Origin of the sequence: Microcoleus sp. PH2017_28_MFU_U_A (assembly GCF_020738035.1) — a bacterium.
Lineage (GTDB): Bacteria > Cyanobacteriota > Cyanobacteriia > Cyanobacteriales > Microcoleaceae > Microcoleus.
The window spans coordinates 1-57,671 of record NZ_JAEQCX010000036.1; the positions used below are offsets into that span (position 1 = coordinate 1).

Sequence of the window (57,671 nt, forward strand, 5' to 3'; positions counted from 1 at the left end):
TTCGGGATTATTGCACTACTCCAGACCGATTTCGATACACGTGTGCAACGTGCCTACTAATCTGATGATAAACCTTTTGATGCCAACCATTGGCGATCGAACAAACGCGACTGATACCGAGCTCCACCGTCGCAAAGTACCGTCACAATCCTATGTCCAGGCCCCATTTGCTTAGCCAAAGCCACAGCCGCCCCCACATTAATCCCAACAGAACCCCCCATAAATAAGCCTTCTTTCCTCAGCAATTGGTAAACCACGCGGACAGCTTCAGTATCATCAATTTGGATAGCATCATCTACGGAGACATTCTCCATATTTCCAGTAACGCGACTCGTACCAATTCCCTCAGTAATCGAACTACCTTCAGTCTTAATTTCCCCTGTTTTGAAATAACTGTAAAGCCCGCTACCCATCGGGTCTGCCAAAACAGCTTTTATCGCGGGATTTTTTAATTTCAAAAACATTGATACACCCGCAAAAGTGCCGCCCGTACCCGTTGCAGCCACCCAAGCATCAATTTTTCCGTCGGTTTGTTCCCAAATTTCCGGGCCGGTTGTCTCGAAATGAGCTTGGCGATTGGCTAAATTGTCAAACTGATTTGCCCAGACGGCATTCTCCATTTCCGCAGCCAATCTTCCCGACAGTTTGACATAATTATTCGGGTCTTTGTAAGGAACAGCAGGAACAGTCCGAACTTCGGCGCCCAAGGTTTTCAAAGCATCGATTTTTTCTTGTGATTGGGTATCAGGAATCACAATCAAACACTTGTAACCTTTAGCGTTGCAAATGTGTGCTAAACCGATGCCCGTATTGCCGGCAGTGCCTTCAACAACGGTGCCGCCCGGTTTCAGCAAGCCTTTTTCTTCAGCGTCTTTGATGATGTACAAAGCAGCCCGGTCTTTGACGGAACCGCCGGGATTGAGAAACTCTGCTTTGCCGAGAATTTCGCAGCCGGTTTCATCGCTGAAGCTGTTTAATCGAATTAGTGGTGTGTTACCGATTGTGCCTACAAAGCCGTTTTTGATATCCATATTTTTTGATTGTTTCTATACTATATAATTCTGACAATAACTTTGATATTTCGTGCTAGCAGTTTACCAAATTTTGCTCATATTTAGCACGAATCCCGGCAAAACTGGGTCGCCACTGACTGTCACCGGATTCTCCAAGCATTCCTCTGGCAAACCGGGACGGTAGATGTAGACTCTGCGATTTTTGCGGTCAATCAGCCAGCCTAACTGCACTCCTGGTTCCCTCATATATTCTTGCATCTTTTCTTGTAGCGACTTAAGATTGTCAGACGCAGACCTGAGTTCTACTACAAAATCTGGGCAAATCGGGGCAAATTTTTGCTTTTGTTCGGGTGACAAAGCATTCCATCTTTCCAGTTTAATCCAAGCAGCGTCAGGCGACTTTTCTGCACCTGTTGACAAAGTAAATCCTGTACTGGAAGTAAATGCTAAGCCTGTACCATTTTGTTCAGCCCAAACCCACAGCGGCCCAAATATATTGCCTTCTCGATTTCCCGTCTCCGAACCAGTAGGCGGCATAATTAGCAGTTCTCCCGATTTGTTGCGTTCAATCCGTAATTCACTATTGATTTGACAGAACTCGAAAAACTCGTCCTCTGTCATTTGCAATTTTGGCGGTACTCGCAACACGATTGTTGGTGACAGCATTTGGCATTTCCTCTAATTTCAATTGTTCAGACAATAGGATAATTTTTGGGTTCGTAGTGAGGACTTCAGTCCTCAAAAAAGAGGATTGAGGACTTTAGTCCTCACTACGAACCAGTCGGTAAATTTAACTTATTTATTCGGTTGAGGAGTCATCCGCAAATAAGGCTTAACTGGCGTGTAGCCTTTGGGAAATTTCTCTGCCAACTCTTTCGGGTCGGTAATCGAAGGTACGATGACGCAATCGTCGCCGTCTTTCCAGTCAACTGGAGTCGCAACGCTGTATTTGTCAGTAAGTTGCAGAGAATCAATTACCCGCAAAATTTCGCCAAAATTCCGACCAGTGCTCGCTGGATAAGTAATGCTCAAACGCAATTTCTTCTCCGGGTCAATCACGAATACTGTGCGAATTGTTAAGTTGTTCAGCGAGTTAGGATGAATCATGTCGTAAATGTCAGAGACTTTACGATCGCCATCTGCTAAAATTGGATAGTTGAGAGTAACTTTTTGAGTTTCCTCAATATCTTTAATCCAGCCCATGTGAGAATCCACATCATCCACACTCAGGGCGATGGTTTTAACGCCCCGCTTATCAAATTCAGATTTGAGACGGGCGACTGCGCCGAGTTCGGTGGTACAGACTGGAGTATAGTCTTTCGGGTGGGAAAACAACACGACCCAGCTATCGCCGGCCCAGTCGTAGAAATTGATTTCGCCTTCAGACGAGGCTTGGGTAAAGTTGGGAACTGTATCGCCTAATCGCAGTGACATAACTGGTTTCCTCTAATTTTATTTAACGACGGTTCTCTATCATCCCATAAGTGCCCGGTTTCTCGATCGCACTGTAAATGATTTTAAACTTTTTGGTCGATCGCCGACCAATACCATTACTGTAATATATATGAGAGTTTTACCCTAAATTTTGTTGCTATGCTGTACTTTTTGCTGAAGACAATACAGCCTGTTTTAGTTCCCGTGTGTTGTGTCTGTGCCTGGGGTTTAGTTTTTTTGGTGTGTTCGAGTGTCGGGCGTGCTGTCGGCGACTCAATGCACAGAGCTCAGCGGATGCACCAAATTCCTTGTGCTAACTGCGTGTTTTTCACTGGCGACTACCACCTCAAGTGTCCCGTTCAGCCTACAATAGCTTTATCTGAAGATGCGATCGACTGTTCTGATTATCGATCGCATTCGGGAACTTACGGTTAAAAAAATCAGCCGTCGCTTGACATATTTCTTAACATTTCTCGCTATTTCGATTAAACTTAAGTTGCGATCGAGAGATTTTCAGGAGTGTATAAAGAATGATAGTTCAAAAGCTAAACGGTTGCGACGAGTTTATAGCGGGTGACGGTACTCAACTGCGAGAATTGCTGCATCCAGACAAACAAGCTGTGGATTTGCGTTACAGTTTAGCCCACGCGGCTTTACCAGCCGGACAAACTTCGGTGCTGCATTCCCTCGCAACTTCTGAAGTTTACTACATCATCAGTGGCGTTGGGGAGATGCACATCGACGATGACACTCAATTGGTGGAAGTCGGAGATGCGATTTACATTCCGCCAAACGCCAAACAGTTTATTTACAATTGCGGCACAGAACCGCTAATATTTATTTGTATCGTCGATCCGGCGTGGCGAAAGGAAGACGAGACAATTTTTCAGTAAGGTGTCGAAAAATCTGTTTTAACAATAATAGCTTTAACAATAACAGCACCCAGCCATATGTACCGAGTGATTTCCTCTTTTTGCAACTTCGATGCGGAGTTGCAAAAATCCTAGGATTCACTTGCATTGCTCCCCTCTAATTAGTTGAGGAAGTATCAGCTTTGTTGGTGGGTGCTGTTATTGATTTTTGATGAGACAGATGTGAGATTAAACAGCGTTTTACTCCTTTGATTCTATTTTGAACTTCGCTGTGATATCTAGATGTTGCATCTGTCGGAAAAGCTTTTTGTTTGCTTCATGTTATTAATCTACCACCTTTTTCTAGAAGTGCAAGCACCTGCAACTAAACTTTACAGATGAAGGAAGACGGAAGTTCGGCAACGAGCAATGTACGGGATGTAACGGATGTCGGGGAGAAGGAAGACGGAAGAGGGAAGACGGAAGACAATCTTCTATGGGTAGAGATATTGAGGAGGAATTATGAAGTTAAATGAAGCATCGAGCTTTCTGAATGGGCGGCTAAAATAGTACAGTTCGGCTGTGGCTGCTACTGCGAGAAACAGAGATAATATTTGTATGAAAAAAACCAAACTCATCAAACTGTGCGCTTTATCGCTGAGCATTTTTCTGCTGTGTAGCAGTATCGTGACAGCGGAACCGATTGCGAAGCCTCAACCGCAGCAGACTTACACTAACCAAGAGATTCTGCAACAGTTGGTGAAGGCGAAAGTCGTGTATCTGGGAGAAACCCACGATAGCGTTGCCGACCACCAAGCTCAACGGGCGATTGTTCGAGAAATGCAGCGGCAAAATCGTAAAATTGCGATCGCGATGGAGATGTTTCAGCGTCCGTTCCAAAGTGCGATCGACAACTACTTAGCTGGTAAACTGACAGAAGAGCAATTAGTCGAGCAAACAGAGTACGATCGCAGATGGCGTTTTCCCTGGGAATATTACGCCCCATTTTTGCGGTTTGCCAAAGAAAAACAACTACCAGTCCTAGCCTTAAATACACCATCGGAAGTAACGAGAAAAGTTGCCTCTCAAGGCTTAGAAAGCCTCACAGCAGAGGACAAAAAATATATTCCGCCAATTTCCGAAATTCGCACCGACAACGCCGAATACAGGCAAATGCTGCTCGAAGTTTTCCAACAGCACCAAAAGGCTGCACAGGGAAATAGTACGGCCTTTGAAAGATTTTTGCAAGCTCAAGTTTTGTGGGATGAAACTATGGCCGAAAAAATCGCTGAATTTGTCAAAGCTAACCCGGATTATCAAGTTGTGGTGTTGGCGGGGAAAGGGCATATTATGTTCGGTTACGGAATTCCCAGCCGCGTCGAGAGGCGCTTGGGAGTCGGAAATGTAAAAATGCGATCGGTTTTATTCAGTTCAGCTACAGATACTCCTTTGTCTGCAAGCAAACCCATGGCTGACTTTGTTTGGAAGCACTTGGAATAGTACAATTTTACTCGCAAGCAATAATCGGGAACAGTCAATGACAAACACACCAAAAATACTTGCATTTGCCGGAAGTACCCGGGAAGCGTCCTACAACAAACTGCTGGTAAAAGTTGCGGCTGCTGGGGCTAGGGCGGCGGGCGCAGAAGTTACTTATGTAGATTTGCGGGATTTGCCGATGCCACTATTTGATGAAGATTTGGAAGCAAAAGAAGGAATACCAGAAAATGCCCGGAAGTTGAAGGAATTGATGGTAGCACATCACGGGTTTTTGATAGCTTCCCCGGAGTATAACAGTTCGGTTACGGCTGTGTTGAAAAATGCGATCGACTGGGTATCGCGCCCAGCCCCGGGAGAACCAGGATTGGTGGCATTTACTGACAAAGTAGCGGTAATTATGAGCGCTTCCCCTGGCGGATTTGGCGGTATGCGGGGATTGGTGCATTTGCGATCGATCCTAGGTAATATTAACGTGTTCGTACTCCCGGATCAGAAAGCCATTCCCCAAGCTTTTCAAGCATTTAATGCTGATGGTACGATGAAAGATCCCAAACAGCAGGAGTCTGTGGAGAATCTCGGCGCTAAGTTGTCTAATGTGCTGTCGAAATTAATCGCGTGAGGTGATTAATTAATTTTGCAGTAGGGACGCAACAATGTTGTGTCCCAATCTCAGTATCTGTGATTTTGCTGGCTGCATCAAGTGAGATTCATAGAATAAAACCCTTGAAATGGCATCATTAAAATTCCCAATATCCGACTAATTTCATTAACAAAAAAGTCTCGCTTGTCAATATAAATTGTACTGCCATTCAACTTAAGAAACTTCCAATCAGTACCTGTAGTCACAGCCCCATAAATACTGGCAATTTGCTCTCCGCTGCGCTGATTAAATAATTGGGCGGCTACCATTTCTGCAATACACTGACCCAAACCAGATTTAATACTTTCATTCTTAGCCTCTGTGAGAGTAATGACGGGGGCGCGAATTTCATAGGAATCCTTTGATGCAGTGAGAATATAATCGCAATAGCCGTTCAAACCTGCTTCTAAATCTACATTGAATTCTGAACCCGAGAAAAAACCAACTTGAAAATCAAATTGCCGCCTGACTTCCAATAATATTGGGGCAATAATTAACTCAGCGCGAGCCTTTTCGGTATTAATTGCCGTAGCTAAGGACAGGTTTTCAGTTAAAGTAGTTTGCAAATAGGAACTTGGCTGTACCTCCGGGATATCGCCAAACAAATCTAAAGGTTCTTCTACGGTTAAATTAAAAGATTCTCTAACTTTCGCTAAAGTTGTAAAATCGCTGTATGCCACAGGTTGACCTCATTGCTCGATTTTGGCGATCGCATTCTCAAATTGCTACAATCATAGTTGATTGCCTGTTATCCTCACCCCCAAATTAACATGACATTCACCGGAGATCCAAATTCAGCACCTGTTTTGCCAACAGCCGCAGAAGCAGCGGTTGCCAAAACCAGCAGCCGCGCCTTAGAATCGCACTTAGAAAATCATCCGTCTGGCGAATCCCTGAAATTGATATTAGATGAAAAAGAGGGCAAAACAATTGACATACCTGCCGCCGCGTTGCCACTGCTGTTAGCGATTTTGCAACAAACAAGTAGCGGCAATACTGTCAAGCTAACTCCAATTACTAAAGAACTTCATATTTATCAAGCAGCCGACATTCTGGGAGTTTCGGATAAATATATGCGGGAGTTGCTGGATGCTGGAAAAATCCCTTACAAGACAGTCAGGAACAGTCGCCGGATACGTTACGAAGATTTAATGGACTATAAAAAACAAAGTTACAAAGAAAGCAGTAAAATTATGGATATGCTTGTAGCTGAATCAGAAGCACTCGGTTTGTACCATTAAAATATGGCAACTTTAACTGTTATTTACGATGCTAATGTTTTGTATTCGGCATCTCTTCGTGACTTGTTTGTAGAGTTGGCAACTACCGACATAATTGAGGCACGTTGGACTGAAGAAATTCACGAGGAGTGGATGAGAAATTTACTTATAAACCGTCCCGATCTAAAATTTGAACAAGTTTACCGAACCAAAAACTTGATGAATGCAAATGTTGAAAATTGTTTGGTACAAGACTATGAGGCAATTATACAAGAATTAAAACTTCCCGATCCGGGCGATCGCCATGTCCTCGCTGCGGCAATTCACTCTCGTTCTAAGTTTATTATTACTTTCAATCTCCGAGATTTTCCCGAAGAAGTTCTTGCGCCTTACGACATTTTAGCGCAGCATCCAGATGATTTTATTTTACACTTGCTTGACCTCAACTGGCAAACAGTATGCAAAGCGGCAGAAAAGCAAAGAATCAGGCTCAAAAATCCGCCAAAAACGCCTGACGAGTATTTGCAAACGCTGGTAGAATTGGGACTGCCGCTGTCAGCAACTCGGATGCGAGAATTGTGTTATGCTGATTAGCCCGATCGCCTACTAAAAATTTATTTAACAGAGATAATAGCGGCTAGGAAGCATACCACCAATTGTACCAGTACCGCATCACCCGATCGACCTAAAAGAAAACCACCCGATCGCACATTGGCACACATAGGCTAGAACAAGCATAATTTAACCATCGGTCATCGGTCGGTTATACTTGTCACAAACAGTATGGCAGGCGTGGGAGACTCCTCCGTCACACCTGCCATGCAGTTTTATTTAATATTAGACAAGATTGCAAAATAATTTTATGCTATAATGAAGGGTTTGGCTTAAGTGGAGCAGATTGCAGGTTAGATCGGCACTTTAAAATTATGAGTTAGCTCTCAGGTCTAAAACTCAAAGCCTTTAATTGTAACTCCGTGATTTTTTTTGCAACAGGTCTAATATGTTCCAGGATAGCGGTCAGTCCATATTTTATGTTCATTAAGATATTCCTGATTTGAAAGGCTTCTCCCGCAACAGTGAGTTTTTTTTCGTTTGTAGCAGCAATTAACGAAAACAACATCTTGAGATACAAATTCAAGCTTGCTCGCGGTATTGTAAACCCGTAAATTTACTAGATTTCTTTGCCCAAATAACTCAATATTTTAAAAGTCTAAGTAATTCTATTTACGCCCCGCTTAAAGTTAGGTTGGTAAAGGTTATTATTTGTTTCCCTTTCTCGACTTTCTCCACAAGTGGACTGCTCCCAATCCCAAAAAGGTCAAAAATGAGGCGAAGGGGGAGGAGTTCTCCGGTACGGGAGTAGGAGGAGATTCGTTAATTTCTAAGGTCACAAGCCCCTCTCCTGAAATAGTTCCATTTCGGGCTTCGGTTATATTGTCAGTTGGGCGAGCATCGGGTATACTGGGCGGCGGGTTGCAGGGGCTAAAAAGCAACTAGATCTGATTCTATCAATCGCTCCGACGATCTATGAAACATCGAAATATAGAGCCTGTATTTTTGGCGATCGCCAAAATTAGTTGACGTGCCATCAGATCGGATGCCTTTTAATATTGTATCTTCATTCTATGCAACTTCATGTAAAATTGGTATTATGGACGATGTATTTTCAGTTTAATGAACAAATACCAGAGGTAAATCAACATGATAGAATCTGTCAAAATTAGCAAAAATAAAACCACCATAGCGGACTGGCGATTAACTCCTGGTTACTTGCATGAAGGTAGGTTAGATTTTGAATCAGCACATATTTTGTTAGGGTATTTCTTGGCAGATAGAAATTCTCTAAATCCACCGGGAGAAAAAGAATTATTTGCTGAAGATGGCATTTTTGAATGGGGACACGCCCAGCCTCTAGAAAAAGTCATAAATTCACGGGAAGATGTGGAGTTTCTGCTCAAAAATCCTAATTTGTTGCGGAACTGTATAACCATTATTGAACCGTGGGAACACGTAGGCGTTAACACTCTCGGAGAAGATGTTCGGGCTTCCAAAAACGTTGCCTACATTGCTCAAAAAGTTGCCGATATCGACTCAGTATTATTGCCAGTTTGGTCAACGGGAATCATCGATCCAGAAATAATTGTTCCGGCAATTACCTGCGGTTATGCCGTAGTAGTGGAAGGAGGCGATCCATCGACATACGATGAATCGACTTGGACAAGTCCAGCCTGTCCGCGAGAGGATATGTTTGCATTAGTGGAAAAATTGCTGATTTCGCGATCGCCCACCAGTGCCCCTGCAATATTCATCTGTGTAGGCCACCAACTGGCTGCTGAAGGTAACATACGACTGATTCGTCGTGCAGTCAAAGAAGTCCTGGGCATGACATCTTTGGATGGCGATCGCTCAGGTATTGCTCTGAGATCGTTGCAAGAGGTTGCAGGGCGCATCGAAGCAATAGGTAAGACTCTTCAAGTTAAAAAACGTGATGGGCGGGTTGTTGCCCAGGGCTGGAACGATCGGCATTTTGCGGTGACGCGCAATGAATCGAAGGAAGTTGGCGATCGCGTGTTGTTACCCTATCAGTCTCCAGACGGCGATGCCTTAGATATTCCTTGGGAACTCATCCATGCCCACTCTGTAACAGCAGATGCACATGAAGGTGTCATTGACACGACGATTCAATACGAGCATGAAGTATCAATTTCGATGTTTCACTCAGATGAAGTCAACGAAGAAGCTGTACTGTTTGCTAACTGGGCTTACCGAAGTATTCATGACGCCCTTATTCCTTATCGGCATTTGATAGCTGGAAGTCCTCTGTCATGGCTGATACAACTGCCTGATTCTGTGGAAATTCTTTGTTCGACAGCAGCTAATGGCGAAATAGTTACAGAATGTTCGGCTACGTGCATTAACTACAAAGACTTTGAAGCCAAAAAAATTCGACGTTCTTTTACTTGCCAGTTCCATCCAGAATTGCTGTCAGATTTGCGTGCGATCGGTAACAGCGAAGCTCCATCATATGCAACTTTGAAGAATGATGATGGTGTCCGCTTATTTGTACGACTACTGTATGCAGGTATGCAAGAGTAATGCTGTTAGCTTGCTGTCTTTTGGGAGATGAAGATGACAATTGAACTGAAACTATAGCCTTTCAAGCGAAAGATGAGGTATGCTGAGTTATGCTACAACCCTTACACCACCAACCTTTTCAGGTCAAGATTCGTCCGCGAATCAATGTGAGAAAGGCTATATCACAGCAACAGATCATCTTTTGAGCGTTGAATCACTTATTTTGAATTGAGCGCTCATCAGATACACTAGATGTTCGCTCACAATTCAAAACTATCGATCGACCCCTGCCAGTTTTTCTGCTGGAGCCGATCGCAAATTTTCACTTTTTGATTCGCCAAATATTGCTGAAATTCGGGTTTTTCAATGTCGCTGCGCCACAGGATAGCAGCATCTTCTCCTGTGTCTGCGTAGTATCGCTTTCGCCGTCCTGCTTCCTTAAAGCCAAATTTGTGGTACAGAGACAGTGCGACTAAATTAGAGGCTCGCACTTCTAAAGTTGCCCTTTCTAACTGTCTGCGGTGTGCCGATTTTAGCAAAGTCCAAAGCAGAGCTTGTCCCAAACCCTGACCTTGAAAGCGCGGATCGATCGCCAAAATGGTAATGTGAGCTTCTTCTAAAATTACCCACAGACAACCGATACCGATGAGTATTGGGGGAACTTGTAGGGGCGGTGGATGGTGCGTGCGGCCCCGAATCTGTAGGAGCGGTGGATGGTGCGTACCCGCCTGGTTGTGAGCTGATTCAGAACCCTCAGTTTCCCATGTCCACAAACCCAGTAAATCGCTATTAGGACTGTCTAACTCGCGCCTGTAGCCTTCGATCGTCCAAAGTCCGCCAAAACAGAGGCGATCGAGCTCTACTGCACTGTTGAGGTGTTCGGCGGCGAGATGTTTGATTCCGAGAAAAGGCACAGGGGATTTTAGATTTAATAATTACTCAAAAGCATCAATCTGGGCGCTGATGACCCAATTGCTTGCCGTCAATTGTACACTGGAGAACACAGTAAGGATAGTTATTGCGCGATGGTATTAACTCAATCTATCGAAAAAGTGGAATCTGGACTTCAGTATCTGTCTAAGTCTCAAGAACCCAGGGAAAGTCGATCGCCCAATCAAGAGCTTTTACCGCTGACAGCCAGCGTCAACAGTAAGAATCATTTGGAAATAGGAGGCTGCGACGTAACAGACTTGGTAGAGAAATTTGGCTCGCCACTGTACATCTTAGATGAAGAAACGCTGCGGGCGACCAGCCGCCAGTACCGAGAGGCTTTTAAGCGGTACTATCCGGGCGAATCTCAAGTGATCTATGCTTCTAAGGCTTGGAGTTGTTTGGCTGTTTGCGCGATCGCGGCTTCCGAGGGCTTAGGCATAGATGTGGTATCTGCCGGAGAAATTAAGACAGCACTAAAAGCTGGCGTGAATCCAGAAAAAATTTACTTTCACGGGAATAACAAATCCCGCGAGGAAATCGAACTAGCTGTCACCAGTGGCTGCACAATCATTGCAGATAATTTGTGGGATTTAGACAATCTCGCAGAGTTGGCAAAATTGGGTGTCAGTCACAAAGCCGGTGAGCGGATACGAGTTATGGTCAGGTTTACGCCTGGAATTGAGTGTCACACTCACGACTACATTAAAACTGGTCAAATCGACAGTAAATTTGGATTCGATCCCAACTCCCTCAAGGATGTTTTCATTTACCTCAGCAAGCAGCCGTCTTTATCCTGCGTCGGATTACACGCTCACATTGGCTCTCAGATTTTTGAAGTGAAACCCCACCACGATTTAGCAGATGTGATCGTTAAGGCTTTCAAAGCAGCAATTGGGCACGGGTTGAAGCCGACAGAAATTAATATTGGCGGTGGGTTGGGTATTCGCTATACTGAATCCGACGATCCTCCAAGCATAGATGATTGGGCTAAGACAGTCTGCGACGCAATGGTAGCAGCTTGCAAAAATCATGATTTGACAACATTACCAAAATTGCTTTGCGAACCGGGTCGATCGCTCGTGGGTTCAGCCTGCGTCACCGCTTATACGGTGGGCGCTAAAAAAGTCATTCCAGGAATCCGGACGTATTTATCGGTAGATGGCGGTATGTCGGACAATCCCCGTCCAATTACCTACCAATCAGTTTATCGAGTCCTCGCAGCCAACAAAATGTCTGCTGAGTTAACGGAAACAGTGACAGTTGCTGGCAAACACTGCGAATCAGGCGATATTCTGATTAAAGATGCTAAGTTGCCAGAGTGTCAGTCGGGAGATATTCTCGTCGTTACGGCTACAGGGGCATACAATTACAGCATGGCTTCTAACTACAACCGAGTCCCCAGACCGGCGGCGGTTTTGGTGAAAGATGGGAAAGTTGACACGATCGTAGAGCGGGAAACTGACGAGGATTTGCTGAGGTTCGATCGCCTTCCTGAAAGACTCGGAACTAAAAAGTAAGAAGTAAAACATAAAAAGTAAAAAGTAAGATGATTCATTGGGATTTCTTGATGATTGTTTTTAAACTTTTTACTTTTGGCTTGTTCAGTCACGCGATTGGAATAACAACTGTTCATGGTTCACGGGTTCGAGTGCATCATAGTTCGCGGTTCACAGGCGGTAAGGTTCGATGAACCATGAACAATCAACAATCTGGCTATGACTTTGGCCTCATTCAGTCCTTATTGATTCAGGCGATCGATATTGGACTGGTATTTGCCCTTGCGTATTTGGTGCTCGTCATTGTCGGGGAGCGCCGGACGCTTTGGATGGTAAGGGGATTTATTATTTTGATGCTGGCGGCGGCGGTGAGTAACTGGGCTGGATTGAGGCTGTTGCACGTGGCGCTCAACAGCTTGGTAACGGGTTCTGCTGTGGCAATGGCGGTAATATTACAGTCGGAGTTTCGCCGATTTCTGGAACAATTGGGTCGGGGGGAAATTATACAATTATTTGGACGCGATCGCCGACCAACTCCCGAACCCGACAGCGTAATAGATGAAATTGTGGACGCAGTAAAAGAACTTTCGCAAAACCGCACGGGCGCTTTATTAATTGTAGAAACAGATTCTCCGATCGACGATCGGGATTTTTCAGTTCCGGGAGTGAAGCTAAATGCGGAAGTCTCTAAGGAATTGTTGCAGACTATCTTTCAACCGCAAACTTTGCTGCATGATGGGGCTGTTTTGATTCGGGCTTCGCGGATCGTGTCGGCTGGGGTAATTTTGCCTTTGTCGGATCGCAGCGCCTCGCGGCAGTTGGGAACCCGCCACCGGGCGGCGATGGGGATTACGGAACGGGTGCAAGCTTGCGTGTGCGTCGTGGTGTCGGAGGAAACCGGTTCGATTTCTCTGGCGCAGATGGGAACTTTAAATCGACCTTTGACTAGCAGCAAACTTAAGGAATTGCTAGAAGCAAAGCTGTTTCCGTCGGAAGGAGAAAGAGTGGTGACTCCAATTCCGATCGGCAATCTCGGACGGCAGATAGGATTGAAGGGAGTGACACTGTTAAAACGGATACTGCGCCGTTAGTCGGGTAATCGGGAGAAACCATGAGTCAAGGAATTTGCTTGGAAAAGTTGCCTGCGGATCTACAACAAGAACTACTGCCTAAGCACATAGCAGTGATTATGGACGGAAACGGGCGCTGGGCTAAGAATAAGGGGTTGCCACGGATTGCGGGGCACCGCCGAGGAGCTAGCGCTCTCAAAGAACTGCTGCGCTGCTGCAAAGATTGGGGAATTCCAGCTTTAACAGCCTATGCTTTTTCGACGGAGAATTGGGGCCGGCCGGCCGGGGAGGTGGATTTTTTGATGAGTTTGTTTGAGGGCAAGCTGCGGCAAGAATTGCGCGAGATGGTGGACGAGGACGTGCAAATTCAATTTATGGGGAATTTGCAGGCTTTGCCGAAGTCTTTGCAGGCGGAAATCGAGCGCTCTGTGACGGCTACTCAGCACAATCGGGGGATTTTGTTTCGGGTGGCGACGAATTACGGTGGCCGCCAGGAGATTGTACAGGCTTGTCGGGCGATCGCCACTCAGGTACAAGAGGGCAAGTTGCAGCCAGAGGAGATTGATGAGGTTTTATTTAAACGCTATTTGTATACTGCTGATGTTTGCGATCCGGATTTGCTGATTCGGACGAGCGGGGAAATGCGGCTGAGCAATTTTCTGCTGTGGCAAATGGCTTATTCGGAAATTTACATTACTGAGACGCTGTGGCCGGATTTCGATCGATCGGAGTTTCACCGCGCTTTGTCTGACTATCAGCAGCGCAGCCGCCGATTTGGCAAAGTGTAACGATTTTGGATTTTGGATTTTAGATTTTGGATTTTAGATTAATTTTTCAGTTGCCAATTAGGTATTGATTCTGAAGTATATTCCTCAATCTAAAATCTAAAAACGATTTTGGATTTTGGATTTTAGATTTTGGATTTTAGATTTTAGATTAATTTTTCAGTTGCCAATTAGGTATTGATTCTGAAGTATATTCCTCAATCTAAAATCTAAAATCGCCAATCTAAAATCAAATTAGGGGCCTGAGAAAACGGCATCTTCAATGTCGTGACGCGAGAGCGAGTATTTGAAGGCTCGCTGAATGTCTTGGCCGTCGGCTCCGGCGTCAATATAGCGGATAGTGAGTTGATCGATATCGAGGGAGAGTTCTGCTTTCCAGGTTGGTCGATCGATCTGCCAGCAGTGGAGTTCTCGCCGATCTTGCTCGCAGCCGCGGCTTTTTAGCCACTGCTCGATTTCTGGGAGTGGATGGCTGTACAAAGGAGTGTCAGCGGAAGGAAGAGTCATGAGCAATTGGGAATGGGGAATGGGGAATGGGGAATTGGGAATTGGGAATTGGGAATTGGGAAAACTGTAGTTAATCTTTAATTTAGAACTTTTAGTTGTCAATTGCCACGAATTAAGCCGATCGCGATCGCCAGTACCAAGCATCCGACTAAAGTAGCCCCCATGATAAATAGAGCGAATATTTCGCCGGGGGACAAAGGGCGATCCGTGGGATCTAGGTAAGCCGAGTTAGAAGTTTTTTTACTCGATCCCGAAACCGGAGTGTTGAAGCCCGGGGGCGACTGAATCACATTCAGGCGAGAATAACCTATTTTGAGGTCGTAGGCGAGGCGGCGTTCTGGGTTGCTGAGGGTGGCGTAGGCGTTATTGAGCTGTTGAAATTTGGCGGTGGCGACTGCGGGTGGCAAGTCGGTAGTATCGGGATGGTAGAGTTTGCTCAGTTCCCGGTACGATCGCCGAATTTCGATCGCAGAGGCTGAAGGATGCAGCCCTAACAAGCCGTAATGACTGGAACCCAAGGGGGTTTTTCCGGGTTTTTTCTGACTTTTGTTTTTCGCAGTTGCCTCGTTTCCTGCCACCGAAGCCCCTCTCTGCCGATTGTTGATAATATTTGATTATTTTACCCCAGAGTTGAGTGTAGCGCCAGTGTTTGCCAGAGCGATGGGTTGAGTGCGGGCGATAAATCGTGGCAAGTAACCTCAAACCCAGCACCAAGATATTCGTGCCGTCCGCTTTATCGATAACGTTTATTCTTTAAAGCGTCTCCTCTTTTGAACGCAAAACTTTTAAGCTGTGCGGAAGCCAAAAAGATGCAAACGCAGAATGCTGTACACAGAAATCCACCCAATAAGGCTGTATGCCAGGGCAAATGACCTTTTCGCGTGAGTTGACTGTAAATCATCATTAATGGCGATCCTAATGCGCCAAATAGCCCAAGATAGTATCCCAAGTCACCTATACGCCAAAGCAATCCCAAGAACCAACTTTGCTTGCGTAGTTCTTCATATTCAGGATAGTCTAGTGACATTACAAATCCACTCCCTGTGCCTAATTAATTTAAACTATGAATCTACCCGCAAATTCTGCACATCCTCAACGCTAATCCCGGTAACTTGGGCGATTGCGCCATTATCTAGCTGTGAGAGTAATTGTTGGGCGATCGCTAGCGTTTCTTCTCGTTTTCTTTGTTCTCTTGCTGCCTGTATTCCTGCCTGTCTTGCTTCTTCAACAGCTTTAATAATTGCTCCCTGTTGGTCGTGAATAAACTGTTCCTTGCGTTCGTAAACTTCTACTTCTTCCCGACTTAACCGGGCTTGATTGGCAAGATCGAATGCTTTGTGGATTTCCGGTACGCTATCGATTGTTTCGGGAACTTCTGAGAGCATTCTGGCATATTTCATGAAATATATCCATTTATCTGTCAAAGTTTCTAGTTGACTTGCTTCTTTATGGAATTTAGGTAATTCTATAAACACTAAATTCATGGCATCTTCGGGATAGTTTAAATTGCTTTCAACTTCTTTATACACAAATCTCGAAATTAAGTTAGGGCTGTTGCGAAACATTTCAAAATCTGTAATGGTTAAAGCTATTAATGGCTTGAGCATTCGATAGCCTTCTCCTCTTTGCAATTGAAATGCGTAGGTTGTGGCTGCATTGTACAATACCCGATTGCCAGAATATTGAACGTTGAGAACTAGAATTTCAATAATGACTAAGGTGCCATCGTCTAGTTTGGCTGTGACATCGAGGTAAGTATCTTTTAAATCTGCAAGTTGCCTCGGCAGATTTGGGTTGATTATTTCTAAGTCTTCGATGGTGGAATTTCCTTCATAAATTAAGGCGTTAAGAAAGCTAATTAGAATCTCTTTGCTTTCTGAGGAGCCAAAGATTTTTTTGAAGGCGTATTTGGTTTTTGGGTTGATAAATATCATGGCTTTAATTTTGTAGTAGTGATTCAATCAGTGAGGCGTAGTTTGTTGGAATATTTAGGAATCGCCCCGCAAATTTTGCACGTCCTCAACGGTAAGCCCTGTAACTTGGCTGATTTTGTCATTATCTAGCTGTGAAAGTAATTGTCGGGCGATCGCCAACTTTTCTTCTCGCTTTCCTTGTTCTATGCCTTGTTCTATGCCTTGTTCTATGCCTTGTTTTATGCCTTGTTTTATGCCTTCGTTAAGCGACTTAATAATTGCTCCCTGTTGGTCATAAATAAACTGTTCTCTTTTGTCTAAATCTGCCACTTCCTCTCGGCTCAACTTGGCTTGATTCGCAATATTAAAAGCTTCATGTATTTCTGGTATACTATCCATTGTTTCTGGGACTGATGTCAGACTTCTCGCATTTTTCATGAAATAAATCCATTTATCTGCTAAAGTTTCAAGTTCCTCCTCTCCTTTGATAAATTTCGGCAATTCTACAAATACTAAATCTAGCTCATTTTCGGGATATGTAAAGTTTTTATTGACTTCTTTTAACACAAATCTCGAAATAAATTCTGCATTCTCAGGAAACATCTCAAAGTCAGTAATTGTCAAAGCAATTACTGGCTTCAATAGTCGATAGCCTTGGGCTGCTTCCAATTGAAAAGCATAGGTTTTAGCTGCATTGTAAAAAACCCGCTTGCCAAAAGACTGGACGTTGAGCACTTGCATTTCAATGATTACTAAAGTGCCGTCGCTGAGTTTGGCTTTCACATCGAGATAACTATCTTTTAAGCCTTCTAGTTTGGGAGGCAGATTCGGGTTAATAATTTCTAAGTCTTCGATGGTGGAATTTCCTTCATAAATTAAGGCGTTGAGAAAGCTAATTAGAATCTCTTTGCTTTGTGAGGAACCGAAGATTTTTTTGAAGGCGTAATCGGTTTTCGGGTTGATAAATATCATAGTAGTCAGATTTAGTTTTAAGGTTATCGGTTTGGTGGCGAAGCAACAGGATTTGAGAGCGGTCAAACGGCAGATTTTGTTTCAGGTAATGGCTTGACATTTTCTGGCAAATGTGAGTTGCCGATCGCCAGCACGGGCTCATCGTCCCTGTGTTCGTCATCGATCGGCAGTTGGCAAGAAATCAATTCTGTGACGATCCGATCGCCCAAAACATCTTCCCAATCCTGCAACTGTTCCCTGGCTTTGATCGGCTCGTTGACAGCAACATCTACGCCCATTTGTTGGAGGTTGAGGCTGTGGGCTGTCGATCGACGATTCACAAACTCCACCAACCAAACACTCAATCCCACTGCGGCCATCAAAGGCAATACAATCCGATAATCGCGGGTTAATTCAAACATCAATAGAATGGCTGTCAGCGGTGCTCTAGCGCTACCTGCGAGGACGGCGGCCATGCCCACCATTGCGTAGGCGGCAGGGCCTGCGACTCGATCGCTCAATGCCGGGATCATTTCCAAAAAGATGCCATAAGCCGAACCCAACGAAGCTCCCAAAAACATCGCCGGGGCGAAGATACCACCCACTAAACCGCTACCGAGGCTGATAGCTGTCACCGCCAGTTTGACGAATAGCAGCAACAGCAGCAAAGACAAGGAAAATTTGACATCTTGGAGCATTGCTTGGACTGTTTCGTAGCCCACACCCAAAATTTGAGGCAATTGCAGGGCGACTAAACCGACGATCGCACCGCCGATGACGGGATGAAGCGGCCGGGGCAGTCGTCCCAGCCAAGCAAATCCTCGGGTTTTTCCTTGAAAACAGCGATCGGCCAATTGAATTGCTTCTGTATAAGCTAAGGACACACAGCTTGCCAAAAGTCCCAATCCCATGTAAAGAGGCAGTTCTAGAGGACTGCGGACATCGTAGATTGGCAAAGCAAAGGCCGGCTGAGCTCCCAAACAAATTTGAGCGATCAGCGCCGAAACTACGGCGGAGAGCAAGACAACGCTGACTGACGAAGTGGCGAAGGTGCTACCGAGTACGACTTCTAAGGCAAAAAAGACTCCGGCGATGGGAGAGTTAAACCCGGCGGATAAGCCTGCTGCTGCTCCCGCGCCGAGGAGCAAGCGCTGCCGTTCTGGGGAAAGCTGCAAGATTTGAGCTAGCAGCATTCCGAAGTTGGCGCCGATTTCCACGCTGGGGGCTTCCGGGCCGAGGGAGGCGCCGGTGCCCAGGGATACTGAGGCCGCCACCATTTTGGTGATGGGTTTGAGGGGGGAGAGTTCTTGTAGCCCGCGGGTGGCGGCAATTAAGGATGACATATTGGGGCCAAAATCGCGAAACCGCCAGCGCATCAGCCCGATGATGACTCCGCCGAGGGTGGGAATGCACGCTAGTGTCCAAGATCCCGAAGAGGCGATCGCCCCCATAAAGTCTTCCAGCATCAGGCTGTGGATCAAGTGGATCAGGTAGTGAAATGTGACGACGCCTGCGCCAGTAACTCCCCCGATCACTAGGGAGAGGACGAGCAGGAGGGTTTCTGGGTTCGGATGCAGGCGGCTGAACAGCGGGCTGAGGCGGGAGGAATGCGGAGTTTCTGCGGTTGAGCCGGGCGGCAGCAGCTCCACAGGATGGGTGGCTTTCATTTAGCGGTTCATTCTTCTGTGAGAAGTTAGATAAATATTACATTTTATTTCTTATTTTCATTTTGAGTGATTTCAGAGGAATTGACAAGTTAATTAAGGCGTATTTTATGGCAGATTTTTGGGGCTGGCGGCTGGGATGGAATGACCGCTTCTGAGGGTGAGTGAATTTTAGCTGATAATTGTATGCTCAGTGACATTCAAAATTAGATAAACTGAGCGATAATCCTAATTAACTATATCTACAGTCTTATAGTTTCTGGCGATCGCATTAGAGGCTCTGCCATCTAGCAGTCTGTTTAACAGTTGACAGTTGACAGTTGACAGTTGACAGTTTGAGACCGATGTCTACCTAGAAGGAAGAGGATTGGAGTAATGAATGGTCTGATTTTAATTTCTCCCTAAAACGGAGAGGCTTTCAACCAATTCTTTCTGGTAAAATCACTGGAACTAAATGCTCTGATTTGAGATTTTAGGTCGAATAAAATATCTCAAATCGAAATTTTGTAGTGAGGACTGAAGTCCTCAGGGAATAGGACTAAAGTCCTCACTACAAACCTGTTTGATGGTGGCTGTTCGATCGCAAATATAGCAATTGCCACAGCGGTGAGGACATAAATAACCTCATGAATATAGCCGATACCCGTCAAGCATAAATGGTTTGATTCCCGTACTATGCAACTGTCAACTGTCCACTGCCAACTGTCCGCTGCTATATCATATCGGTTGTTGCGCGACCGGGATTCTGGGTTTGGGTTTGGCGATCGACATTAGCGGATCGCCGATGGTGGCCACCTTCCAGGGCGGGGATTCTAGCTGGCGGGCTGCGATTAAAAAAGGTGCCCCTCGTTTTAGGCGATCGACCATTATTTTAGGTGGAATAAATGCAGATAACAAAGGTTCGTTGACGCTGCCGACATAGGCGTAAGCACCATTTTGCAACCACCTGCCAGCAACGGTATTTGCATCATCTGGATCTGATGCTGACCAACTGTGAATCATGTGGATTGCTGCGGGAAATTTCAGTTTTGGTATATCCTCAACCAAGGCGTCGCCGTTACCGACTTGGAATGATTTGGGATAGCCTTTGGAATTCATTAATATTAAGTCAAATGTCCACGGTTTGGATGCTACTAAACTCCGCCACAATTGGAGAGTAGACTGGGGTTTTTGCACTAATTCGACATTCAAACCTATGCTTTTTAGTCCGCTAGCTGCTGACTCCATTTCATATTTTCCCCAATTTCCTTCTTTTGGGTAACTGTCATACAGCATAGCTGTTTCGCTGTCGAGAAATATGGCGCACATGGCTTGATAGATCGATCGCACTTGGGATCCGTAAATCCAGCCAGCCGCGGCCCAACGTTCACCGTTGGGATGTCGCCCCAAACCGTCGGTAACAGCCCATTGTTCGTCTTGCTTTTGCGGGGATTGATATTTTACTGCTAGTTGGCGTACAATCGTGATTGTGTCGATCGCATCTCCGAGTTGCGAGTAAAAATATCCGGTAGATTCAACAGCTTTTGTAACTGCTGTTTGCAGATTTTTCCACTGGGCGGTATTAAGGTTATCGTTCGGTTTTCCGAAGTTGCCTTCGAGAAATACTAAGGGTTGGCCACGGGCTGCTGCTAAGGCAACTGCTGCTAAACGTGCGGGGTCATTTTCAGATGTGATGACTACTCCTGGCGGTTCCCAGCCGAGTTCTCTCCATTTTGCTTTTAAGGTTTGAGTATCCGTGGCATTCCAGGCTGCTGCTGTTGCCTTCAGCATTAATTGTTGGAGTTTTTGACCTTTTGGGATCTCCTGTTTGATGCTGGGTAAACGGACAATTTCTTCGGGTTGGAAGCGCTGCAAAAACATCGGTGCATATTTTTGATCTTCGATGAGAATCGGCCAGTGTCCTTTGAAATTCCACTTTTGGATTGCGGCTAAGAATGTGGCTTCGTCGGGGACTAAAACAATGCGGTTGACTGTTGGGATGTTGTCGCGGATCAGGCCGACTCGCAGGCCTATTTGCACTGGCCAGGGTTCTTGTTTGGCTGATGGGGGGAGTTGGAAAGGTTTTTTGAGCAGGCGATCGCACCCAACAGCGATTGTTGCTATGATGGAAATAAGGGCGATCGCTAGCAATTGAAGTTTTAACTGTTTTTTCATGAGGGAAGGGAAGAGCAGCAAAAAAATCGTAGCTTGCGGGGCGGAACGCCATCGCCAACACTAGAATTTATAGGTATATTTTTATACTAATCCCGGATTTTCGAGGCATGACACAAAGAAAGATTGTAAGTGCGATCGGGATGGCGACTGTTTGGGCGATCGGCTTAGCAACTACAGGTTTAATAATTTTCGCAGCCAACGGTTCCTCAGTCAAGCATCAAGTCCGACAATTGCTTGTAGCAAGAGAATGCCGGGGGTGCAATCTTTCCGGGGCTAATTTGAGTGCAGTTTTTCTGGAAGGCGTCAATCTAGAAAATGCTAACCTCAAAGATGCCAATTTGTGGAGTGTCCATTTGGTAAATGCTAACTTGAAACAGGCAAATTTGGCTGGTGTTTACCTGATAAGCAGCAATTTAGTAGGGGCAAATTTGGAGGGAAGCAATTTAGAAAAGGCGTTTTTAGAGGATGCTTATTTGGGAGGGAATAATTTAAAAAATGCTAACTTAACAGGTGCTTTTATGAAAGGTATATTTTTGGTTAATGCTGACTTGGAGGGGGCGAATTTGGAGGGGGCGAATCTGTGGATGGCTAATCTGGAGGGTGCTAATTTGAAGGGTGCTAATTTGAGGAATGCTTTGCTGTTGGAGACAAATTTGACCGGGGCAAATTTAAAGGGCGCGGTGATGCCTGATGGTACGCGGCATGAATGAAAGTCAGTTGATAGTTGACAATTGACAATTGACAGTTGACAGTTGACTGCTTTCGGAGTCAACTGTCATCAGTTATTAGTTATTAGTATTAATCAGGGGAAAGAGCGATTCCCTACCCTTCGGGAACGCACGCGCGTTCGGGATAGCTTCGCTCGCGCGTACCTGCAACCTTCATTTCCCGTGATTTTGTTAGGAGATGAAGGTTGTAAGTGCGATCGCCTTAACTCGACTTTACTTAGGCGGGGAACCTTCTGCAAATCTTTGAATAGCTTTTGGTGCGAAAGCAGCAGCTAAAAAAGCAGTTGTAATGTCTTTGCCAGCAGAATTATTGGTATTTATTGCGATCGCGCCAAACACAATCGCTGCAATCAGTGCAATAAAACTCATGGCTCGCATTGCCGAGTATTGTCCATTATTCTCCTGAAAAAATTCGGCAAATCCCTCTCCATGTTCAGAAGAATTTGGTTTAGTCTCAATCATAGAAGAATGTGCCATTTGATTGACCTCCTAAATGTTTAAAAATATCTACAGTCCCCAGTCCACAACTAACAGGCGTGGATCGTACTTGCGGAGCAATTTCACAAGTTTTCTCAAATCATCAATTGTAGTAGGACACACGCATCCTATACTGCCTGGCCAGGTACGACTTTGAATCCAGTTCCAATCCCCATGAAAGCCGAAGGCATCTCGACAGCCAATACGTTTTGTTTCACAACTTTCGTAACGCTCTTTCGCTTTAACAAGAGGTACCCATACAGGCCCGAGTCCATCTCCATCTATGGGGTGTGAAGCATTGTAATTGTCTTTACCACCAGCCCAGTCGATATCCGAAATGTAGTAGTTATCTTGTGGGATAGGTGCCCCATTATTTGGTTGACTTTCAGGATCGTCCCACATTAAAAAGCTCTGAGCACCCGGTTCACCAGAAATAACATCTAATGAATCAACAACTACATTGCCTTGTGGATCTACGAAATCGAGTTTGCACCATTCAAGTCCTTCGTAGGCATCTCTTCGTGTACGTGTGAGACGGCAGTATACACCTCCATCTATTCCAGATGAATTGACAGATACGTCTTCACGCGCACGCTTGAGAGCATTCTCTATAGCCCGTCGCGTCTCTGGACCTACCTTACCATCAACTCGGCTAAGAGCTTCGCGGGTTTGAAAAAGCTTGACTGCGCTATCAGTAATGTCAGTAAATTCGTTAGGCTGAGAACCTAAACGAAGAAATTTGAGTCCTGCTAGAGCGCAATTAAGTATGTAACAGTCTTCTCCAATATGTCGTTTCTGAAGGGTACGAGTGAACGGTAATGGTATGGGAGCAGGTTTATAGGGAAAATCTCCCTTCGGCGGTTGAGCCAAATCTTTAGGCTTTATGACAAAGCCTATTGCTACATCTATATCTGAAAAACCATCGCGCCGAAATAAAGCTTCTTCGTCGTTTCGACGATCGACCAATCCTGGGAGCGATCTTCTTGTGCCATTATCTTCACCATGTACCCAACGATCGAATTCCCTTGCTGCTCCTTGATAATTGCCTTTGTTTAATTCTCGCAACAGAGTTGACTCGCCGAATGCGCCAATGCCGATGTTATAAGTGAAAGAAACCAAGGCATCAAACATACATGGTTTGAGTTTAACTTGGCACAAGCGCTCGACATCTTCTGCTTTTTCTGCAACCTCAATTTGCAACCACCGCTCTGCGGCTTCTCGGGTGATAATATCACCCTCTAAAATCGGTCGGCTGCGATCCAAATGCTCGATCGAGCCATAACCAATTGTCCAAATACCAACAGGGTCTCGGTATGCTTTAATCCGTCCATCAGGAAGCTTCTTATGGAGTCCTTCCCACTTTTTGATTAGTTCAAAGCATTCGTTAGAAGGTTTCATATTTCTCCTTTAGTGTCAAAATATTGAATGTGGTTTAAATTTCAACAGTCAGAGCAACTCTTGCTCTGACTTAATTCAAAGAATAAACCCCTTCAATCGCCCTGCCGGTGAGAAAAAGTGACAAGCTTTTGTAAACTTACGTAAATTCCCTTAAAGACTGCTAGCAGTCAATCGATTTTAGATGTTAAATTTTAGATAAGGGAATTTATCTCACAGCCTGTATCGAGGGCTTGTAACCCTATTGCTTTCGATTAATTGTGTAAATTTGTTTATATTTCCTGAAATGCGACTAATACCCAGAATAATCAGTAAATTTGCTGAACAGGGCAAAATAACAAACTATGAAAGGACAAGAGGCGATCGCCATAGTCGATCGTATATTACAATCCGTTAACAAAAAGCAAAAACTCACTGACATTCAATCCCACGTCTTTCTGGAAACTTGGGAAGGACATTCTTATCAAGAGATAGCCGATCGCCTACTTTACGAACTCGACTATATCAAACACATCGGTTCGCTTTTGTGGCGAACTCTCTCTCAAATTCTTGGGGAAAAAGTCTCAAAGCACAATCTGCACGCTGTCTTGCGCCGCTACCAGCAGAGCAGTGCGGGCATCCAAGATTGGGGAGAAGCGATCGATGTTTCCTATTTTTACAACCGCTTGCAGGAATTAGAAACATTAGAAACTTGGATTAGCGGCGATTCTACCCGTGCGATCGGTATTTTTGGAATTGGCGGTATCGGCAAAACTTCTCTGTCTGTCAAACTCGCTCAGCAAATTCAATCTAAATTTGAATTCGCGATCTGGCGGAGTTTGCAGCAAGCACCGACATTAGATGCTATCCTCAGCGATATTTTACCAATTTTAACTAATTCATCAGCCGAAACCAATCACTCTATTCATGCTCTCATGGAACAGTTGCGGCAAAAACGCTGTTTGTTAATTTTCGACAATCTGGAGTCGATTTTGCAAGCAGGAAATCGCAGCGGACAATATCAACAAGGTTATGAAGATTACCGACAGTTATTTGCCCGCATTGCTGACGAACCACACCAAAGTTGTCTGATTTTAACCGGACGAGAACAACCCGGCGGGTTTGCTGTGCGATCGGGTGAAAATTTGCCCGTGCGATCGCTCAAACTCTTCGGCCTTTCACCGCCTGTATGCCAGCAAATCCTTGCGGATAAAGGATTAAAGGCAACGCTACTACAAAGTAGAGATATTGTCAACTACTTTGGTGGGAATCCCCTTGCTATAAAACTTGCTGCAACGACTATTCAAACACTTTTTGGCGGTGACACAAAGGCATTTTTAGCGCAAGGAAATACTGTTTTTAGCGATTTGTGGGATTTGCTCGATCGCCAATTCGATCGCCTGTCTCCCCTGCAACAACAAATCATGTACTGGTTAGCCATTAACCAAGAAGCAGCGACTCCTGCGAAGCTAAAAGCTGAAATTTTGCCCGAAGTTTCGGGACGGCAACTGATGGAAGCATTGGAGGCGCTGGCCGAGCGATCGCTGATTTTCGATGAGCGATCGCTTAATTATACCGCATCCACCAGTTTAATGCTACAACCTGCGATCGCCGAGTATGTCAGAGAACGATTGCTCGAACGAAACTGTCGTTCGAGCAATATCGAACTTTTAATAAATGCCCGGAATTAGTTTTTTTACTCGCTGGCGGTATTCTGAATAGTCGGGATATTTATCGCTCAACCAAGTTTCTTCGCGTCTGGATTTGATGTCAAAAAATATTAGTAAAATTGCAGTCGCTATTAAATGAGATAAACTGAATTGAAAGATTGTCCAGCCGAGGGCTGCGAAGATGCCGCCGCTGTACAAGGGATGCCGCACTATTCCGTAAATGCCTGTTTGGACTAATTCTCCGTCTTCTCTGGGATAGGGTAAAGGTGTGAGGTTTTTCCCCAAATCTATCAGTCCTTTGATGATGAAAGTTAATCCGATAGAGCTGAGAATACTTGCTAAAAACCAGGTAAGATAAATTAATTGAGTTGATTGAATTTTGAATCCGGGTAGTTGATAAACTGGTAAGATTGTAAATGCTGCAAGTAATACTAATTGCAGAAAAACTAAATATTCGCCCCGGCTGTTGTTGCTCCAGCCTTGGCGCGTGAAACCCCAGTCAGTTAATAGTTTTTTCATAGGAAGAGGAAAGTTCGGCTAGGGATTGTGGAACTGACATTTTTGGGCGCATCTGGTAGATTGTTTGTAGTTGTGCGATCGCGTTTAAAGAGCGCTAAAGCGCAACTACGTACCTCGGATAAAGCGCTCAAGCGCAACTACATACCTCGGATAGAGCGCTCAAGCGCAACTACGTACCTCGGATAGAGCGCTCAAGCGCAACTACATACCTATTAGAGATTTATTCTCGCCAGGGACGTGTCATTAGTTCTAGTTGGTTGACTTCATCTTGGCTTAAAGTCCAGCCTAGGGCGCCTGCGTTTTCTTCGGCTTGTTTTGCGGTTTTGGCGCCGGGAATTGGGATAACTCCGTTTTGGGCTATTAACCAGTTTAGGGCAACTTGCGCGGGCGTGCGATCGCGCTTTCTCCCCATTTTTCGCAAGGTAGACATGACTAATTCGATTTTTTCAAGGCCCACTTTGCCGAATCGGGAGTCCATTTTCCGGGCTCCTGTAGGTGGTTCTTGGGCTGTGTATTTGTCGGTGAGCAATCCTTGGGCTAAGGGGCTGTAAGCTAAAATTGTTACTCCCAATTCCGAGGCTGCACGTACAATTCCTTGTTTTTCTACTTGCCGCGATAGCAATGAGTAACGGACTTGATTTGTTGCTAGGGGGACGCCTCTGGCTGCTAGTATTTTGTGAGCTTCGCGCATCTGTTCTTCGGAATAGTTGCTGACTCCTACTGCTTGAATTCTGCCTTGTTTTACTTCGTCTGCTAAGGCATTCATCAGAGTTTCTTGACTCAGTAAAAAACTAAAAGGCCAGTGTACTTGGTAGAGGGTTATTTGTTCTACTTGCAACCGTTTTAAGCTGGCACTCAAGGCTTCGGAAACTGATTTTCCGGTAATCCGCCAGGGTACGGGGCCGAATTTGGTGGCTATTTGCACGGGTTGGCTAGTTTTTTTGATAAACTGTCCCAGCAATTCTTCTGACAAGCCGTTACCGTAGACTTCGGCTGTGTCGAAAAAGTTGATTCCGGCATCTAGGGATGTGTTGAATGCTGCTTCTACTTCGGCGGCGCCGTAGTTGCTGCCGTAGTTCCAAAATAGTTTGTCGCCCCAAGCCCAAGTTCCGACGCACAGGGGAATGACGGCTGGGCCATTTTGTCCTAGGGTGATAGTTGTCACGGTTGGTAAATCCACAGTTATAGCAGTTGACAGTTGACAGTTGACAGTTGACAGTTACATAGTACGGGAATCAAACGGTTTATCGATCGCGGGATCGGGGATCGATTCATGAGGTTATTTATGTCCGCGCTTTCAGGTGGCGGTTGCTATATTGATTCTCTTTATTTTTATATGAATAATGTCATTTGAGCTTCTAGCTGTGGGTATAATGGCGGCCGATTGCAATATCTCAGTTACTATAAATTCAAATGTTGTCTTTATTTGAAAAGTTATGCCGATCGACCGTTTGCCAGATTCTACATTAACAGATTCCACGACTGCTGCCCAAAAGAGAATTGACCTCGCGACGATGTTCCGCCTGGGCTTGTTTCAGATGGGGCTGGGCATGATGTCGATTTTGACCCTGGGGGTACTCAATCGCGTGATGATTAAGGAGTTGGCGATTCCGGCTACTGTGGTGGCTGGTACCCTGGCGATGCACCAGTTTGTGGCGCCAGCGAGGGTATGGTTCGGGCAAATGTCGGATGCTAAGCCTTTGTTTGGCCATCACCGCACGGGTTACGTGTGGATGGGAGGGCTGTTGTTTGTGATTTCGGCTTTTTTGGCGGTGCAGGTGATGTGGCGCTTGGGCGCTAGTTTAGACGCTGTGGGGTGGACGACTCCGACTTACGGCTGGGTGGGTTTGCTGGGTTTGGTTTTTGCAGTTTACGGTATCGCGATTTGTTCGAGCTCGACTCCTTTTGCTGCTTTGTTGGTGGATGTTTCCGATGAGGAAGATCGATCGAAGTTGGTGGGTGTGGTGTGGTCGATGCTGATGGTTGGTATTATTATCGGGGCGATTGTCAGCAGCGGTTTGCTGAAGCAGATTGATGGGGATGTGCCGCGGGAAGTGTTGCAGGCTTCGATTAATGGTTTGTTTGTGAAGGTGCCGGCGGTGGTTTTGCTGTTGGTGGGGATTGCAACTTTTGGGGTTGAGAAGAAGTATTCGCGTTACGGGGCGCGATCGATCGCAGTTAATCGAGAAGATAAGATTACTTTAGGAAGTGCGCTGCGGATTTTGACTGCTAGCCGCCAAACTGGTTTGTTTTTTACTTTCCTGCTGGTGATGACAATTTGTTTGTTTATGCAGGATGCCGTTTTGGAACCCTACGGCGGGGAAATTTTTAAGATGCCGATTTCGGAAAGTACGCGGTTGAATGCTATTTACGGTACTGGTGTTCTCATCGGTTTGAGCGCAACTGGTTTTTTAATTGTGCCGCGGATTGGCAAGCAAAATACGATTAGATTGGGTTGTTTGTCGGTGGCGGCTTGTTTTGGCTTGATTATTTTATCGGGATTTACTGGTAATCCCATTGTGTTTAAGTCGGCTTTGATGTGTTTCGGGTTAGCTTCGGGAATTACAACGACGGGGGCACTGAGTTTGATGTTGGATTTGACGGCTGCGGAAACTGCGGGGACTTTTATTGGCGCTTGGGGTTTGTCGCAGGCGATGGCGCGGGGTTTTGCTACGGTTAGCGGCGGTGCTATTTTGGATTTTGGCAGGACTTTGTTTGGAGTGCCGATGTTGGCTTACGGGTTGGTTTTTGCAGTGCCGGCTGTGGGTATGATTTTCGCTTTGTATCTGTTGAGTCTGGTGGATGTTGCAGAATTTCAGGATAATGCTAAAAGTGCGATCGCAACTATCCTTGAAAATGAATTAGACTGAGAATACCGGGCGGTTGAAACCGCGTCTATACAGACCAAACCCGCCTCCGCGGGTTGAAGAAAGTTCTCTTCAGTCCGCGGAGGCGGACTTCGTTTTTGTAGACGCGGTTTCAACCGCCGTCTTCGTTTTTATCAGCGCGGTTTCAACCGCCGTCTTCTCCTACAAACCAGTAACTAATGCAAGATTTTTGGAACTCTATTCTAACTTTTTCTCAGACAACTGTCAAAACAATCGGACAGCAGTTTTTGAAAGATTTCGGTTCTGCACAAGCGGATGAGAAATCTGATGGCAGTTTGGTTACGCAGTCTGACAATTGGGCGGATGCAGAGATTAGAAATGCGATCGCACTTGCGTTTCCCAGTCACGGGATTTTGAGCGAAGAAGGAGAGCACGTTTTACCCGATACTGAATGGTGTTGGGTTGTCGATCCTCTCGATGCTACCACTAATTTTGCTCGGGGCATTCCAATTTGGGGGATTTCTTTAGGTCTATTATATCGCGGAACTCCAGTTTTTGGCTGCGTGCATTTGCCACCCCTGAATCAAACTTTCCACGGTTTTTATGCAGAGAATTTGGCGGACGATCCTGTATTGACAAATATGCCTCAAGGTGCATTTTTAAACGATCGCCCGATTCGCCCGAGTGATGATAAACTGAGTGGAAATCATATTTTTAATTTGTGTTCGCGGAGTGTGGGAATTGGGCCTCATCTTCCGAGTAAAATTCGGATGTTGGGGATGGCTAGTTACAATTTTTTAATGGTGGCTTCCGGTGTGGCGATGGGAGGAGTTGAAGCGACTCCTAAAATTTGGGATATTGCTGGGAGTTGGGTAATTGTCAAGGCTGCGGGTGCGGTTTGGCTACCGCTGGAATCCCAAGCGATTTTTCCGCTGGAAGTGGGTAAGAATTATGCGAGGGTTTCTTTTCCAACTTTGGTGATGAGTCGCCAGGAATTAGTGTCGGTGTTTTTGCCGTTTGTTGAAGCTTGGAAGAAGAAAAAAATGGGCTAATCTTAAAGTCGCCTCGAACCCAATAGGTTCGATCGTTCGGACTTCAGTCCTTCTTTCTTGCGGACTTTAGTCAAATGGCACTGAAAAAGTGACAAAAAAAATCTGTAAGGCAAGATATACATAGATAATTGCCTTACAAACCAAAAGATCTCTTTCCCGGCAATGCCAAATCGTGCGTCCATTCTCTCTCCAACAATTTTTGCAGAGTGTTGCCTCACCTTGCCAGAAGCTGCTGCCAGATTCTGCCGTCCATTCGCTTCTAGCTTGGGAGAAGATCACCTACTACCAAAGCATCTACACACCAGTAGTCACCTTAACTTGTCACCAATGGGTCTTGCATAGGCGGTTGTGATTCGTTATGCTTTGCACGGTCTATGACCGTGCTTTTTCACCAGCCCCAAGAATGGTAAAATTGTCACAAGCCGAACAGAAAATTAGTCCCGAGCCCTTAATTGGTTACTCGATATCAATTTACTTCAAAATCCTCATAGGGAATCAACCTGAACTCTTGACGAAACATCTGCCTGGGCGGCCATACTTACCGCTTTGCTTCGCGCCTCTATAATTTGACCTATCTCGCGCCCCAAGCTTGGTTGGCGTTCAATCATTGTATTTACAGCATCTGAGTAGATGACAAGAACTTGCAAATCGTCAACGGCGGCGATTGATACCGGACTCGGTTCCCCACTAAATAGTGCCATTTCCCCAAAAAACTCACCACGCAAGATAGTCATTACCTCCAACTCCATGCCAAACTGGTTCCTGACTGTGACCTTAGCCTGACCCGCAATGATAATGTACAAAGCATTACCAGGCTCGCCTTGCCGGATGACTTTCTCTCCCGCACCAAACTTCTGTAAAATAGTTCCCTTACCTAAGTCATCCAAATTTTTGGGTTCTCTAGCTAAAGGCATAAATCCGGGAATTGAGTGCAGGCTTTGGGCTAACTTAGTTGAAGCGCTATCTGCCTTATCAGCAGGTTCCACAGGATACGAGTATCGGTAACGATATAACGTTAAGTTGTTTCGCTGCGCTGCGTACCAAATTCGCGTCATAAATCGATCGACTATCTGGTCTACATCCTCAAAGTTTTTGACAAAGAACTCCACCTCATACATAATTGCAGTCTCATCATAGGATTTGGTTTTAATATTTGGTTCCGGTTCCGCTAATACTCCTTGGGTAGCCAAGGCTGTACTTGTTAGTACCTGCTTCACGAGATTAGGCGGGCTATCGTAGGAAAAACCAATATTGAGGCGTTGGTTATAAATGCCTTCTGGTTGGCTGTAATTATAGATGATTCCTTTTCCAATGAACTGATGAGGAACGATTATCATCTGGCGCTGGAGAGTGAGCAGGCGAACCGATCGCCAATTGATATCAACTACCTCACCTTCGATATCTCCAATCCGCAACCAATCACCAACGCTAAAGGGACGTTCTAGAAGCAGCGCCATGCCAGACATGACGCTGCCTAGTGTGTCCTGAAGCGCCAAACCGATCACAATTGAGCTAACGCCCAATCCAGTAGCAAGACCGGCCAAATCAGCACCCCACACTGCCGCTAGCACGATCGCACTTCCTACAAGCACCAAAAAAAACTTAGAAAGATCGATCAGCAATTTGGGCATCCGTGCCCGCCATGTATTAGCCTCAGCTTCTTCAAACAAAATCACATTAAGCAGCGAGAGAGATGCGTAGATGGCAGATATCCAGAACAGTGTTGCTACGAGCTTGGGAAAATTCCCATTAACGTCAAGCTTCAGGACATTCCTGATTAAAATCATCACCATTAAGACCGGCAGGACAAGGTTTTTTATAACCAGCAGGGTAGTCGCCAGTGGTCTAGCGTGCCTTTGTAGGTGATAAATAACCTCTCCTAGTAAAACGACGAGGAGTGGGAACCCTAATCCGACAATTACTGCCCACATCTCCCAGTCGTTTGAAGAGCTTAAATTATTCATGGACTTCCTCCGATCCAACATTTACTGGAAGCTTATAACTTGTGATTTGCCAAGCTACTAACTTTTCTTTTCCAGATTCTTGAATTTCACCAACCAACTCAAAATCGTAGAGATCGTGCAGGCGATCGTAGATATCTTGAGACACAAAGATTGCGCCGGGGGGACAAGCCGACTTCAATCTATTGGCAATATTTACGCTCTCACCCCAAACATCATAGAGCAATTTATTTTTGCCAATGACACCTGCAACCACATCTCCTGAATTGATACCGATTTCTACGTCTAGATCCAAGCCTTTTTCATAATTAAATCGGTGGACAAACGCCAGCATTTCCAAAGCAAAATCCACCGTGCGTTTGTCATGATCCAAACGTGGCACACTCAGCCCGCATACAGCCATATAACCATCACCAATAGTTTTAATCTTCTCCAAACCGTATTTTTCGGTCATTTCATCAAAGGCTGTTACCAGTTCATCAAGCAGAGCGATAACTTCGGGAGCTGACATGGTTTGAGAGAGCTTAGTAAATCGATGGAGGTCGGAAAACAAAACCGAGACATGAGAAATCTGATCGGCAATTGCTCGATCGCCCTGTTTGAGGCGTTTGGCTATTGCGGGACTAAATATATTTAAGACTAATGCTTCATTTTCGCGATTTTTCTGTTGAATTAGTTGAGTTTCGGCACGAAGGCGGCCTATCGTTTGGTTAAATGATTTAGCTAACTCTCCAAATTCATCTTCTGAACCAGATTTAACCACCGCGTCAACTTCTCCAGCCCCCACCAGGCGGGCACTAGCGATTAACTTCTTGATGGGTCTGACAAAGATTGCGGTCAGCCACATGGCAACAACCGTGATTATCGCGATGATTGCAGTAGCTGCCATCACAATTGTTTTTTGAAAGGAGTGAATTGACGCATAGGCTTCCGAAACATCCATCTCCGCCAATATCACCCACCTCAATCCATCAATATCTAGTGGAGAATAAGAACTCAAAACAGGAATATGACGATAATCGTCGATCACCTGGGTGCCCTGTTTCCCAAATAACGCTTCCTTCACTCCTGTTGTTTGCGCTTGCTGTAGGAGGATTGTAGTATTGAACTCTTTGATTTTCTTGATGGTCTTTTCATCAGTACCGATAGAGGCTAGAATTTTTGCATGACCTTCTGGGTCTTCTATCTGGAAACGAGATGCAGAGCGCATTAGATAATCCGACCCAACCAGATAAGTTTCTCCTGAATCGCCCAGACCACTTTGTTTCCAATTTTTGTTACCAGTCATCACATTGTTAATTTTGTCAACGGGAAACTGGAACGCCAAAATACCAATAAATTCCGAGCCGTTAAAGATTGGAGCAGCGATAAAAGCCGCAGGCGCACCGTAGGAAGGGCTGTAGGGCTTAAAATCTACTATTTTCACATACCCCTTTCCCTTTGCCTGTCGTGCAGCGGCGATCGCGTTTGCTAGGTTACTCTCTTTGTAGGGGCCATCGATCAAGCTTGTGGTAAAGTCGGCTTCTTTAAAAACCGTATAGACAACAGTTCCTTCGCGATCGATCAAAAACATATCGTAGTAACCATATTTTTCAACTATATTGCGAAAAATAGGGTGGTAGAGGGCGTGAGCGCGGCTGTAAGCGCTGGCGTCGCCTGGAGTATCAAGGAGAAGTTTCTTGCCAACGGGGTTCGGATTAGCAGCGATGTAGTGGTACTGTAGGTAACGAGCAGCGGGTGTTTTTGGCCTGTATGCTGCCAGAACAGGCGAACCATCGTTAGTTCGCGTTAGTTTGGTTAAAAATTCTTTCTGGTAGTAGGTATCAATTTTTGCGTCAAAATTCGCTGGAATTTTAGACTTTTCAAGTTCGCTGTAAGCCGTCTTAAATTCCTGTAGGGCTGCGACTACTGTCAAGTCTTCGCTGAGGGTTTGGGTGTGGTTTTTAAGGTTTTCAAAATAATCTTGGATTTGATAAGCTTTCACAGCCCTAAGGCTGGTTAATTGGTTAAAGACTTTTTCGGTCAGAATAGCTTTCCCACTGCTAGAGCATATAAACGTGCTCGCAAGCATAGCGCAAAGGCTGACTACCAGCAACATGACTATGAGTTTTGTTTTTATACTTAAATGATTCACTAATTGCATAGGATTTTTCCTGAGAGTCTGGGTATTATTTCTTTCATCTCTAAGAAGTTAAAGAGTAATCTTTCACCATTGGTAGCGATCGCTTTTCATTTATAGAACCCATTTGACATCTTTTGGCGATCGGCTCACAACAGTCGCTCTACTGCCCAACAGCACAAAAAGAGAAATCCTGGATAGCAGATTCTAAGCTGCTGTGCATCTATATTGTAGAATATCAACATATCATATCAATTCCGGCTCCATCGGAATGATATAGAGGAGACGGCAGTGCCGTGTCCCTACCACGATCAATTGTAGGGACACGGCACTGCCGTCTCCTCATTTTGGCTGCTAATAATTCAGATGCTAACGGAATTGATATCATAGGCAAGCGATCGCCAGATATATGCCAGCCATAAACCATCTGTCTCAAGAGCCAAAAGAAAGACTAATTAAACTTTCAAAAGATGCACATTGGCATTATAATAGAGAAAAATTTTTAATTATTTTAAGAGTAACTTATGGCTATTTTGCTCTAGAAATTAGTAAGTTTATGGAGATTTATAGACCAATACGGTTCACCTAAGACAGATCCCCCCTAACCCCCCGAACCAAACAGGGTGGTTTTATTGTCGTCAGACAAATTAGGTACGTAGTTGCGCTTCAGCGCTCTTTCCTAATCTTAGAAAGAGCGCTGAAGCGCAACTACGTACCTTGTAACGAAGATTGCAAAACTAGGAAAAGTAGAATTTAGCCAACTCATGCTAATAAACACTCTATTTCTGCTTCAACACCACCAAAGTAATATCATCAAACACCCTCTGAACACCAATATACTCCCGCACATCAGCGATCACAGCTTCCCGAATTTCTGCGGCCGAAAGCTGACGATTTTCAATCACAACTTGCCACAATCTCTCTAATCCGTACTGCGCTTTATTAATATCAAAAGCTTCAGGAATTCCATCAGTATAAAGCACCACCACATCCCCAGGATTTAACTGCACTTCTGCTTGAGCAACAAAGTCGCTAATCTCGTCTACTAAGCCAATGGGAAATCCTAAATCCATCGTGTCTATGCACTCCAATGTTCCATCAGCACGCACTACGATCGTTTCCTCATGTTGTCCGCTCAATTTCAGCACACCTCCGGCATAGTCTAAGATGGCGAGAGACATATTTTTCGGGGAATCCATGCGCTGGAGATTGTCATAAAGAGTCTGATTTATAACATCCAAAAATTTCACTGGATCGGTTTCGTTCATTTTCTGAAGCGTTCTGACAGCAGTTTGTGCCATAATCATCAACACGCCACTTTCTAAACCATGTCCGGTGACATCGCCAATACTAATCTTGACTTGACCATCCTGTTGCAATACGTCGTAGTAATCGCCACCAACTTCGTCTGCTGGTTCCATAAAGCCAGCTATTTCTAAGCCGTCAACTGCTTCTAATTCTGACTGTTTGGGTAATACCATTTGTTGCAGTTGTTTGACAATATCGAGTTCTGCACTCATACGCAGATTGTCTTGTTTCAGGAGTTCATTGAGGGTGCTAATTTCTTGATTCGCTTCAGCTAGTTGAGCCGTGCGTTCTTTGACTTTATCTTCTAAAGTGCGATACAGCAAGGCATTTTCAATCGAAATAGCAGCTTGGGAAGATAGAACTTTAAGGACTTCTAAACGTTCGATCGTAAATGCCCCAGCAGTCAAATTATTTTCTAGATACAGAATGCCGAGCAATTTGCCTTGATTGATAATAGGAGCACATAAAACCGACTTAGGCTGATTTTTTACAACATAAGGTTCACTAATGAATATACCCTCTTTGGTAGCATCTGATAGCACTATATCTTCCTGAGTTCTTTCGACATATTTAAACATCCCCATTGGCAGATCGTCGCAGTCTTCAACAGCAATAGATTGCAAAACTTCCACTTTTTGTGGATCGAATTGACCAGTCGCTTCAATAGTTAACTTACCATTGTTTAATAACATCAGTAAACCTGTTTGTGCGCCTCCATTCTCCAGCACAATATTCATTAATTTTGCTAATAATTGGTCGAGGACAATTGCACCAGCAAGAACTTGGGAAGCTTTGATAACTGTGGACAAGTCTATATCTGAACTTCCTCCAGTTTTTGAAGAAGCTATCCCAGTAGCAGTAGCCTGCAAATCAGTTTTTTTCTTGGCAGATACCTTGGGTAGCAACTGCGGATATTTCTGCTCCAAATCCTCAACTTTGCGTTTGGCACCCCAAAATTGGTAGCCATAATGGGCTTTTTTCATGTAAAGTTGGGCAATTTCCTCTTTGCCTTTCCCTAACCAGAATTTAGCTGCCAATTCATTACCTAAAGCTTCATTCTGAATATACTCATTTTCATGAGCTGAAGCAATGGCGCGATCGTACAAGTCCCATGTCAATTCTATTTCTTTATTTGTAATGCGAGCGATTTCTGCCTCCACCAGTAGATATTTATGCAGGAAGTTTTCAGGACAATTATCTGCCCAAATTTTCATCTTTTGCTGACAGGCTTTAATAATTTCCCCATATTCGTGCTGCTGTGCATCGGTAGCAGTGGGATAAAGAGCCGTTAAAATTAGAGGATAGTAAAGATAATGTTCGCCTTGAGTGGGAATACCTGAAATAAAAACGATGATTTCATCGCTTTTTTTAATATATTCTAAAGCGTTTTCATAATCACCATAGAAAAATACAATTTGGGCTTTAAAGATGTTATAAGCTGCTATTCCAGGCATAAAAGATTTTTCCTCGCACATCTGGAGGCACTGCAATTCATCAAAATACTCATCGCTAAAAGAAAATTTATCCAGGGTTAATCCCTGTAAATTTAAAATGAAATGCCGCTGTAATTGCTGAATACCAGCAAAAACATTATTTTTTATTTTCTTTAGAAATTCAAGATGTTTGTTAGATTCTTCAAGAATGCTATCAAAATTATCAGAACATAGAACTCTTTGCAGAATCAAATGGTAAGAATTGTAGCTGACATAAACATCTCCAGTTTCCACTCCAGCTAGGTAGCCATTCCTCAGAAACGGAATTCCTTTTTTAAGATGGCTTCGCCAGGGATTAATCAGACCACCGAACATATTAAAAACTTTGCAAGCCAAATTAACATTATGAAATCGCTCGTTGAGCTTCATCGATAATAGACCAAATTCATAACCCACTTCATAATCAACTAATCTCGCACCTGCCAAGAATCCCCAAAAAGCATATCCATGAGCCGATACATCTGAGTTGCCGTTTTCCAGAGAAAGATTGACCATTTTTAATGAAATCAAAGCCAACAAATCTTGATCTACGAAATAAGCTGGCCCAGTAATATTCATTAAGAGAGTCATACAAGCTCTAATCTCTGGATCGAACATTTCTGGGGCATCAATTAGCTCAGAAACTTTGATATGCTCCAGATTGGCTCTGTATAACTCCAACTCTAAGTCAAGGGCAGACAAAATTTCCGATTTATCGGTTGTAGGCAAACTTAATCCCAAGGATTTTAAAGCCTCCGATCCAATGCCAACAGCTTCTACAAATTTGCCTGTATTATCATACAAAACTAAACGAATATTCTGAATTTCGGCTCTTTCTACATTAGATTTAACTTGAGTTAATATCAAGCCAAATAACTCTTCTGCTTTTTCAAAGTTACCGCATAGATATTCACATTCAGACCGTTCTCGATATAAACTAAAAGTCAGATCGTAATGCTCTTGCCAAGCATCTGTCGGCAACATCTCTATTCCCGTAGTAAAGTATTGCTCTAAAGCAGCCGCGTAAGCCGTTGAAGCTTTGGCTTTTCTCCCCGCTTCCAAGTTCAATCGTGCTAATTCAACCCGTTCCGATTCATCAGCAATTAATTCCCCAGCTAAGTTCAAATGATCGACTATTTCAAAGATTTTTCCTGGCAGTTCCTCAGCAGATAAATTCGCCAGCAACAGCCGCCCAATCTGGAGATGCACTGCTTTTTTCCGATCATCATCAATCAGAGCATAAGATGCTTGTTGTATCCGGTCATGCAGAAATTTATAATCTTGAATTAATAGGTTTTGATCTAACTCTGATGTCGGCAAGATGAATCCGGTCTGAACTGCCACAACTAGGTCGGGGAAAATTACCTCTTTGAGTTTTTCACTAACGATAGCAAGAGTGCTTAAGTGGAAAGAAGCACCTATACAAGATGCTAAACGTAAAACCTGCTGTGTGAGGGGGGGCAGTTTTTTTAACTTGCCTATCATCAATTCTACAACATTATCAGTAATATTTTGTGCTTCAATTTGGTTGATATTCCACTGCCAACTATGCTGTTGAGAATCAAAAGTTATTAGATCTTCTGCGTACAGGGTTTTGAGAAACTGATTGACAAAGAATGGATTACCACCTGTTTTCTGCATCACTAGCTCTGCCAAGGTTTTTACCGAATCAGTGTTGCTATATAATGTATCGGCAATCAGTTGACTAATATTTTCTAGCTCTAAAGGTGCTAAGGTAATATAATTGATAGTGGCTCCATCTTTGAGCAATCCATCAAGCGTCATCATCAAAGGGTGGATTGGGCTAACCTCATTATCCCGATAAGCTCCAATTAAAAACAGATATTGCATATCTGCGTCTGTCATCATCAGTTCTATTAACTTAAGTGTCGCGGAGTCTGCCCACTGTAAATCATCGAGAAATATGACTAAGGGGTGCTCTTTTGTACAAAATGTTCGGATGAAGTTACCGAAGACAATATTAAACCGATTTTGCGACTCGCTTGCCCCTAATTTTGGCACGGGTGGCTGTTCGCCGACAATCAGTTCTACTTCGGGAATTACATCAATAATTACTTGACCGTTTGCACCAAAAGCAGCTCTAAGTTTTTCTCGCCATTGTTCGAGTTGTGCTTCACTTTCAGTTAATAGTTGCCGCACCAATCCCTTAAAGGCCTTGACAACAGCCGAGTAAGGAATACTCTTTTGAAATTGGTCAAATTTGCCCGCCGTAAAATAGCCGCGCAGTCGGGTATTTGGTTTGTGAATTTCGGCTACTAGCGATGATTTGCCAATGCCAGAATAACCAGCCACTAACATCATTTCTACCCCCCTCTGTCCCCCCTTGCTAAGGGGGGATGAAAGGGGGGTTGCTACTCGCTCAAAAGCTGTCAGTAAGGCTTCAACTTCTGCCTCGCGCCCGTAGAGTTTTTGGGGAATTTGAAACTGGTCAGAAATATCTTGAGTACCCAAATAGAAATCTGATATATTTCCTTTGGTTTCTAACTGATGCAAACATTCTGCTAAATCAACTCTGATTCCAAAAGCACTTTGGTATCGATACTCAGCCGTTTTTGCCATCAGTTTCACCACGATATCTGAGATGGCTTGGGGAATTTCTGGATTAATTATATTGGGAGATATTGGCACTTTGGCGATGTGACAATGTACCAACTCCAGTGCATCCGTGGTTTCAAAAGGGAGTTGTCCCGTTAGTAACTCATAGAAAGTGACACCGAGGGAGTAAAAGTCGGTGCGGTAATCTAGGGAACGGTTCATTCTTCCCGTTTGCTCTGGTGAAATATATGCTAAAGTACCTTCTAAAACATTGGGATTTTTCAGGGTAGGGTTTTCGCGGGTTAAGACTGTAGAAATACCAAAATCAATAATTTTGAGCTGCCCGGTTTCTGGGTTGAAAATAATATTCGCCGGGTTAATATCTTTATGGACAATATTTTGTGCGTGAATACTGCCTAAAATCTCAGCCGTTTTAATAGCAATGCGAAGAAATTCCTGTAGGGGAAATGCCGGCGTGCTTGCTGCCTTACACTCATTCATCAAGTGTTTTAAAGATGACGCGCCAAAATCCTCAAGAATAATAACTAAAGTCCGCTTATAGGGTTTTAATTCATAAACCTTAATGACTCCATCAAGATTCAAATTCCGAGTAATTTCATATTCTTGTTTATAGCGGGTGAGTTCCGAAGGTGTGGGATAGTCTTCTTTGAGGAATTTGAGAATAACGGGTTGGTTATCGTCTTGGCGGATGCCTCGATAAACATTGGAGTTGTTACTTTCGTAGATTTGAGTGAGAATTTGGTAGCCGTCAAGTTTAAGCATTTTTTTTATAGTAAGGTGCTACAAGGAGTATTTCCAAACTGCGAAGATGGAAATACTCCCAAAACTTTGGCATTAAAAAGCTGAATGGGGAACTATCGCGGGCAAGATACTGCGCTATATGTGAATACTTTTCCCCTGTGGTTTTGATTTTACTCTATCTTCTTTGCCTAATCTCCTTCTGCGATCGAGAAGTTAAGCGATCGAGGTTTTGGCCAAGCATCATTCTCGCCCATAATTTTGCTGCCGATGATATTCCTGGCTGAACTGTTGTGTGATAATAGCCTTTGCTGCTTGCATTCCTGCGATCGTAGTCGCTTCGATACCCCAGAATTGAAACTATTATCGACCCAATCGCCTGTTAGGTAGAGGTTATTGAACCCGCGAGGGCGATTATCTCACCTGGAACCATCGGCGCGGAGACGAAACTGGTAGCTACCAGGAACAGACAATACATAACGCTCTGAAGGAGTAATATTAATCCGCCAAAACTGAGAGTACATATGTAGCATGAACTCAAGCATCTTGAAAATGTATTCCCAGGGGGAACCAGCTTTAATATCTCGATCGAACCAAGGAAATTCATTCTTAAAGTAAGGAAAATGTAAATTCCAAGGAGCCCAACGACCATGTTTATCTTCGTCTTCAAAGACAATGAAGCTATGGGTTGAAAAGCATTAGCTGGTGTATAATCGACAAAAATATAGGGAATAAACCAAGTGTGGTGATCGACCAAAAATTTCCCTCCCTCTTATTTTCCTGCCTCAGTCAATACCCAAAACATGACCTCCCCTGTTTCAGAGAAGAAACCTTTGTCACTGCCGGGAGGTTGTGTAGAATTAATGTGCGCGATCGTATCAAATACCATCAGCACACGGTTAGCAGCAGGACGGTATTGGAATTGATCTTGGCCTGGTATATTGAGATATTTGTTGCAGAGATTCTGTAAATTTTCCGAGGTTCCTTCCAAGACAAATCCATAGAGTTTTGTCTCATTGAGAATGTAAGGGGGTGCAAAAGCCGTATCGCCTCCTCTTGTGATGTATTGAGGATAGTTGGAAAAGGTAGAATTAGTATTTGTCATAAAATAGCTCGGTAAGTGGGAAACTCAGAGACTTTAGTCCTGAGAGGGAAACGACCCGGCGGTTTCAACCGCCTTGAATCTTTCTTTATCCATTACCGCCTTGGAGTTGCTTAACTTGGTGTACTTTTGTAATGTACTTTCGGCAGGACAGTTACCGCCTCAAACCTTGCAACCCTGTACGCATAATGTTTGCTCTTTTGGAGCCTCCCTTACGGGGTAATGTTCGCCTCGACCTGGTTATAAAGGCTTGTTAGACCTGCGACACTGTTTCAGTGACTTTAAAACTGTTTAATCGCAGATGACAGAGCGGAAAACTGGCGTCGCATTCGTCGGTGTCGTGACCTAAATAACGTATCCTTTTTCAAGGGGTCTGGTCAGAACAGCTTGCAATTTCTTACAAGCTCAGTGGCGTTGATTCCCTGAGTTCCTGACATTCGTTGAATTGGTTGTTGGTTGATTTTCCGACTTAGACAGTTTAAATGATGTGAGCTATTGTGTTTTTGCCACCATCGGACGATCACTAAAATCTTTGTTGCATATTTTCCCTCCTTAACGATGAAACAGAGGTGAATTTGAGTACGGTTGCGATTTGGCGAGCGAACCCTACTATTAATTCAACCTTTATATCATATGTTTTTGAGAGTTTTAGTATTTTGTATTAAAATTTAACTATTCTTTAATATTATGGATAAACTCTCTATTCTCTTGGCTTGCGATCGCGAAAATTGGAGGCAGAGCCTCCGGATCTGCATTACCAGGCAGAGCCTAGTAACGAGTAGAACGAGTAGATAGGTCGATCGCACCGACGACTCAGAAGCCTCTAGAAACTGGTTTTTGGGGTCTTATGATTAAGTTTAACTTCTGATGATGTTACTCGATCGTCAGCTCTTATCAACAGCGAAGTTAATCTATGTCGATAATACAGATAGAGATCTGCATTAGGAGCAAGAGGAATGGGCAAAACTTCACAAAGAACTGACGATCGCGATCCTGCTCCATTTAATCCTCTAGAATTTGGGCCTTACTATCCTTATGGAGCTAATGATGGTAAAGTAACGGATAGTACAATGGCTAAAGAAATGAGTTTCTTGGGTCGCTACGGACATCCGGACGGTTCAACATTTAATGCTCAACAATTTTTAGAAGAACAACCTTCAGTATGCTTGGCAAGGTGAATTTCTCAGAGATAAACCCCATCAGCCGTGGGTAATTTTTGGGGCTCGTGACTAGGGATAGATTTATCTCGAAAATAGTCGCTCTGCGTTGACAATTATAGAAAATATTGTATCAACCGATCGCATTACTTTGCAACAAAAACTAACAGGAATTACGCAGGGACGTTATATGTAGCGTGTCTGTGTTTGGACAATAGCGATCGATCGCGCAGCGGTCTAAAAGTTGTTCGGGAGAAAATGAGAACAGAGTTTAAAGCAAGCTCAAGTTAACAAAAGATCGCGCATCCGACTGGATTAATAGACTTCATATCAAAAACATTGTGCTAGAATCCATCAATACGTAGTCGTAGGTTGGGCACAGGCCGAGAAGAGCAATCTTCTTGCAGTCTAGGGGAGGTTGTAGGTCAGCCACCATTTGGGTCTTCCCAGTTGAAAGCCACCCTGCAACATGAGCCTGGAATCTGCAACCGCAGCCGAGTGCGGCTTTCGCGGTGGGAGTGTCGCGCTAGAATTAGCATTACGAGTTAACACTCGAACAAAAACGCTCGTTGTGCGAGCGTGACCTCAAAACGGGCACATAGCAGGTGGGAATAAACCATGTTTGAACGCTTCACAGAAAAAGCAATAAAAGTAATCATGTTGGCCCAGGAAGAAGCTCGCCGCCTGGGTCACAACTTCGTAGGGACAGAACAGATCCTCCTGGGTCTGATTGGAGAAGGAACCGGAGTTGCAGCCAAAGTCCTCAAATCAATGGGGGTCAACCTCAAAGATGCTCGGATTGAGGTCGAAAAAATCATCGGGCGCGGTTCGGGCTTCGTAGCAGTCGAAATTCCGTTCACCCCTCGCGCCAAGCGGGTTCTAGAACTGTCCCTCGAAGAAGCTCGCCAACTCGGACACAATTATATAGGTACAGAACACCTGCTGCTCGGCCTGATTCGTGAAGGTGAAGGAGTAGCGGCCAGAGTCCTGGAAAATCTGGGAGTAGATTTGTCGAAAGTCCGCACCCAAGTGATTCGGATGCTGGGAGAAACGGCAGAAGTCGCAGCCACCGGCGGCGGAGCTCGCACTAAAACCCCAACATTGGACGAATTTGGTGCCAACCTGACTCAAATGGCGGTTGATGGTAAGCTTGACCCCGTAGTCGGACGGCAAAAAGAAATCGAACGGGTAATTCAAATCCTCGGTCGCCGTACTAAAAATAACCCGGTACTTATTGGCGAACCTGGAGTCGGCAAAACTGCGATCGCCGAAGGTCTGGCCCAGCGCATCGCTAACAACGATATCCCAGATATCCTCGAAGATAAGCGCGTCGTTACCCTCGATATCGGCTTGCTCGTAGCTGGTACGAAATACCGGGGGGAATTTGAAGAACGCCTCAAAAAAATCATGGACGAAATCCGCACGGCGGGTAACGTGATTTTGGTGATTGACGAAGTGCACACTTTGATCGGTGCTGGTGCGGCTGAAGGGGCGATCGACGCAGCGAACATTCTCAAGCCAGCTTTGGCTAGAGGCGAACTCCAGTGTATCGGGGCTACAACCTTAGATGAGTACCGCAAGCACATCGAGCGTGACGCAGCCCTCGAACGGCGCTTCCAGCCCGTGATGGTCGGCGAGCCCACCGTTGACGAGACGATCGAGATTCTGTTCGGTTTGCGGGAACGCTACGAACAGCACCACAAGCTGAAAATTTTGGATACAGCCCTGGAAGCTGCCGCCAAACTGTCTCACCGCTATATTTCTGACCGCTTCCTCCCAGACAAAGCAATTGACTTGGTAGACGAAGCTGGTTCGAGAGTCCGCCTGATCAACTCCCAACTGCCGCCCGCAGCTAAGGAACTTGATAAAGAACTCCGCCAAGTCCTGAAAGATAAAGACGAAGCGGTGCGTTCTCAAGACTTTGACAAAGCAGGTGAATTGCGCGATCGCGAAATGACGATCAAAGCCGAAATTCGCGCGATTTCCCAAGCCAAAAAAACTGACTCGGCCCGCACCGGCGAAACCGACCCTTCGCCAGTAGTTACCGAAGAAGATATCGCTCAAATCGTCGCAAGCTGGACGGGCGTACCGGTCAACAAACTGACTGAATCTGAATCCGAAAAACTGCTGCACATGGAAGATACCTTGCACCAGCGCTTGATCGGTCAAGAAGAAGCAGTGAAAGCCGTTTCCCGTGCCATCCGCCGCGCTCGCGTTGGCTTGAAAAATCCCAATCGCCCGATCGCCAGTTTCATCTTCTCCGGGCCCACAGGCGTCGGCAAAACCGAACTGACGAAAGCCTTAGCCGGCTACTTCTTCGGTTCCGAAGACGCCATGATTCGGTTGGATATGTCCGAATACATGGAACGTCACACCGTCTCCAAACTTATCGGTTCTCCTCCTGGTTATGTCGGCTACAACGAAGGCGGACAACTGACAGAAGCAGTTCGTCGTCGTCCTTACACCGTCGTGTTGTTTGACGAAATCGAAAAAGCCCACCCCGATGTCTTCAATATGCTCTTGCAAATATTGGAAGACGGCCGCTTAACAGATGCCAAAGGTCGTACCGTGGACTTCAAAAACACGCTGCTGATCATGACCTCCAACATCGGTTCTAAGGTCATTGAAAAAGGTGGCGGCGGCCTCGGTTTCGAGTTCGGCGACAACCAAGCTGATGCTAATTACAACCGCATTCGCTCCTTGGTTAACGAAGAACTGAAGAACTACTTCCGCCCAGAATTCCTCAACCGACTTGACGAAATTATCGTCTTCCGTCAGTTGAACAGGGAAGAAGTCAAGGAAATTGCCGTTATCATGCTCAAAGAAGTGTTCGGCCGCTTGACAGAACAGGGAATCACTCTGGAAGTGACCGAAAAATTCAAGGAACGGCTAGTAGAAGAAGGCTATAACCCCAGCTACGGAGCCAGGCCCCTGCGCCGCGCGATCATGCGGTTGTTGGAAGACAGCTTGGCTGAGGAAATCCTTTCTGGCCGCATCAAAGATGGCGATATCGCTGTTGTAGATGTGGGCGACGATGGAATTGTCAAGGTGCTGCAAGGTCAAAAACGGGAATTGCTGCCCCAAGGCGCTGAGTAAGTGCGTTGAGTAAGTGCGATCGCGAGTAAAGTTTTAAGATCGCAAATTGCGCGATCGTAAATAACTCAAAATCAGCATATAAAAAAGGTAGAGAATCTTAATTCTCTGCCTTTTTTATGAATAAGAGTCAATAAAATTATAGGAGGAGTAAATGACATCTGAAGAAAAGAATTTTGGTACAGAAGTAGCAGAAAACCTACCTGATACTTCGACTTCGCTCAGCACAAGCCCGTGGTGGCAAAAAGCGTGGAAATCGCAGCGAGAAAATCTTCAGATTGTGATTATTGCTTTGGCTTTAGCAATAGTGATTCGAGCGTTGGTGGCAGAACCGCGCTTCATACCCTCAGATTCTATGGTACCAACTTTGCGCGTGGGCGATCGCGTCGTAGTCGAAAAAATATCCTACTACCTGGAACCTCCAAAAACTGGTGACATCGTAGTATTTGCGCCGCCGGAACAGTTGCAAGAACAAGGCTTTACCGCAGACCAAGCATTTATCAAGCGGGTAATTGGCTTACCAGGTCAAACAGTAGCTGTGAAAAAAGGTCTAGTTTACCTCAACGACAAACCCCTCGTTGAGAAATATATTGCCGAACCTCCTAAATACCAGTGGGGGCCTTATGTCGTCCCGGAAAATCAATACTTCGTGATGGGAGACAACCGCAACAACAGTAACGACTCTAGCAGGTGGGGATTTTTACCTAAAAAGAATATCATCGGCCGGGCTGTATTGAGGTTTTGGCCACTTGAGCGTATCGGACAAGTTTGAAGAAGTCAGTTGACAGTTGACAGTTGACAGTTGTCAGTTGTCAGTTGTCAGTTGTCAGTTGTTATTGCAAGCCCAATGCCATAAAGACCCCATGCCCCATCCCTCGACTTCGCAATTCCCAATTCCCAATTCCCGATGCCCATGCCTTATCCTGTACGGAAATTTCTACTGATTTTTGCGCCTTGAGCGGTAGAGAGTTCCTCCGGCAACTGATAAAATAGTACCAAAAGCAGCGGGATTTCCCGCCTAGATCAAAATCACTTCAATATTAAAAATTAGGAAAGCTATGGGATTTTTTGATTCAGAAATTGTTCAGCAAGAAGCCAAGCTGTTGTTTGAAGACTATCAATCTCTCGTCGCACTAGGCGGGAATTACGGCAAATTCGATCGCGAAGGCAAGAAGATGTTCATCGCTCAGATGGAATCAATGATGGATCGCTACCGTATTTTTATGAAGCGCTTCGAGCTGTCTGAAGACTTCATGGCTCAGATGACTGTAGAGCAGTTAAAAACACAGCTAAATCAATTTGGCATCACGCCCCAGCAGATGTTTGAGCAAATGAACTCAACGCTGGAGCGGATGAAATCTGAACTGGAAAAGCAATCATAAGTTGACAATTGACAACTATCAACTGTCAACTGTCAACTGATAATTAACTAGCAGCCGGGAAGTCCCTCGGTGTATTTAGAGGGGATGAATCTCAATTGCTACGCTCCGTACCCCGACTAAATTACCGTAGGGATGAAAGGCTCGTCGGTCGGAGGAACACCAGCCCGACAATTAGACTCAGTTACCGCAAATCAATCTTTGGGAGAGTCTTGATTCTCAATATACTTCCTAAGTATGGAGACGGTAACACCTCGGCAAGAAGCAATAAAATACGAACTGCTCCACAAAACATCTTTACGATAAAACTCATTCACCCTTTCAGGGAATTCACTCTATACTGTGGGAAGGTCGAAAAAAAGGAAGTTTTCATGCAACTGACGTACAAATACCGCCTCAAACCTACGAAAGCCCAACTAGCAACAATTTCGACTCATCTAGAGCTTTGTCGCCGGCAGTACAACTACCGATTGAGTGAAAGATTCAGATGGTGGGAGTCCACAAGAACGCCTGTCAATGCCTGCCCTTTAATTGCTTCCATAGTGCCTGTTGAGGAAATTTACCAAAATATTCCTCTGACTAGAGTGCAAACTAGAGATGGCAGAAAGAAAGATGAATCAGGCAATCCTTTGACCAGGAAAGGTGATGTTTTCTCGAATATTGAAGGCGGATACGTGCAGTGGCAAACCATCCAGTTAGCCGATCTAAAAAATACTAAAAAGCTATTTCCTGATTACAAAACTTTGAATTCTCAAGTTTTGCAGGATGTGATTAACCGAGTGGAAACTTCCTTTTCAAATTTCACCACACCCGACAAAAATGGCAATCGTAGAGGCAAGCCCCGATTTAAAGGATTTCACTACTACAAATCTTTTACTTATCCTCAATTAGATAATTTAGATATCGCCAAGGATGAGCAAAATAGGATTTGCATTAACCTTGCCAAAATAGGTCAAATACCGATGGCATTCCATCGTCCAATACCAACAGGATTAACGGTTAAGACGGGGACAGTTATTAGAGAAGCGGACGGGTGGTATATTTCCCTGACGCTAGAAGATAAGACGGTTCCCGTGCCGGTTGCAGAAATTCAACCGACTGATGAAAACACTCTTGGTATTGACTTGGGAATTACTAATTACGCTTACCTTTCTAATGGCGAAAGAATTGAAAATCCTAGATTCTTGAGGAAATCTGCCGAGAAATTAGCAAAACTTCAGGCGAAGCTAGCTAGTAGAGTCAAGGGTTCTAAACCTTGGCAAGTTATAAAAAGCAAGATTTCTAGACTGCATCAATTTGTAGCTAGAGCGAGACTTGATTTTCAATTCAAGACGGCACATGAATTGTTTCGTAAATGCGATGTTTTGGTGGCTGAAGATTTGAGTATCAAGAATTTGACAAGACGCGCTAAAACTAAAACCGAGATCGACAATGGTAATTTAGTTTATTTGCCAAACGGTCAATCTGCCAAAAGCGGCTTGAATAAATCAATGCTTGATGCTGCTCACGGTCAGTTTGCTAATGTTCTCAAGTATGTTGCCTGGAAATTGGGTAAAAATCTTTTGTTTGTCGAGCCGAAGGGAACTTCTCAGTATTGTTGGAATTGCCTCAATAAAGTACCAAAAGAGTTATCGGAAAGATGGCATTCTTGTCAGTGCGGTGAGTCTTTGGATCGAGATGAAAATTCAGCCAAACTTATCAAGAAAATTGGTCTGAGCGATCAAAGTGGCGGGGGAACTCCGTCACTCAAAAAAGCCTTTGCAAAAAAGGAAAAAGAAGCCTGCGGTCTAACTGTACTCAGTTGACCGTCAGGTTCGTTCACGGTCGTTCAAAAGATGAAGCAGGTTTGAAATCTTCTTCAGGAACGCCCTGCAAAGCTTGGCTCATAAAATCGCGCCAAACAGGGGCAACGATTGTACCGCCAGTAGCACCGTAGCTCATCGGTGTGTAATCGTCGTTGCCTATCCAAACAGCCACCGACAACTGCGGCACGTAACCCACAAACCAGATATCCCTTTCTGAGGAAGTTGTGCCAGTTTTCCCAGCAGCGGGCCTCCCAATTTGGGCAGCCTTGGCAGTACCGTTGTAAATTACTCCTTGCAGGGCGCTGTTGACGGATGCCGCAGCCCAGGCGTTGAGAACTAATTTTGGTTTGGGCGTGTTGTCAAGCAAGACGTTGCCGCTGCTGTCGGTGACTTGCACGATAAATGTGGTGTCGGAATGCCAGCCGTTGTTGGCGAAGGTAGCAAAAGCTCCGGCCATTTCTAAAGGAGTGAGGTCAACTGCACCCAAGGGTAAAGAAACTACGGGTTCCATGGGACTTCTGATGCCGAGCACCCGGCAAATTTCAATTACTTTATTCAATCCGACTTCTTGGCCGAGCTTGACAGCGGGAATGTTCAGTGATACTTCCAAAGCTCTGCGGATGCTGACGGCACCGGAGAAGCCGCCGCCGTAGTTTTGAGGGTAGTAGTATCCGTCGCCGTCGCGGTAGCCGACGGGGGAGTCGTAGACAACTGAATCGGGGCCGTATTTGCCTGTAGCAAAGGCAGCGTAGTAGATGAAGGGCTTAAAGGAAGATCCGGGCTGGCGGCGTGCTTGAATGGCGCGGTTGAATTCACTCTTTTGGTAATCGACGCCACCAACCATTGCTTTGACGAAGTGGGTGCGGGGATCGACGGCTGCTAGGGCAATTTGACCTTGGTCGCGATCGTAAAAAAGTCCTTGATAGTAAAGTCGATCGTGCCACGCTTTGACGGTTTCTTCGGCGATGCGCTGTAGTTTGAGGTCGATCGTAGTTTGAACGCGCATTCCACCCTTGAGGACGGCATCTCGCCCAAAACGCCGTGTCAACTCCTGGACTACGGCTTGTGTGACGTAAGGAACTTGAGAGCCACCAAAAGAAGTGATTTTGCCCAGCTTAATTTTTTGCGCTCGGGCGCTTGCTTCTTCAGCTATTGTAATCCATTTGAGTTCCCTCATCCGGGTTAAAACGATTTCCTGCCGTTCTTTTGCCAACTTGTAGTTGACAAAAGGACTGTATTCTTCGGGAGCGGAAATTAAGCCGGCCAGCATCGCTGATTCTGCAAGGCTCAAATTCTCGGCTGACTTGTTGAAATAGCTTCTCGAAGCTGTCTCTACGCCGTACAAGTTGTGACCTAAATAGATTTGATTTAGGTACAGTTGCATAATTTGGTCTTTGTTAAGAATTTGCTCCAAGCGGATAGACATTACCGCTTCAGCTATCTTGCGACTAAATTTTGATTGGGGAGATAGAAACAAGTTCTTGACTAGCTGCATCGTCATAGTCGAGCCGCCTTCAACAGTTCTACCTTTCTCTAGGTTGACTATGAGAGCTCGGGCTATCCCGCCGGGGTTGATACCTTTGTGGGTAAAGAAGTTGCTATCTTCGATCGCCAGAACAGCCCGTTTCAGGTTCGGGGAGATTTTTTCAAGGGGTACGACATCCCGGTTAGCTTCATCGTGGATGCTGGCTAGGGGGCGGCCGTTGATGTCATAAATGTGGGTAGTTTCGGTGGGAGAGTAGGTTTGCAAGATGCGAACATCTGGCAAATTGCGGAAGCTGATCGCTAGGCCAACCAGTCCGCCGGCGACTACGGAACTGGCAAGCATGGTCATGCTGAGTATGGTTCCGGCGGTCACTTTGCTGACTGACTGAACAAACTCGAATACAGGGGCTGGGTTTTCCGTATTTTTGCGGACTGCGTTGGTTGACACGTGGATTTCACTTCCTCACTCGATTTGGGGTTTAAGACTTTTAATTTTAGATGGCAAGGCTGGAGGCTGTCAGTTGATCGATTTTAGATTTTAGGTTTTAGATTTTAGATTTTAGATTTACTCCACTGATAAATTTAGGAGTTTGAACCTTAGTCTAAAATTGTGGGATGTCCGCGACTCTTGTCGGGGCTGGTATCCCTTTCTGGATGGGTTTGCTAATAAAAGCTGGTCAGCTTTGAGATTATAGTAGCTTGATAGTTGTGTGTTTATGTGTCAATCAGTGAGTGTAACTAATTCTGCTGCACTTTTGCAAAATATAATGATGGACGATCGCTCTTTTATGATTTCTCCTAACTTTTCTGGAATTTACCGCGGCATCAGCGAGATTTTTCCCGATCGACCTGATTCTAGCAACCCTGACGAAAATCTGGCCCAACTGCTGGAAAAAGTCGATCGACCGTTGCGAGTCAAACTGGGAATCGACGCCACAGGGGCGAACATTCACTTGGGACACAGTATTTGCTTCCGCAAGCTGCGAGCTTTTCAGGATGCAGGCCACACGGCGGTACTGGTCATCGGAGATTTTACCGCAAGAATTGGCGATCCGACTGGGAAGTCGGAGACGCGCGCTCAGTTGACAGCCGAACAAGTGGCGGAAAATGCCAAGACTTATTTAGACCAAGTGCGTCCGATTCTAGATTTTGACACGCCCGGACGTTTGGAAATTCGCTATAACTCCGAGTGGTTGTCAAAATTGGACATGGCGAAGATTTTGGAACTGCTAGGCACGATGACGGTGCAGCAGATGCTCGCTAAAGAGGGATTTGATAACAGGATGCAGCAGGAAAATGCGATTTTCCTGCACGAGTTTATGTATCCAGTAATGCAGGGTTACGATTCAGTAGTGTTGGAAGCCGATGTGGAGTTGGGCGGAACTGACCAAAAGTTTAATATTGCGGTGGGAAGAGATTTGCAGCGGCATTTTGGGATGAAACCGCAGTTTGGTTTGCTGATGCCGATTTTGATCGGGACTGACGGCGTGCAAAAGATGTCGAAGTCTTTGAATAATTATGTAGCTTTGTCGGAAGATCCGCTGACGATGTATTCTAAGTTGGAGAAAATTGCCGATCGCTCGATCGCCCAATATTTCGAGCTATTGACAGATTTGCCGCTTGATGAATTGCCAGAAAATCCGCGAGAAAAACAGAAACTTTTGGCTGTGGATGTGGTAAGTCAGTATTTTGGGAAGGAAGCGGGCGATCGGGCACAACAAGATGCGATCGCGCTAATCAAAGGTGCGGCGGGACAAGCTGATGCTGTGGCGGAGTTTTCTTTAGCAAGCGTGGAGTTTCCGGCCAAGTTGTTTTATATTCTGAGTGCTAGCGGGCTTTGTAAGAGCAGCGGCGATGCACGGAAGTTGATGCAGGGCGGCGGAGTGAAATTAGAGGGTGAGAAAGTTTCTGATGTTAACCTCACTTTTGAATCACCGGCTGAATTGGCAGGTAAGGTTTTGCAGGTTGGGAAAAATAAGTTTGTGCGATTGGTGTCTTGAATCTCTTTTTTAACCGCAGATGAATACGGAAGATAAACGCAGATGAACGCTGATAATCGAATTATTGTGGCTTTGGATGTTGCGAGTTTGGAAAGTGCGATCGCCCTGATCGACAAACTGCCAGATGTATCATTTTGGAAAGTCGGTTTAGAGTTATTCGTTAGCTGCGGGCCGGCAATTATCGAGATTCTGAAAGAACGGGAAAAACGGATTTTTCTCGATTTGAAATTTCACGATATTCCGAATACTGTGGCGGGTGCTTGTCGTGCTGCTGCTAAATACAATGTAGATTTATTGACCATCCATTCTACTTGTGGTAAAGATGCTTTGAAAGCGGCACAGTCAGCTTTGGTAGAAGGGGCGGCGGCGGTTGAGAAACCGACTCCTAAATTGATTGCAATTACGCTGTTAACGAGTTTGAATTCGCGACAGTTGGCTTTCGAGTTAAAGATACCTTTAGAGTTGCCGGAATATGCTTTGCACATGGCATTGTTAGCTAAGGAAACAGGTTTAGCTGGTGCTGTTTGTTCTCCCCAAGAAGCGGAACAGTTAAGAATGAGTTGCGGGGATGATTTTTTGTTGGTTTGTCCGGGGGTTCGTCCAAAATGGGCTGATGGAGGCGATCAAAGGCGATCGATGACTCCGAAGGCTGCTTTAAAAGCTGGTGCTGATTATCTGGTGATTGGGCGGCCGATTACGGCTTCCGACGATCCGGTGGCGGCTTTTGCGCGGATTTGCGAAGAGATTGGATAAACAGAATCGATGAACACAGATCAACTTCCATCCGCGTTAATCTGTGTTTATCTGCTAATATCTGCGATCGCAAGTCCGACTTTGGCTGCTAATTTTGTCACAAATGGCGATCGCAGTATAAACGCAAGTCGGTACAGTTTGTTAGCGCGATCGCCCTGTCCGGCTGATTTGGAAGCTTTAGTCGATCGCCTGTTGCAGGATTTACCGAGTTATGCTAACCGGGTAATTGTGCGATCGGGCTTTGCTCCTAACAATTCTAGGGCGATCGGTGACGTGCAGCGTCAAATAATTTTAGCAGGTCGCCCGGAGTTTGAACCGCTACCTTTAAATTTTGCAGAAGCACTTCCCGAAAATGCCAGTCAAGTTTTTATTACTACTTTGGAACGGCAATATCGCGGGGGAAAGCGAGTCGAGATTCAGCAATATCACTGGCTGTTTTTAGCTAAAACAGAGAAGGGCTGGGAATTAGTAAAAATTGTTTCTAGGTTTGGTACAGTGGCGGATGTTAGTCCGTTGTCGCCGGCAGAAAGTGAGAAAAGCGCAATTGCTGAGGCGATTCGTTTGTGGTTGCGAGATTGTTATGCAAAATGAGAAAGTATCAAGGGTTGAGAAGTTCATACACCAACACATACAACTCGAAAACCACAGTCATGATAGTCAAATTCCGGCGTATTGAAAAAGCGAAAAGCAGAACGGCAATTCCTCGGATGGTAAAGCCACGACCCCCCGCGCAGCACCCTTGCTATTTTATTATTTTGAGATTTTACTAATAATTCAATAGAATTTTGATAGCGATTATCATTACATTTTTCATCCCAGGCGCTACCATCAGTTGGTGCTCCGTAATAGCTACCGTGCCAGGGGTCAACGCACCACTCCCAGACGTTCCCGTGCATATCATATAAACCAAAAGCATTGGGAGAAAAACTGCCTGCATCTGTAGTTTGTTCTCGATACTGACTTTTTGGTGAATTATTGTAAGAGTAATTACCGTTATAGTTAACAATATCTGTAGTAATTGTTTCACCAAAATAGAACGGTGCAGTCGTACCAGCACGACAAGCATATTCCCATTCTGCCTCAGTGGGCAAGCGATAATTGCGTCCAGTATGTTTAGATAACCTAGCACAAAATTCCACCGCCTCATACCAAGAGACATTTTCTACTGGTAGGTTATTGCCTTTGAATTTAGAGGGGTCTGGGTTGAGATGATATTGAATTTGTGGCAATTTAGCAACGGCTTTCCACTGTGCTTGTACGATCGCATATTTTCCGAAAAGGAAAGGTTGAATTGTGACAGGATGTTGAGGTTTTTCTTTATATTGGCTTTCTGCTTCAATGTCTGGCGCACCCATTGTGAAGGTTCCACTGGGAATTCCTATCATTTCTAACTGCACGCCATTTTCCAAGTCTTCAGTAAAGGATTTGAAGTAAGAGGCTTTTGGTTTAAATTTAGCTGATATTTTATTAGCTCCTGCTGAAGAATGAACGGGTTTTGCTGGCGGTAGTGGTGCTAATATTTGATTGGGTAATACTGAGATTGAATCAAGAGCTTGCAATACTTCTCCTGCTGATTGATAGCGCGCACCAACTGGAAATAGTATCATTTTATCTAAAATTTTTGCCAAGTCCTTGTTGAGATGAACTGTCTTGTTTTTCCAGTTCCATTGCATTTGCATCGGATCGAAAAGTTCATCAAACAAAATTCCATTTATCTCTTTCAGGAAACATCCGGTTAATAACCGAATGCAAGTTACACCAAGACTGTACAAGTCACTCGCTGGAAAAACATGACCTTGCATTTGTTCCGGTGCCGCATAACCAGGAGTGCCAGTTACAGTTCCCACTTTAGTCAAAACACTACCGCTCAATTCCTTGGCAACTCCAAAGTCAATCAATACTAAAGAACCGTGAGAATTTCTAATGATGTTTTCCGGCTTAATGTCTCGGTGAATTACCTTTTGGTTGTGAACAAAATCTAATATCGGTAGCAATTCATTCAGTAATTGTTTAATTTGTTTTTCGCTAAACTTTCCCTGCTGCTCTAATTCTTTTAATAAATCCTCACCGTCTATAAATTCTTGTACTAGATAGAAGCGTTTATTTTGTTCAAAAAATGCCAATAGATCGGGGATTTGAGGATGTTTGCCTAAATCTCGCAGTCTGACTGCTTCTTGTTTGAATAACTGCGTCGCTTTCTGGATGGCGGCATTCCCTTGTAGTTGCGGGAGAAATTGTTTGATTACACAAATTGTATCGAGTCGATGTTCGTCTACGGCTTTGAATGTACGGCCGAAAGCTCCTTCGGAAATGTATTTTACTGCACGGTATCTGTCTCCGAGTAGCAGTTTGTTTCCGCATTTTTGGCAGAATTGGGTGATGGGTGGGTTGGGATGGAGGCAGTCGGGATTAAGGCATTGACTCATAATTTTTTTTGGTTTAATATTTTTAGATTAACATAATTTACCTATTTTAATACCAGTTGCCAACAAGCTACTGTTTGACGATTAGACCCTCGATCCCCCCTAGCCCCCCTTAATAAGGGGGGGACAAGAGTGAACATCAAAGTCCCCCTTTTTAAGGGGGATTTAGGGGGATCGAGACTCTGGTAAAAGCGAGATTTATCATGCTCTCTTTAACTTACCGCTTTGAATTCATCCAATTTAGCTTTTACTGCCTGCATATCTTGCCACATAAACCATTTTGGTGTTTCCGGTTCGCGGGAGGGATTTCGCAACAAGTATGATGGGTGAAAAATTGGCATACACAAACGTCCTTCCCATTCAATCCATTGACCTCGAATTTTACTAATTGGTCGCTTGTCGCTTAACAAACCTTTTAGGGCTGTAGCACCAGTTAATAAAATGATTTTGGGGTCTAAGATGCGAATTTGTTCGAGCAAGTATGGTTTGCAAGCTTCGATTTCTTTTGCTGTGGGAGGGCGGTTGTTGGGAGGGCGACATTTGATGACGTTGGCTATGAATGCGTCGGTTTCTGTGCTCAATTCTACGGATTCTAAAATCTTATCTAACAGTTTGCCCGATCGCCCTACGAAGGGTAATCCGGTTTCATCTTCATTTTGTCCGGGCGCTTCTCCCACAATCAAAATCGAGGCTTGAGGATTGCCGCGCCCGATGACGGCGTGAGTGCGGGTATTTCCCAATTCGCAGCGGTGACAGCGGTTGCAGTGTTCGCCGATTTGTTCCATGTTTTGATAGGTGCCGGCGGGAATGGGAATTTTGGCATTTGCTGGTATTGAGTCGTTTTGGAAAGCAGCACTTTGATTGCTGTCAAAAAGGCTGAGTTGCAAGTCGCTGGACATATGTTTAAACAGTTGATAGTTGACAGTTGACAGTTGATAGTTGATAGTTGATAGTTGATAGTTGACAGTTGATAGTTGATAGTTGATAGTTGACAGCGAAAATCCGATCTAGGTTTTTGCTCTAATTGTGCACCGTCAATTGTCCGCTGTTAAAGATAGAGGGGATTTTGGGGAAGCTAGAGTTATAGTTTAGATCGGGTTTGCTCGTACAGGCAAAAATATGTTCTCTAACCCGTTTTTTGACGATCGCGCCGATGCAGGCGAAAAACTGGCCGAGGCAGTTGCAGGCGAGCTCGGCAAGTTGAATTTAACAACACAGGATACTATTAAACCGATTGTTTACGCCTTGCCGCGCGGGGGTTTGCCGGTTGCTGTACCGATTGCGCGCCGCTTGGGCTGTGCTTTGGATGTGGTTGTTGCCAAGAAAATTACTCGCCCAGATAATTTGGAATTGGCGATCGGGGCTGCAACTGCTGACGGCCAGGTTCTCTGGCAAAAGCAAAATCAGCAAAATTTACGCTTGCAAAAATCAGCACTCCAGCAGGCTGAAAATAGCGCTCAATCTCTGTTGGCAGATTTGGCTTCGGGACGGCCCAATGTCAGCGCAGCGGGGTCTTTGGCGATTTTAGTGGACGATGGGATTGCGACGGGGATGACGGTGGCTGTGGCGGCGCAGGCTTTGCAGTCGCAGCAACCGATGGCTTTGTGGATTTGCGCGCCCGTCGCCCCGCCAGAGTTGATGGGATTTTTGGCGCAAATCGCCGATAAGTTGATTATTTTGGAGACTCCTCATCCTTTTTACAGTGTCAGCCGTTTTTACGCCCAGTTTCCGCAGGTGGAGACGGCGGAGGCTTTGGTGTGTTTGCAGCGACAGATTGAATGGCGATCGTGAGTTAAGCTAGAAGGCTAAATCCAAAAGCTCGATCGTTAAAACATGAGAAGTTGGGAATATTGGTTGAACACTGTGATTCTGTCTAGCCAGCAAAATCCGCCTCGGTTTGTTGAGTTGGTGATGTTGACTTTGGCGATGATTTTTCTCGGGCTGTGGAGTGTAACGTTGCAGTGGCAGTATTTAACGCTGTCTTTGAGTTATATCATTGGTTCCTCTTTCTCAATTTTGGTGCGGGAATATATCGGGCCGCGGCCTCAATTTCAGTGGACTCATTTCACTGCTTTGTTGTTGTTAATTATCAGTTTTTATAGTTTTGCTGAATTGATTAGATAGTTGAGGGATTTTGAAGGAATCACAGGCGGGACGCCTGTTCCACCACAGAATCACCACCACAGAATAACAGGCGAGACGCCTGTTCCACCGCAGACTACAGGCGGGAGGATTATCCTAGACTCTAATGGGATTGATGCAAAATTAGGCGATTTCCTGCGGGATCGAAGGCATAGATTTCTAAGCCGTGAGAAGCTTTGATAATTTCTCCGGCGGGCGGATAACCTAAGGCCCAGATTCGGGCGATCGCAGTTTCGATATTGCTGACTTCCAAACACAAACTCATGCCTGTTTTGGCTCGATTTGCAAATTCCGATTTGTGGG

The 57,671-nt window shown here is 44.9% G+C and carries 50 protein-coding genes and 1 pseudogene (1 of these 51 running past the window's edge); 25 read left to right on the forward strand and 26 right to left on the reverse strand.

The annotated features are described in order from the left end of the window. Positions 1–56 precede the first annotated feature (56 nt). From JGK14_RS06940 to JGK14_RS06950, 3 genes are all read right to left on the reverse strand, one after another. On the reverse strand, positions 57–1,031 hold the full coding sequence (locus tag JGK14_RS06940; protein ID WP_325314889.1) for a cysteine synthase A: 975 nt from the start codon (positions 1,029–1,031) through the stop codon (positions 57–59). A gap of 63 nt (positions 1,032–1,094) precedes the next feature. Beyond that, positions 1,095–1,679 (reverse strand): Uma2 family endonuclease, encoded by a 585-nt coding sequence (locus JGK14_RS06945; protein WP_293198088.1) that lies wholly within the window; start codon positions 1,677–1,679, stop codon positions 1,095–1,097. Between the two features lie 129 nt (positions 1,680–1,808). Further along, complete coding sequence (locus tag JGK14_RS06950; protein ID WP_293152832.1) at positions 1,809–2,447, reverse strand: peroxiredoxin; 639 nt, start codon at positions 2,445–2,447, stop codon at positions 1,809–1,811. Between the two features lie 159 nt (positions 2,448–2,606). On the opposite strand from JGK14_RS06950, the gene JGK14_RS06955 reads away from it, so the two are divergent. The 5 genes from JGK14_RS06955 to JGK14_RS06975 all read left to right on the forward strand — a co-directional run bounded on the left by JGK14_RS06955 (position 2,607) and on the right by JGK14_RS06975 (position 5,417). Further along, positions 2,607–2,882, forward strand: a complete 276-nt coding sequence (locus tag JGK14_RS06955; RefSeq protein ID WP_293324304.1) for a hypothetical protein — start codon at positions 2,607–2,609, stop codon at positions 2,880–2,882. Between the two features lie 95 nt (positions 2,883–2,977). After that, positions 2,978–3,340 (forward strand): cupin domain-containing protein, encoded by a 363-nt coding sequence (locus JGK14_RS06960; RefSeq protein WP_293324301.1) that lies wholly within the window; start codon positions 2,978–2,980, stop codon positions 3,338–3,340. A gap of 356 nt (positions 3,341–3,696) precedes the next feature. Beyond that, positions 3,697–3,834, forward strand: coding sequence for a hypothetical protein (locus JGK14_RS06965; protein WP_293176042.1), 138 nt, complete (start codon positions 3,697–3,699; stop codon positions 3,832–3,834). 82 nt (positions 3,835–3,916) lie between these two features. Then, a complete protein-coding gene (locus JGK14_RS06970; RefSeq protein ID WP_293176044.1) occupies positions 3,917–4,798 on the forward strand; it encodes a ChaN family lipoprotein in 882 nt (293 codons plus the stop codon). 37 nt (positions 4,799–4,835) lie between these two features. Further along, complete coding sequence (locus JGK14_RS06975; RefSeq protein WP_293198091.1) at positions 4,836–5,417, forward strand: NADPH-dependent FMN reductase; 582 nt, start codon at positions 4,836–4,838, stop codon at positions 5,415–5,417. A gap of 77 nt (positions 5,418–5,494) precedes the next feature. Here the strand turns inward: JGK14_RS06975 and JGK14_RS06980 are convergent, their stop codons facing one another. Beyond that, the gene (locus tag JGK14_RS06980) at positions 5,495–6,118 is read right to left on the reverse strand and encodes a hypothetical protein (protein ID WP_293176048.1); all 624 of its coding nucleotides are present in this window, start codon (positions 6,116–6,118) and stop codon (positions 5,495–5,497) included. A gap of 90 nt (positions 6,119–6,208) precedes the next feature. Here JGK14_RS06980 and JGK14_RS06985 point away from each other — a divergent pair, with 90 nt between their 5' ends. Both JGK14_RS06985 and JGK14_RS06990 read left to right on the forward strand, forming a co-directional pair. Then, positions 6,209–6,679: a helix-turn-helix domain-containing protein gene (locus tag JGK14_RS06985; protein ID WP_293192414.1), complete on the forward strand. Its 471-nt coding sequence runs from the start codon at positions 6,209–6,211 to the stop codon at positions 6,677–6,679. Between the two features lie 3 nt (positions 6,680–6,682). Beyond that, positions 6,683–7,252 carry a PIN domain-containing protein gene (locus JGK14_RS06990; RefSeq protein ID WP_293192416.1) on the forward strand — a complete coding sequence of 190 codons (570 nt, stop codon included), beginning with the start codon at positions 6,683–6,685 and terminating at the stop codon, positions 7,250–7,252. 665 nt (positions 7,253–7,917) lie between these two features. Here JGK14_RS06990 and JGK14_RS06995 read toward each other — a convergent pair. After that, complete coding sequence (locus tag JGK14_RS06995) at positions 7,918–8,049, reverse strand: hypothetical protein (protein ID WP_293225220.1); 132 nt, start codon at positions 8,047–8,049, stop codon at positions 7,918–7,920. A 310-nt stretch (positions 8,050–8,359) separates the two neighbouring features. On the opposite strand from JGK14_RS06995, the gene JGK14_RS07000 reads away from it, so the two are divergent. Beyond that, positions 8,360–9,754 (forward strand): hypothetical protein, encoded by a 1,395-nt coding sequence (locus JGK14_RS07000; RefSeq protein WP_293317673.1) that lies wholly within the window; start codon positions 8,360–8,362, stop codon positions 9,752–9,754. A 239-nt stretch (positions 9,755–9,993) separates the two neighbouring features. Here JGK14_RS07000 and rimI read toward each other — a convergent pair whose 3' ends face one another. Further along, a complete protein-coding gene (rimI, locus tag JGK14_RS07005; RefSeq protein WP_325314890.1) occupies positions 9,994–10,647 on the reverse strand; it encodes a ribosomal protein S18-alanine N-acetyltransferase in 654 nt (217 codons plus the stop codon). Positions 10,648–10,758: 111 nt separating this feature from the next. On the opposite strand from rimI, the gene lysA reads away from it, so the two are divergent. The 3 genes from lysA (at position 10,759) to JGK14_RS07020 (ending at position 14,020) form a co-directional block, all read left to right on the forward strand. Further along, on the forward strand, positions 10,759–12,183 hold the full coding sequence (gene lysA, locus JGK14_RS07010; protein ID WP_293176060.1) for a diaminopimelate decarboxylase: 1,425 nt from the start codon (positions 10,759–10,761) through the stop codon (positions 12,181–12,183). 176 nt (positions 12,184–12,359) lie between these two features. Continuing rightward, the gene (gene cdaA / locus JGK14_RS07015) at positions 12,360–13,253 is read left to right on the forward strand and encodes a diadenylate cyclase CdaA (RefSeq protein WP_293176062.1); all 894 of its coding nucleotides are present in this window, start codon (positions 12,360–12,362) and stop codon (positions 13,251–13,253) included. Between the two features lie 20 nt (positions 13,254–13,273). Continuing rightward, the gene (locus JGK14_RS07020) at positions 13,274–14,020 is read left to right on the forward strand and encodes an isoprenyl transferase (RefSeq protein WP_293176064.1); all 747 of its coding nucleotides are present in this window, start codon (positions 13,274–13,276) and stop codon (positions 14,018–14,020) included. 231 nt (positions 14,021–14,251) lie between these two features. Here JGK14_RS07020 and JGK14_RS07025 read toward each other — a convergent pair whose 3' ends face one another. The 7 genes from JGK14_RS07025 to JGK14_RS07055 all read right to left on the reverse strand — a co-directional run bounded on the left by JGK14_RS07025 (position 14,252) and on the right by JGK14_RS07055 (position 21,206). Beyond that, on the reverse strand, positions 14,252–14,524 hold the full coding sequence (locus JGK14_RS07025) for a DUF3143 domain-containing protein (protein WP_293176326.1): 273 nt from the start codon (positions 14,522–14,524) through the stop codon (positions 14,252–14,254). Between the two features lie 98 nt (positions 14,525–14,622). Then, a complete protein-coding gene (locus JGK14_RS07030) occupies positions 14,623–15,102 on the reverse strand; it encodes a J domain-containing protein (RefSeq protein WP_293176066.1) in 480 nt (159 codons plus the stop codon). 155 nt (positions 15,103–15,257) lie between these two features. Beyond that, the gene (locus tag JGK14_RS07035; RefSeq protein ID WP_293225224.1) at positions 15,258–15,551 is read right to left on the reverse strand and encodes a hypothetical protein; all 294 of its coding nucleotides are present in this window, start codon (positions 15,549–15,551) and stop codon (positions 15,258–15,260) included. A 34-nt stretch (positions 15,552–15,585) separates the two neighbouring features. Next, the gene (locus JGK14_RS07040; RefSeq protein ID WP_293192425.1) at positions 15,586–16,458 is read right to left on the reverse strand and encodes an Rpn family recombination-promoting nuclease/putative transposase; all 873 of its coding nucleotides are present in this window, start codon (positions 16,456–16,458) and stop codon (positions 15,586–15,588) included. A 54-nt stretch (positions 16,459–16,512) separates the two neighbouring features. Continuing rightward, positions 16,513–17,409 (reverse strand): Rpn family recombination-promoting nuclease/putative transposase, encoded by an 897-nt coding sequence (locus JGK14_RS07045; RefSeq protein WP_293192427.1) that lies wholly within the window; start codon positions 17,407–17,409, stop codon positions 16,513–16,515. 62 nt (positions 17,410–17,471) lie between these two features. After that, positions 17,472–19,055 (reverse strand): chloride channel protein, encoded by a 1,584-nt coding sequence (locus tag JGK14_RS07050; RefSeq protein WP_293176070.1) that lies wholly within the window; start codon positions 19,053–19,055, stop codon positions 17,472–17,474. A gap of 714 nt (positions 19,056–19,769) precedes the next feature. Then, positions 19,770–21,206 (reverse strand): hypothetical protein, encoded by a 1,437-nt coding sequence (locus JGK14_RS07055; protein ID WP_325314891.1) that lies wholly within the window; start codon positions 21,204–21,206, stop codon positions 19,770–19,772. Positions 21,207–21,313: 107 nt separating this feature from the next. Here JGK14_RS07055 and JGK14_RS07060 point away from each other — a divergent pair, with 107 nt between their 5' ends. Next, positions 21,314–21,916, forward strand: coding sequence for a pentapeptide repeat-containing protein (locus JGK14_RS07060; RefSeq protein ID WP_325314892.1), 603 nt, complete (start codon positions 21,314–21,316; stop codon positions 21,914–21,916). A gap of 231 nt (positions 21,917–22,147) precedes the next feature. Here the strand turns inward: JGK14_RS07060 and JGK14_RS07065 are convergent, their stop codons facing one another. Further along, positions 22,148–22,411: a hypothetical protein gene (locus JGK14_RS07065; RefSeq protein ID WP_325314893.1), complete on the reverse strand. Its 264-nt coding sequence runs from the start codon at positions 22,409–22,411 to the stop codon at positions 22,148–22,150. A 30-nt stretch (positions 22,412–22,441) separates the two neighbouring features. After that, positions 22,442–23,809, reverse strand: a complete 1,368-nt coding sequence (locus JGK14_RS07070; protein ID WP_325314894.1) for a glycoside hydrolase family protein — start codon at positions 23,807–23,809, stop codon at positions 22,442–22,444. A gap of 341 nt (positions 23,810–24,150) precedes the next feature. On the opposite strand from JGK14_RS07070, the gene JGK14_RS07075 reads away from it, so the two are divergent. After that, positions 24,151–25,476, forward strand: a complete 1,326-nt coding sequence (locus tag JGK14_RS07075; RefSeq protein ID WP_325314895.1) for an NB-ARC domain-containing protein — start codon at positions 24,151–24,153, stop codon at positions 25,474–25,476. On the opposite strand, the gene JGK14_RS07080 is transcribed toward JGK14_RS07075, so the two are convergent. Together JGK14_RS07080 and JGK14_RS07085 are read right to left on the reverse strand one after the other, a co-directional pair. Beyond that, the gene (locus JGK14_RS07080; protein WP_293176081.1) at positions 25,456–25,974 is read right to left on the reverse strand and encodes a methyltransferase family protein; all 519 of its coding nucleotides are present in this window, start codon (positions 25,972–25,974) and stop codon (positions 25,456–25,458) included. The genes JGK14_RS07075 and JGK14_RS07080 overlap by 21 nt on opposite strands. A gap of 220 nt (positions 25,975–26,194) precedes the next feature. Beyond that, entirely contained in the window at positions 26,195–27,139 is a 945-nt protein-coding gene (locus JGK14_RS07085; protein ID WP_293176328.1) for an aldo/keto reductase, read from the reverse strand. 271 nt (positions 27,140–27,410) lie between these two features. Here JGK14_RS07085 and JGK14_RS07090 point away from each other — a divergent pair, with 271 nt between their 5' ends. Beyond that, on the forward strand, positions 27,411–28,844 hold the full coding sequence (locus JGK14_RS07090; RefSeq protein ID WP_293176083.1) for a BCD family MFS transporter: 1,434 nt from the start codon (positions 27,411–27,413) through the stop codon (positions 28,842–28,844). Between the two features lie 176 nt (positions 28,845–29,020). Then, positions 29,021–29,854, forward strand: coding sequence for an inositol monophosphatase family protein (locus tag JGK14_RS07095; RefSeq protein WP_293176085.1), 834 nt, complete (start codon positions 29,021–29,023; stop codon positions 29,852–29,854). A gap of 485 nt (positions 29,855–30,339) precedes the next feature. Here JGK14_RS07095 and JGK14_RS07100 read toward each other — a convergent pair whose 3' ends face one another. The 4 genes from JGK14_RS07100 to JGK14_RS07115 all read right to left on the reverse strand — a co-directional run bounded on the left by JGK14_RS07100 (position 30,340) and on the right by JGK14_RS07115 (position 41,134). After that, a complete protein-coding gene (locus JGK14_RS07100; protein ID WP_325314896.1) occupies positions 30,340–31,818 on the reverse strand; it encodes a mechanosensitive ion channel family protein in 1,479 nt (492 codons plus the stop codon). Continuing rightward, on the reverse strand, positions 31,811–33,958 hold the full coding sequence (locus JGK14_RS07105; protein WP_293176089.1) for an adenylate/guanylate cyclase domain-containing protein: 2,148 nt from the start codon (positions 33,956–33,958) through the stop codon (positions 31,811–31,813). The genes JGK14_RS07100 and JGK14_RS07105 overlap by 8 nt, the downstream gene beginning before the upstream one ends. 755 nt (positions 33,959–34,713) lie before the next feature. After that, positions 34,714–40,053: an AAA family ATPase gene (locus JGK14_RS07110; protein ID WP_293205586.1), complete on the reverse strand. Its 5,340-nt coding sequence runs from the start codon at positions 40,051–40,053 to the stop codon at positions 34,714–34,716. Positions 40,054–40,801: 748 nt separating this feature from the next. After that, positions 40,802–41,134 carry a hypothetical protein gene (locus JGK14_RS07115; RefSeq protein ID WP_293205588.1) on the reverse strand — a complete coding sequence of 111 codons (333 nt, stop codon included), beginning with the start codon at positions 41,132–41,134 and terminating at the stop codon, positions 40,802–40,804. A 953-nt stretch (positions 41,135–42,087) separates the two neighbouring features. Here JGK14_RS07115 and JGK14_RS07120 point away from each other — a divergent pair. The 4 genes from JGK14_RS07120 to JGK14_RS07135 all read left to right on the forward strand — a co-directional run bounded on the left by JGK14_RS07120 (position 42,088) and on the right by JGK14_RS07135 (position 46,763). Further along, a complete protein-coding gene (locus JGK14_RS07120) occupies positions 42,088–42,309 on the forward strand; it encodes a hypothetical protein (RefSeq protein ID WP_293205590.1) in 222 nt (73 codons plus the stop codon). 597 nt (positions 42,310–42,906) lie between these two features. Then, the gene (locus tag JGK14_RS07125) at positions 42,907–45,384 is read left to right on the forward strand and encodes an ATP-dependent Clp protease ATP-binding subunit (RefSeq protein ID WP_293176091.1); all 2,478 of its coding nucleotides are present in this window, start codon (positions 42,907–42,909) and stop codon (positions 45,382–45,384) included. 151 nt (positions 45,385–45,535) lie between these two features. Further along, positions 45,536–46,153, forward strand: a complete 618-nt coding sequence (gene lepB / locus JGK14_RS07130) for a signal peptidase I (protein WP_293176094.1) — start codon at positions 45,536–45,538, stop codon at positions 46,151–46,153. Positions 46,154–46,439: 286 nt separating this feature from the next. Next, entirely contained in the window at positions 46,440–46,763 is a 324-nt protein-coding gene (locus JGK14_RS07135) for a DUF1825 family protein (RefSeq protein ID WP_293176096.1), read from the forward strand. A gap of 191 nt (positions 46,764–46,954) precedes the next feature. On the opposite strand, the pseudogene JGK14_RS07140 reads toward JGK14_RS07135, so the two are convergent. Next, a pseudogene (locus JGK14_RS07140) lies at positions 46,955–47,095 on the reverse strand (transposase); the annotation flags it as partial. A 36-nt stretch (positions 47,096–47,131) separates the two neighbouring features. Here JGK14_RS07140 and JGK14_RS07145 point away from each other — a divergent pair. Continuing rightward, the gene (locus tag JGK14_RS07145) at positions 47,132–48,565 is read left to right on the forward strand and encodes an RNA-guided endonuclease InsQ/TnpB family protein (protein ID WP_293176098.1); all 1,434 of its coding nucleotides are present in this window, start codon (positions 47,132–47,134) and stop codon (positions 48,563–48,565) included. A gap of 13 nt (positions 48,566–48,578) precedes the next feature. On the opposite strand, the gene JGK14_RS07150 is transcribed toward JGK14_RS07145, so the two are convergent. Further along, positions 48,579–50,498 (reverse strand): transglycosylase domain-containing protein, encoded by a 1,920-nt coding sequence (locus tag JGK14_RS07150; protein WP_293176100.1) that lies wholly within the window; start codon positions 50,496–50,498, stop codon positions 48,579–48,581. A gap of 319 nt (positions 50,499–50,817) precedes the next feature. Between JGK14_RS07150 and tyrS the strand changes: the two genes are divergently transcribed. From tyrS to JGK14_RS07165, 3 genes are read left to right on the forward strand one after another with little or no spacing between them, the layout of a single operon-like run. After that, the gene (tyrS, locus tag JGK14_RS07155; protein WP_325314902.1) at positions 50,818–52,050 is read left to right on the forward strand and encodes a tyrosine--tRNA ligase; all 1,233 of its coding nucleotides are present in this window, start codon (positions 50,818–50,820) and stop codon (positions 52,048–52,050) included. Positions 52,051–52,092: 42 nt separating this feature from the next. Continuing rightward, the gene (gene pyrF, locus JGK14_RS07160; RefSeq protein WP_325314897.1) at positions 52,093–52,803 is read left to right on the forward strand and encodes an orotidine-5'-phosphate decarboxylase; all 711 of its coding nucleotides are present in this window, start codon (positions 52,093–52,095) and stop codon (positions 52,801–52,803) included. 9 nt (positions 52,804–52,812) lie between these two features. After that, positions 52,813–53,394, forward strand: coding sequence for a hypothetical protein (locus JGK14_RS07165; RefSeq protein ID WP_325314898.1), 582 nt, complete (start codon positions 52,813–52,815; stop codon positions 53,392–53,394). Positions 53,395–53,417: 23 nt separating this feature from the next. On the opposite strand, the gene JGK14_RS07170 is transcribed toward JGK14_RS07165, so the two are convergent. After that, positions 53,418–55,229: a bifunctional serine/threonine-protein kinase/formylglycine-generating enzyme family protein gene (locus tag JGK14_RS07170; protein ID WP_325314899.1), complete on the reverse strand. Its 1,812-nt coding sequence runs from the start codon at positions 55,227–55,229 to the stop codon at positions 53,418–53,420. 209 nt (positions 55,230–55,438) lie between these two features. After that, positions 55,439–56,125, reverse strand: a complete 687-nt coding sequence (locus JGK14_RS07175) for a uracil-DNA glycosylase (RefSeq protein ID WP_293176108.1) — start codon at positions 56,123–56,125, stop codon at positions 55,439–55,441. Between the two features lie 220 nt (positions 56,126–56,345). Between JGK14_RS07175 and JGK14_RS07180 the strand changes: the two genes are divergently transcribed. Both JGK14_RS07180 and JGK14_RS07185 read left to right on the forward strand, forming a co-directional pair. Continuing rightward, positions 56,346–57,017 (forward strand): phosphoribosyltransferase, encoded by a 672-nt coding sequence (locus JGK14_RS07180; protein WP_293191181.1) that lies wholly within the window; start codon positions 56,346–56,348, stop codon positions 57,015–57,017. A gap of 42 nt (positions 57,018–57,059) precedes the next feature. Further along, the gene (locus JGK14_RS07185; protein WP_293176112.1) at positions 57,060–57,350 is read left to right on the forward strand and encodes a hypothetical protein; all 291 of its coding nucleotides are present in this window, start codon (positions 57,060–57,062) and stop codon (positions 57,348–57,350) included. Positions 57,351–57,471: 121 nt separating this feature from the next. Here the strand turns inward: JGK14_RS07185 and JGK14_RS07190 are convergent, their stop codons facing one another. Further along, positions 57,472–57,671 carry the 3' portion of a VOC family protein gene (locus tag JGK14_RS07190; RefSeq protein WP_293191180.1) on the reverse strand. Its footprint extends 172 nt past the window's final position, so the window shows 200 of its 372 coding nt (coding positions 173–372); its start codon lies off the right edge, out of view; its stop codon occupies positions 57,472–57,474.

Coding starts and splice junctions, on each gene's coding strand:
- lepB (WP_293176094.1), top strand. CDS start 45,536: ATGACATCTGAAGAAAAGAATTTTGGTACAGAAGTAGCAGAAAACCTA.
- JGK14_RS07170 (WP_325314899.1), bottom strand. CDS start 55,229: ATGAGTCAATGCCTTAATCCCGACTGCCTCCATCCCAACCCACCCATC.
- JGK14_RS07110 (WP_293205586.1), bottom strand. CDS start 40,053: ATGCTTAAACTTGACGGCTACCAAATTCTCACTCAAATCTACGAAAGT.
- JGK14_RS07185 (WP_293176112.1), top strand. CDS start 57,060: ATGAGAAGTTGGGAATATTGGTTGAACACTGTGATTCTGTCTAGCCAG.
- JGK14_RS07125 (WP_293176091.1), top strand. CDS start 42,907: ATGTTTGAACGCTTCACAGAAAAAGCAATAAAAGTAATCATGTTGGCC.
- JGK14_RS07055 (WP_325314891.1), bottom strand. CDS start 21,206: ATGAAAAAACAGTTAAAACTTCAATTGCTAGCGATCGCCCTTATTTCC.
- JGK14_RS07145 (WP_293176098.1), top strand. CDS start 47,132: ATGCAACTGACGTACAAATACCGCCTCAAACCTACGAAAGCCCAACTA.
- JGK14_RS06945 (WP_293198088.1), bottom strand. CDS start 1,679: ATGCTGTCACCAACAATCGTGTTGCGAGTACCGCCAAAATTGCAAATG.
- cdaA (WP_293176062.1), top strand. CDS start 12,360: ATGAACAATCAACAATCTGGCTATGACTTTGGCCTCATTCAGTCCTTA.
- JGK14_RS07075 (WP_325314895.1), top strand. CDS start 24,151: ATGAAAGGACAAGAGGCGATCGCCATAGTCGATCGTATATTACAATCC.
- JGK14_RS07175 (WP_293176108.1), bottom strand. CDS start 56,125: ATGTCCAGCGACTTGCAACTCAGCCTTTTTGACAGCAATCAAAGTGCT.
- JGK14_RS07035 (WP_293225224.1), bottom strand. CDS start 15,551: ATGTCACTAGACTATCCTGAATATGAAGAACTACGCAAGCAAAGTTGG.
- JGK14_RS07045 (WP_293192427.1), bottom strand. CDS start 17,409: ATGATATTTATCAACCCGAAAACCGATTACGCCTTCAAAAAAATCTTC.
- JGK14_RS07060 (WP_325314892.1), top strand. CDS start 21,314: ATGACACAAAGAAAGATTGTAAGTGCGATCGGGATGGCGACTGTTTGG.
- JGK14_RS06965 (WP_293176042.1), top strand. CDS start 3,697: ATGAAGGAAGACGGAAGTTCGGCAACGAGCAATGTACGGGATGTAACG.
- JGK14_RS07095 (WP_293176085.1), top strand. CDS start 29,021: ATGCAAGATTTTTGGAACTCTATTCTAACTTTTTCTCAGACAACTGTC.
- JGK14_RS06950 (WP_293152832.1), bottom strand. CDS start 2,447: ATGTCACTGCGATTAGGCGATACAGTTCCCAACTTTACCCAAGCCTCG.
- JGK14_RS07050 (WP_293176070.1), bottom strand. CDS start 19,055: ATGAAAGCCACCCATCCTGTGGAGCTGCTGCCGCCCGGCTCAACCGCA.
- JGK14_RS06990 (WP_293192416.1), top strand. CDS start 6,683: ATGGCAACTTTAACTGTTATTTACGATGCTAATGTTTTGTATTCGGCA.
- JGK14_RS07115 (WP_293205588.1), bottom strand. CDS start 41,134: ATGACAAATACTAATTCTACCTTTTCCAACTATCCTCAATACATCACA.
- JGK14_RS07025 (WP_293176326.1), bottom strand. CDS start 14,524: ATGACTCTTCCTTCCGCTGACACTCCTTTGTACAGCCATCCACTCCCA.
- JGK14_RS07105 (WP_293176089.1), bottom strand. CDS start 33,958: ATGCAATTAGTGAATCATTTAAGTATAAAAACAAAACTCATAGTCATG.
- JGK14_RS06955 (WP_293324304.1), top strand. CDS start 2,607: ATGCTGTACTTTTTGCTGAAGACAATACAGCCTGTTTTAGTTCCCGTG.
- JGK14_RS06975 (WP_293198091.1), top strand. CDS start 4,836: ATGACAAACACACCAAAAATACTTGCATTTGCCGGAAGTACCCGGGAA.
- JGK14_RS07020 (WP_293176064.1), top strand. CDS start 13,274: ATGAGTCAAGGAATTTGCTTGGAAAAGTTGCCTGCGGATCTACAACAA.
- JGK14_RS07070 (WP_325314894.1), bottom strand. CDS start 23,809: ATGAAACCTTCTAACGAATGCTTTGAACTAATCAAAAAGTGGGAAGGA.
- JGK14_RS06940 (WP_325314889.1), bottom strand. CDS start 1,031: ATGGATATCAAAAACGGCTTTGTAGGCACAATCGGTAACACACCACTA.
- lysA (WP_293176060.1), top strand. CDS start 10,759: ATGGTATTAACTCAATCTATCGAAAAAGTGGAATCTGGACTTCAGTAT.
- JGK14_RS07000 (WP_293317673.1), top strand. CDS start 8,360: ATGATAGAATCTGTCAAAATTAGCAAAAATAAAACCACCATAGCGGAC.
- JGK14_RS06970 (WP_293176044.1), top strand. CDS start 3,917: ATGAAAAAAACCAAACTCATCAAACTGTGCGCTTTATCGCTGAGCATT.
- JGK14_RS07135 (WP_293176096.1), top strand. CDS start 46,440: ATGGGATTTTTTGATTCAGAAATTGTTCAGCAAGAAGCCAAGCTGTTG.
- JGK14_RS07065 (WP_325314893.1), bottom strand. CDS start 22,411: ATGGCACATTCTTCTATGATTGAGACTAAACCAAATTCTTCTGAACAT.
- JGK14_RS06960 (WP_293324301.1), top strand. CDS start 2,978: ATGATAGTTCAAAAGCTAAACGGTTGCGACGAGTTTATAGCGGGTGAC.
- JGK14_RS07120 (WP_293205590.1), top strand. CDS start 42,088: ATGGGCAAAACTTCACAAAGAACTGACGATCGCGATCCTGCTCCATTT.
- JGK14_RS07080 (WP_293176081.1), bottom strand. CDS start 25,974: ATGAAAAAACTATTAACTGACTGGGGTTTCACGCGCCAAGGCTGGAGC.
- pyrF (WP_325314897.1), top strand. CDS start 52,093: ATGAACGCTGATAATCGAATTATTGTGGCTTTGGATGTTGCGAGTTTG.
- JGK14_RS07180 (WP_293191181.1), top strand. CDS start 56,346: ATGTTCTCTAACCCGTTTTTTGACGATCGCGCCGATGCAGGCGAAAAA.
- JGK14_RS07100 (WP_325314896.1), bottom strand. CDS start 31,818: ATGAATAATTTAAGCTCTTCAAACGACTGGGAGATGTGGGCAGTAATT.
- JGK14_RS06985 (WP_293192414.1), top strand. CDS start 6,209: ATGACATTCACCGGAGATCCAAATTCAGCACCTGTTTTGCCAACAGCC.
- JGK14_RS07165 (WP_325314898.1), top strand. CDS start 52,813: ATGAACACAGATCAACTTCCATCCGCGTTAATCTGTGTTTATCTGCTA.
- tyrS (WP_325314902.1), top strand. CDS start 50,818: ATGATGGACGATCGCTCTTTTATGATTTCTCCTAACTTTTCTGGAATT.
- JGK14_RS07090 (WP_293176083.1), top strand. CDS start 27,411: ATGCCGATCGACCGTTTGCCAGATTCTACATTAACAGATTCCACGACT.
- JGK14_RS07040 (WP_293192425.1), bottom strand. CDS start 16,458: ATGATATTTATCAACCCAAAAACCAAATACGCCTTCAAAAAAATCTTT.